Annotated in this window: 53 protein-coding genes, 1 pseudogene and 1 riboswitch (1 of these 55 running past the window's edge); of the genes and pseudogenes, 26 read left to right on the plus strand and 28 right to left on the minus strand. The window is 58.9% G+C overall.

Annotated elements, in window-relative coordinates; all coding sequences use genetic code 11:
* The 7 genes and pseudogenes from ACXHXG_RS31540 to ACXHXG_RS31570 form a co-directional block, all read right to left on the minus strand.
* Positions 1-220 (minus strand): annotated as a pseudogene (locus tag ACXHXG_RS31540) (Re/Si-specific NAD(P)(+) transhydrogenase subunit alpha); the annotation flags it as partial.
* 36 nt (positions 221-256) lie between these two features.
* Positions 257-703, minus strand: coding sequence for a RidA family protein (locus ACXHXG_RS31545; protein WP_245464117.1), 447 nt, complete (start codon positions 701-703; stop codon positions 257-259).
* A 76-nt stretch (positions 704-779) separates the two neighbouring features.
* Complete coding sequence (locus tag ACXHXG_RS31550) at positions 780-1274, minus strand: cupin domain-containing protein (RefSeq protein WP_104827467.1); 495 nt, start codon at positions 1272-1274, stop codon at positions 780-782.
* Between the two features lie 198 nt (positions 1275-1472).
* On the minus strand, positions 1473-2780 hold the full coding sequence (locus tag ACXHXG_RS31555; RefSeq protein ID WP_104827466.1) for an MFS transporter: 1308 nt from the start codon (positions 2778-2780) through the stop codon (positions 1473-1475).
* A gap of 39 nt (positions 2781-2819) precedes the next feature.
* The gene (locus ACXHXG_RS31560; protein ID WP_104827465.1) at positions 2820-3608 is read right to left on the minus strand and encodes an SDR family oxidoreductase; all 789 of its coding nucleotides are present in this window, start codon (positions 3606-3608) and stop codon (positions 2820-2822) included.
* Positions 3605-4609, minus strand: coding sequence for a D-2-hydroxyacid dehydrogenase family protein (locus ACXHXG_RS31565; RefSeq protein WP_245464116.1), 1005 nt, complete (start codon positions 4607-4609; stop codon positions 3605-3607). Before ACXHXG_RS31565 ends, ACXHXG_RS31560 begins: the two co-directional genes overlap by 4 nt.
* 5 nt (positions 4610-4614) lie before the next feature.
* Positions 4615-5361: an RraA family protein gene (locus tag ACXHXG_RS31570; RefSeq protein ID WP_104827464.1), complete on the minus strand. Its 747-nt coding sequence runs from the start codon at positions 5359-5361 to the stop codon at positions 4615-4617.
* A 156-nt stretch (positions 5362-5517) separates the two neighbouring features.
* Here ACXHXG_RS31570 and ACXHXG_RS31575 point away from each other — a divergent pair, with 156 nt between their 5' ends.
* Positions 5518-6438 (plus strand): LysR family transcriptional regulator, encoded by a 921-nt coding sequence (locus ACXHXG_RS31575; protein ID WP_457901836.1) that lies wholly within the window; start codon positions 5518-5520, stop codon positions 6436-6438.
* Positions 6439-6594: 156 nt separating this feature from the next.
* Entirely contained in the window at positions 6595-7590 is a 996-nt protein-coding gene (locus tag ACXHXG_RS31580) for an aldo/keto reductase (RefSeq protein WP_457901837.1), read from the plus strand.
* Positions 7591-7619: 29 nt separating this feature from the next.
* Here ACXHXG_RS31580 and ACXHXG_RS31585 read toward each other — a convergent pair whose 3' ends face one another.
* The 3 genes from ACXHXG_RS31585 to ACXHXG_RS31595 form a co-directional block, all read right to left on the minus strand.
* Positions 7620-8555, minus strand: coding sequence for a GGDEF domain-containing protein (locus tag ACXHXG_RS31585; protein WP_457901838.1), 936 nt, complete (start codon positions 8553-8555; stop codon positions 7620-7622).
* A gap of 195 nt (positions 8556-8750) precedes the next feature.
* Positions 8751-9653, minus strand: coding sequence for an alpha/beta hydrolase (locus ACXHXG_RS31590; RefSeq protein WP_457901839.1), 903 nt, complete (start codon positions 9651-9653; stop codon positions 8751-8753).
* Positions 9654-9877: 224 nt separating this feature from the next.
* Positions 9878-12139, minus strand: coding sequence for a bifunctional diguanylate cyclase/phosphodiesterase (locus ACXHXG_RS31595; protein WP_457901840.1), 2262 nt, complete (start codon positions 12137-12139; stop codon positions 9878-9880).
* Positions 12140-12377: 238 nt separating this feature from the next.
* Here ACXHXG_RS31595 and ACXHXG_RS31600 point away from each other — a divergent pair, with 238 nt between their 5' ends.
* Complete coding sequence (locus ACXHXG_RS31600) at positions 12378-13049, plus strand: ATP-dependent Clp protease proteolytic subunit (RefSeq protein ID WP_283052382.1); 672 nt, start codon at positions 12378-12380, stop codon at positions 13047-13049.
* A gap of 142 nt (positions 13050-13191) precedes the next feature.
* Positions 13192-14184, plus strand: coding sequence for an alpha/beta hydrolase family protein (locus ACXHXG_RS31605; protein ID WP_104827457.1), 993 nt, complete (start codon positions 13192-13194; stop codon positions 14182-14184).
* Positions 14185-14279: 95 nt separating this feature from the next.
* On the opposite strand, the gene ACXHXG_RS31610 is transcribed toward ACXHXG_RS31605, so the two are convergent.
* Genes ACXHXG_RS31610 through thiC form a run of 5 tightly spaced genes read right to left on the minus strand, consistent with a single transcriptional unit; the run spans position 14280 to position 18678 of the window.
* On the minus strand, positions 14280-14909 hold the full coding sequence (locus ACXHXG_RS31610) for a thiamine phosphate synthase (RefSeq protein ID WP_104827456.1): 630 nt from the start codon (positions 14907-14909) through the stop codon (positions 14280-14282).
* Positions 14906-15679, minus strand: a complete 774-nt coding sequence (locus ACXHXG_RS31615; RefSeq protein WP_104827455.1) for a thiazole synthase — start codon at positions 15677-15679, stop codon at positions 14906-14908. Before ACXHXG_RS31615 ends, ACXHXG_RS31610 begins: the two co-directional genes overlap by 4 nt.
* Positions 15680-15681: 2 nt before the next feature.
* Complete coding sequence (gene thiS, locus ACXHXG_RS31620; protein WP_104827454.1) at positions 15682-15879, minus strand: sulfur carrier protein ThiS; 198 nt, start codon at positions 15877-15879, stop codon at positions 15682-15684.
* Positions 15870-16850: a glycine oxidase ThiO gene (gene thiO, locus ACXHXG_RS31625; protein WP_104827453.1), complete on the minus strand. Its 981-nt coding sequence runs from the start codon at positions 16848-16850 to the stop codon at positions 15870-15872. Before thiO ends, thiS begins: the two co-directional genes overlap by 10 nt.
* A 1-nt stretch (position 16851) precedes the next feature.
* Positions 16852-18678, minus strand: coding sequence for a phosphomethylpyrimidine synthase ThiC (thiC, locus tag ACXHXG_RS31630; protein WP_285170084.1), 1827 nt, complete (start codon positions 18676-18678; stop codon positions 16852-16854).
* A 92-nt stretch (positions 18679-18770) separates the two neighbouring features.
* Positions 18771-18903, minus strand: a riboswitch (TPP riboswitch).
* A gap of 199 nt (positions 18904-19102) precedes the next feature.
* Between thiC and ACXHXG_RS31635 the strand changes: the two genes are divergently transcribed.
* The 7 genes from ACXHXG_RS31635 (at position 19103) to ACXHXG_RS31665 (ending at position 26198) form a co-directional block, all read left to right on the plus strand.
* Positions 19103-19855, plus strand: coding sequence for a FadR/GntR family transcriptional regulator (locus ACXHXG_RS31635; protein ID WP_104827452.1), 753 nt, complete (start codon positions 19103-19105; stop codon positions 19853-19855).
* Positions 19856-19884: 29 nt separating this feature from the next.
* Complete coding sequence (gene denD / locus ACXHXG_RS31640; RefSeq protein WP_457901841.1) at positions 19885-20868, plus strand: D-erythronate dehydrogenase; 984 nt, start codon at positions 19885-19887, stop codon at positions 20866-20868.
* A 1-nt stretch (position 20869) separates the two neighbouring features.
* Positions 20870-21646 (plus strand): SDR family oxidoreductase, encoded by a 777-nt coding sequence (locus tag ACXHXG_RS31645; RefSeq protein WP_457901842.1) that lies wholly within the window; start codon positions 20870-20872, stop codon positions 21644-21646.
* A gap of 100 nt (positions 21647-21746) precedes the next feature.
* Positions 21747-22814, plus strand: a complete 1068-nt coding sequence (locus ACXHXG_RS31650; protein WP_104827449.1) for an ABC transporter ATP-binding protein — start codon at positions 21747-21749, stop codon at positions 22812-22814.
* A 153-nt stretch (positions 22815-22967) separates the two neighbouring features.
* Positions 22968-24281: an ABC transporter substrate-binding protein gene (locus ACXHXG_RS31655; RefSeq protein ID WP_285170081.1), complete on the plus strand. Its 1314-nt coding sequence runs from the start codon at positions 22968-22970 to the stop codon at positions 24279-24281.
* Positions 24282-24347: 66 nt separating this feature from the next.
* Positions 24348-25283 carry a carbohydrate ABC transporter permease gene (locus ACXHXG_RS31660; RefSeq protein ID WP_457901843.1) on the plus strand — a complete coding sequence of 312 codons (936 nt, stop codon included), beginning with the start codon at positions 24348-24350 and terminating at the stop codon, positions 25281-25283.
* Between the two features lie 15 nt (positions 25284-25298).
* Positions 25299-26198: a carbohydrate ABC transporter permease gene (locus ACXHXG_RS31665; RefSeq protein WP_168843882.1), complete on the plus strand. Its 900-nt coding sequence runs from the start codon at positions 25299-25301 to the stop codon at positions 26196-26198.
* Positions 26199-26327: 129 nt separating this feature from the next.
* Here the strand turns inward: ACXHXG_RS31665 and ACXHXG_RS31670 are convergent, their stop codons facing one another.
* Positions 26328-27338 (minus strand): LacI family DNA-binding transcriptional regulator, encoded by a 1011-nt coding sequence (locus ACXHXG_RS31670; RefSeq protein WP_285170079.1) that lies wholly within the window; start codon positions 27336-27338, stop codon positions 26328-26330.
* 335 nt (positions 27339-27673) lie between these two features.
* Here ACXHXG_RS31670 and ACXHXG_RS31675 point away from each other — a divergent pair, with 335 nt between their 5' ends.
* The 3 genes from ACXHXG_RS31675 to ACXHXG_RS31685 all read left to right on the plus strand — a co-directional run bounded on the left by ACXHXG_RS31675 (position 27674) and on the right by ACXHXG_RS31685 (position 31348).
* On the plus strand, positions 27674-28660 hold the full coding sequence (locus tag ACXHXG_RS31675; protein ID WP_104827444.1) for a sugar ABC transporter substrate-binding protein: 987 nt from the start codon (positions 27674-27676) through the stop codon (positions 28658-28660).
* Positions 28661-28821: 161 nt separating this feature from the next.
* Positions 28822-30342: a sugar ABC transporter ATP-binding protein gene (locus ACXHXG_RS31680; protein ID WP_104827962.1), complete on the plus strand. Its 1521-nt coding sequence runs from the start codon at positions 28822-28824 to the stop codon at positions 30340-30342.
* Entirely contained in the window at positions 30326-31348 is a 1023-nt protein-coding gene (locus tag ACXHXG_RS31685) for an ABC transporter permease (protein WP_457901844.1), read from the plus strand. The genes ACXHXG_RS31680 and ACXHXG_RS31685 overlap by 17 nt, the downstream gene beginning before the upstream one ends.
* A 34-nt stretch (positions 31349-31382) precedes the next feature.
* Here the strand turns inward: ACXHXG_RS31685 and ACXHXG_RS31690 are convergent, their stop codons facing one another.
* Positions 31383-32276, minus strand: a complete 894-nt coding sequence (locus ACXHXG_RS31690) for an alpha/beta fold hydrolase (RefSeq protein WP_457901845.1) — start codon at positions 32274-32276, stop codon at positions 31383-31385.
* Between the two features lie 151 nt (positions 32277-32427).
* Here ACXHXG_RS31690 and ACXHXG_RS31695 point away from each other — a divergent pair, with 151 nt between their 5' ends.
* On the plus strand, positions 32428-32661 hold the full coding sequence (locus tag ACXHXG_RS31695) for a DUF2171 domain-containing protein (protein WP_104827441.1): 234 nt from the start codon (positions 32428-32430) through the stop codon (positions 32659-32661).
* 102 nt (positions 32662-32763) lie between these two features.
* On the opposite strand, the gene ACXHXG_RS31700 is transcribed toward ACXHXG_RS31695, so the two are convergent.
* On the minus strand, positions 32764-32913 hold the full coding sequence (locus ACXHXG_RS31700; protein WP_016553206.1) for a hypothetical protein: 150 nt from the start codon (positions 32911-32913) through the stop codon (positions 32764-32766).
* Between the two features lie 84 nt (positions 32914-32997).
* Positions 32998-33501, minus strand: a complete 504-nt coding sequence (locus tag ACXHXG_RS31705; RefSeq protein WP_457901846.1) for a metallophosphoesterase family protein — start codon at positions 33499-33501, stop codon at positions 32998-33000.
* A gap of 109 nt (positions 33502-33610) precedes the next feature.
* On the opposite strand from ACXHXG_RS31705, the gene ACXHXG_RS31710 reads away from it, so the two are divergent.
* Complete coding sequence (locus ACXHXG_RS31710) at positions 33611-34495, plus strand: hypothetical protein (protein ID WP_457901847.1); 885 nt, start codon at positions 33611-33613, stop codon at positions 34493-34495.
* A 35-nt stretch (positions 34496-34530) separates the two neighbouring features.
* Here ACXHXG_RS31710 and ACXHXG_RS31715 read toward each other — a convergent pair whose 3' ends face one another.
* Positions 34531-34743: a hypothetical protein gene (locus tag ACXHXG_RS31715; protein WP_285170075.1), complete on the minus strand. Its 213-nt coding sequence runs from the start codon at positions 34741-34743 to the stop codon at positions 34531-34533.
* 650 nt (positions 34744-35393) lie between these two features.
* Between ACXHXG_RS31715 and ACXHXG_RS31720 the strand changes: the two genes are divergently transcribed.
* Positions 35394-35642, plus strand: coding sequence for a hypothetical protein (locus ACXHXG_RS31720; protein WP_104827436.1), 249 nt, complete (start codon positions 35394-35396; stop codon positions 35640-35642).
* Positions 35643-36186: 544 nt separating this feature from the next.
* Here the strand turns inward: ACXHXG_RS31720 and ACXHXG_RS31725 are convergent.
* Together ACXHXG_RS31725 and ACXHXG_RS31730 are read right to left on the minus strand one after the other, a co-directional pair.
* Complete coding sequence (locus ACXHXG_RS31725) at positions 36187-36366, minus strand: hypothetical protein (protein ID WP_457901873.1); 180 nt, start codon at positions 36364-36366, stop codon at positions 36187-36189.
* A gap of 10 nt (positions 36367-36376) precedes the next feature.
* Positions 36377-38494 (minus strand): carboxy terminal-processing peptidase, encoded by a 2118-nt coding sequence (locus ACXHXG_RS31730; protein ID WP_457901848.1) that lies wholly within the window; start codon positions 38492-38494, stop codon positions 36377-36379.
* Positions 38495-38818: 324 nt separating this feature from the next.
* Between ACXHXG_RS31730 and ACXHXG_RS31735 the strand changes: the two genes are divergently transcribed.
* The 9 genes from ACXHXG_RS31735 to ACXHXG_RS31775 all read left to right on the plus strand — a co-directional run bounded on the left by ACXHXG_RS31735 (position 38819) and on the right by ACXHXG_RS31775 (position 49271).
* On the plus strand, positions 38819-40690 hold the full coding sequence (locus ACXHXG_RS31735) for an amidohydrolase family protein (RefSeq protein WP_457901849.1): 1872 nt from the start codon (positions 38819-38821) through the stop codon (positions 40688-40690).
* 42 nt (positions 40691-40732) lie between these two features.
* Entirely contained in the window at positions 40733-41740 is a 1008-nt protein-coding gene (locus tag ACXHXG_RS31740) for a GlxA family transcriptional regulator (RefSeq protein WP_457901850.1), read from the plus strand.
* A gap of 128 nt (positions 41741-41868) precedes the next feature.
* The gene (locus ACXHXG_RS31745; RefSeq protein WP_260304382.1) at positions 41869-41991 is read left to right on the plus strand and encodes a hypothetical protein; all 123 of its coding nucleotides are present in this window, start codon (positions 41869-41871) and stop codon (positions 41989-41991) included.
* A gap of 19 nt (positions 41992-42010) precedes the next feature.
* Complete coding sequence (locus ACXHXG_RS31750) at positions 42011-42979, plus strand: glycosyltransferase family A protein (RefSeq protein WP_457901869.1); 969 nt, start codon at positions 42011-42013, stop codon at positions 42977-42979.
* The gene (locus ACXHXG_RS31755; protein ID WP_457901851.1) at positions 42976-44784 is read left to right on the plus strand and encodes an ABC transporter ATP-binding protein; all 1809 of its coding nucleotides are present in this window, start codon (positions 42976-42978) and stop codon (positions 44782-44784) included. Before ACXHXG_RS31750 ends, ACXHXG_RS31755 begins: the two co-directional genes overlap by 4 nt.
* The gene (locus ACXHXG_RS31760; RefSeq protein WP_457901852.1) at positions 44781-46004 is read left to right on the plus strand and encodes a glycosyltransferase family 2 protein; all 1224 of its coding nucleotides are present in this window, start codon (positions 44781-44783) and stop codon (positions 46002-46004) included. Before ACXHXG_RS31755 ends, ACXHXG_RS31760 begins: the two co-directional genes overlap by 4 nt.
* 71 nt (positions 46005-46075) lie before the next feature.
* Positions 46076-47308, plus strand: a complete 1233-nt coding sequence (locus ACXHXG_RS31765) for a glycosyltransferase family 2 protein (RefSeq protein ID WP_457901853.1) — start codon at positions 46076-46078, stop codon at positions 47306-47308.
* Positions 47305-48045: a class I SAM-dependent methyltransferase gene (locus ACXHXG_RS31770; protein ID WP_260304379.1), complete on the plus strand. Its 741-nt coding sequence runs from the start codon at positions 47305-47307 to the stop codon at positions 48043-48045. The genes ACXHXG_RS31765 and ACXHXG_RS31770 overlap by 4 nt, the downstream gene beginning before the upstream one ends.
* Positions 48042-49271 (plus strand): glycosyltransferase family 4 protein, encoded by a 1230-nt coding sequence (locus ACXHXG_RS31775; RefSeq protein WP_285170060.1) that lies wholly within the window; start codon positions 48042-48044, stop codon positions 49269-49271. The genes ACXHXG_RS31770 and ACXHXG_RS31775 overlap by 4 nt, the downstream gene beginning before the upstream one ends.
* Positions 49272-49274: 3 nt before the next feature.
* Here ACXHXG_RS31775 and galE read toward each other — a convergent pair whose 3' ends face one another.
* The 6 genes from galE to ACXHXG_RS31805 all read right to left on the minus strand — a co-directional run.
* Entirely contained in the window at positions 49275-50249 is a 975-nt protein-coding gene (gene galE, locus ACXHXG_RS31780; protein WP_285170059.1) for a UDP-glucose 4-epimerase GalE, read from the minus strand.
* A complete protein-coding gene (locus tag ACXHXG_RS31785) occupies positions 50246-51217 on the minus strand; it encodes a UDP-glucuronic acid decarboxylase family protein (RefSeq protein WP_285170058.1) in 972 nt (323 codons plus the stop codon). Before ACXHXG_RS31785 ends, galE begins: the two co-directional genes overlap by 4 nt.
* A gap of 302 nt (positions 51218-51519) precedes the next feature.
* Entirely contained in the window at positions 51520-52140 is a 621-nt protein-coding gene (locus tag ACXHXG_RS31790; protein WP_260304376.1) for a DUF2799 domain-containing protein, read from the minus strand.
* A 223-nt stretch (positions 52141-52363) separates the two neighbouring features.
* Positions 52364-53755, minus strand: a complete 1392-nt coding sequence (locus ACXHXG_RS31795) for an LLM class flavin-dependent oxidoreductase (protein WP_260304375.1) — start codon at positions 53753-53755, stop codon at positions 52364-52366.
* 17 nt (positions 53756-53772) lie between these two features.
* The gene (locus ACXHXG_RS31800; RefSeq protein ID WP_457901854.1) at positions 53773-54825 is read right to left on the minus strand and encodes an ABC transporter permease; all 1053 of its coding nucleotides are present in this window, start codon (positions 54823-54825) and stop codon (positions 53773-53775) included.
* Positions 54822-56219, minus strand: partial view of a sugar ABC transporter ATP-binding protein gene (locus ACXHXG_RS31805; protein ID WP_457901855.1) — the 3' portion only. It continues 87 nt past the right edge of the window; the window shows 1398 of its 1485 coding nt (coding positions 88-1485); its start codon lies beyond the right edge, outside the window; its stop codon occupies positions 54822-54824. The genes ACXHXG_RS31800 and ACXHXG_RS31805 overlap by 4 nt, the downstream gene beginning before the upstream one ends.

Raw genomic sequence — 56219 nt, forward strand, 5'->3', positions numbered from 1 at the left:
CCTTGGCAATGACGTCGGATGTCTCGTAGAGCAAAGCCGCGCTGTCGACCACCGTGACACCCACGCCACGATACGCCTCGTCCGAAAATCCGGCCGCTTTTCCAGCACCGGTTTCGATCACGCACTCGTAACCCAGTTTCTGGAGCTGAAGAGCGGCCTCTGGCGTCATCGCAACGCGCGCTTCTCCTGCGGCTCTTTCCTTAACTGCTCCGATCTTCATCGTATCTTATCCCCCGACGATCGCGCCGCGCCGCCGTCAGCCTGCTCGTCCAATCACTGCCATGAAATCGCATTGAACCAGCGAAGGTCCTTCCACCAACAAGGGCTGCGAGTGTCGAGCCGGTCGGGTTTCGGGGTCCGGGAACATGCGCACCCATTCCTCATTGAGCGGCTCTCGATTGTTGCGGTCGCGCAGATAGACCGTCATCTTGATGATGTCATCGGTGCTGCCGCCGGCGGCCTCGACGATCGTCTTCATATTTGCGAACACATGGGCGCACTGGGATGTGAGGTCCTCCGGCATGACTTGCGTTTCGGGATCTACGCCGTGGATCGCACCCGAGACGACCAGGTTCCCGATTCGACACGCGTTGGGGACCGGGAACTTGTGGGCTAAGCGTTCGACGGTGACGCTCTTGCGGCGGCTTGTGGCGGAGCTTGCCTGCACCACATCGGTCGGATTGGTCATTGGCGATTGAGACATGTGTTTCTCCTGTCATCTCACTTCAGCGCTCCATCGGGCGCCGCTGAAAGCGCATGGTTTCTGGCAGTGCATTTAGTTACTTTGGCGCATCCGCGGGGTTCGCATAGTTTGTGCCGCTCGGCCCATATCCGGTAATCGCGACGAGGGCTGGCTCGTCTCGCGTTTCCCCGAAATGGTTGGCATTGGCGGGTTCGGTGTAGATGCCTCCCGCCGGAAGCGCATTGAGCTTGGTTTCATCGTAGGTATTGCCAAACCCAACGTAGAAGGTGCCCGACAAGACGGTCACGAAGCGGGAATCGGGATGCGATAGCGGCATGATGCGCTTGTGTGGTTCGAGGCGCAGCAGAACCGTGTAAAGTCCTGCTTTCGTCGGATCGCCATAAAGCATTTCAGCGCTCTGACCCGAAACCTGGGACACGCCGACCGTCTTCGAGGCGCTCTGAGTGATCGAAAGTTGCTGGGGTGTCGCAACCATGATTTGCATTGGTCCGCCTGCGGCTTGCGCTTGGGCGATGCTCCCTTGTGTCGCCAAAGTCATGGCAAGAACCAGGTACGGGAAAGTTGATTTCATTGGTCTCTCCTTGGTCCAGAAAGAAGCTCCACGGAAGCATCCAGGTTGCGTCGTGGAGGGTTGCGATTTGTCCCAAGCGCATGCGCTCGGCAAACCGGTGGTTGGTCATTTCGTCTCTCGGGGCGCGGGCCCGAGGTCCTATGTCATCTCTGTGGATCGCATATCGCGTGCCGTCGGGTTCCAACGGTCCCTGTGGGGTCAGGGGCTACCCGCAGCGGTTTGTTCCCTCGTTGCGGCGGACTGGTCGTCCTCATCCGCCGTTGGACCGAGGCCTGGCATAAGATTGATGCCTTTCGTTTCAGGAAGCAGCAGCGTTGCCACGATCGCGATGCTGTAGCCGAGCAACGCAATCAGCCCGATGGCCTCTGCCAAGGTGATCCACTGCGCCAGAATGCCGATGCAGGAGACTGCGATAGCACCGGCCGCCTTGCCGAAGTTATAGGCGAAGCTTTGGCCGCTGCCACGTATCGCTGTCGGGAAGAGTTCGGTAAAGAAGGGACCCAGCGCTGCGTAGTTGCCGATCGTGAAGAAGCCGAATGGCACACCCATCAGAATGAGTCCCCAGCCCGATAGCGGCAGGAACATATAGGCAATGGTCACCACCCATGAGCAGACCAGAAACAACTGGAATGTCCGTCGCCGTCCGAGCACGTCGGACAGGTATGCGCTTGCCAGGAAACCGAAGAACGAACCGCCGGTAACCAGAAATACGTAGTAGCCTGAGGCGCTTGGCGAGAGGTGACGGACCGTCTTCATGAACGTCGGCAGCCAGTTGACAATTGCTCCGCCCACGCCGACGACGCCGAAAGCCAGCAGTGAAGCAAGGATCGTCACCTGCAGCATGCCAGGGTGGAAGATCGCGCTGAGGCTCGGGTCGCGGCCGGTGGCCTTTATCGCAGCTCGGGTCTGCTGATAGAGTTCCGGCTCCTCGATCGTTCGGCGCAGATGCAGAACCAGAAGTCCGGGCAGCACGCCAATCATCAGCAGGGTCCGCCATGCATATTCCGCCGGTACGTAGGCCAGAACGATGCTGGCCAATATGGCCGCGGCACTCCAGCCGACGCCAAAACCACTTTGAACGCTGCCCACCGCCTTGCCGCGGTGGATAGGCCGGATGATCTCGCCCATCAGCACGGCACCAGCGGCCCACTCACCGCCGAAGCCCAGCCCTTGCAGCACCCGCACGACGATGAGCTGTTCGAAGTTCTGCGTGAAGCCGGCGATGAGAGTGAACACCGAGAACCATAAAATGGTGAACTGCATGACGCGGACGCGGCCGAAGCGGTCTGCCAGATAACCGCATGCCCAGCCACCCACGGCGGCCGAGAGGAGTGTCGCTGTGGCGAGATAGCCCGCTTGCGCCGTCGTCAATCCCCATGCTGCGATCAGCACCGGAAGCACAAAGCTGAACAGTTGCGCATCCATCGCGTCCACTGCCCACCCCGCAAAGCATCCCCAGAACGTATTTCGCTCTCTATTTGTTAGCTCGCGATACCAGCCAAACATTTGGTCTCCTCCCAATGTTGATTTTTCGCACTCAGCCGGTCACACAACGAGCGGCGTCAGGCCTCCGTCCATCGTCAACGACGCGCCGGTCACGTAGGATGCTCGAACGCTGGCGAGATAAAGCGCGGCATCGGCCACCTCCTCTGGGGTGGCATAGCGCCCAAGCGGTATGCGCTGCTGGTTTTGACGCAGCAGCTCCTCCGGCGGCTTTCCGGTGGCGCGCGATTCCGCGTCCAGCGACATTTGCACCCGATCGGTCATCGTGGCCCCGGGATTGATGACGTTGACGCGTATGCCCGCGTGTCCCCAAGCTGCAGCCAGACCGGCCGAGGCCAGCATCAGCGCCGCGTTCGCAGCGCCGCCAGGAATATGGATCGGCGAGGCGATCTTGCCGCCAGTGCCGATAATGTTGACGATCGCACCCGCGCGCCGCGACACCATGCGCGGCAAGACATAGTCCATGACGTTCATGTAGGTGAAGAACTTCGCGTCCATCGCGATGCGCCACTTGTCCGGCGTTAGTTCGCTCGGGGGTACGCGCACGGCGCCACCGGCGGAATTGACCAGCACAGCAATCGGTCCGACCTGCTCCTCAACCGCAATGACTGCACGCTCGGCTGCGGTGCCATCCGACAGGTCCGCGGCGAAGGGTGTGACGTCGATGCCGTCGGCCGCAAGTGCTGCCCGGGCGGCGGCCAGATTATCGGCGCCGCGCGATACGATAGCCACGCGGGCGCCTTCCCTGGCGAAGGCCCGGGCGCAGGCAAGACCGATGCCTTTGCTGCCGCCCGTGATCAAAACGACTTTGCCGTCCAGCTCAAGGTTCATTGCGCATTCTCCTGTTTCAGCACATCCGGATTGTGGATGTTGATCGGCGCGCCCTGGGCAAAGGCGACGATCTGGTCAAAGGCATTGCCATAGGCATATTCGTAGTTGTCGCGCTCGACATAGCCGAGATGTGGCGTGCACAAGGCGTTTGGCAGCATCAGCAAGGGGTCGCTCGGGTCGGTCAAAGGTTCGTGCTCAAACACGTCGACTGCCGCTTTGCCGGGGCGGCCGTTGCGCAAGGCTGCGACCAGCGCCCCAGGCTTGATCAGCTCCGCTCGGCTCGTGTTCACCAGCAGGGCCGTCGGCTTCATCAGGGCAAGGTCGTCGGCGTCGATCAAGCCGGCAGTCTCGGCATTCAGGCGCAGGTGCAGGCTGAGCACGTCCGATTGCTCGAACAGGGCCTGCTTGCTCGCGGCAACTGGAAGGCCCTCTTGCCGCGCCCGGTCCAGAGACCCCTGGCGCCCCCAGATCAGCAACTCCATGCCGAAGGCGACGCCGATCCGCGCCACCATCGCGCCAAGCCGGCCAAAGCCATAGATTCCGAGTGTGCGGCCTCGCAGTCCGAGTCCGACGGTCGTCTGCCATGACCCTTCCCGAAGCGCGGCGCTTTCAAGCGGAATGTTGCGCATCGCCGAGAGGATCAGGCCCCAGGTGAACTCCACCGTTGGATATGAAGGCCGTTGCGTCAGAGCCGAGGAGACCAGAACGCCGTGCCGCGTGCATGCGGCGAGATCGATGTGCGGCACATGGCCATTCTGGCTGATCAGCCTGAGGTTCGGCAGTCGGCTGACCAGCACTTCGTCCACCTTGGTCCGCTCGCGCAGCAGCACGAGTACGTCGGCATTGGCAAGTCGCTCTGCCAACATGTTCACGTCGGCTACCGCATCGTTCCAAATCGTCACCTCATGGCCTTGAAGTTTGCTGAAGCAGTCGAGCGTACGAACGACATCCTGATAGTCGTCGAGGATAGCCACACGCAGTCTGGGGGTGAGATTAGCCATTATAGTCACTCTTTGCTCGGCAAGTCGGCAACTGCGGTCCCTGCATCGATTGCACCGCATTTTTCGTGCTCGAAGGCAGCCTTCGCCAGCGCCCGCTCCAGCACCTCGGCCGCGCGCGCAATCGGGATGAAGCAGACGCCGGTCTCATCGGCGACGACGATATCGCCGGGCGCGACGCGAATGCCGGCGATCTGGATATCGCCATTGATTTCCACCGTCTCGATGCGCCATTTGCCCGTAACCGGGGTGATCTCGGTGGCCCAGAGTGGATATTCCACACGACGGGAATGGCCGACGTCACGGATGCCACCGAAGACGATGGCGCCGGCTTCGCCCTGCCGTTTGCCGGTCTGCGCCGAAATGCCGCCCATGTTGGATATGCCGGCAACACCATCGATGACGACGACGTCACCAGGCAGCGCCAGATTGTGAGCCTCGAACTCCGCCATGCGGTTCACATGGTTGCGGGCAGTTTCGTAGACATGGTCGCGTTGCATGATATTGCGCACGGTCAGGGCCGGCCCGACGATGCTTGCGTTCGGCAGGGTCGGCTTGAGAACCGATGCTCCGATAGCGCCGGTGATGCCCAGCTCGTCCATGACGTCGGCGACCACGCTCGTCGCATCGGGGATGCGTTTGAACTTCTCGATGAGGCCATGCGGCGGACGTGGCGCCCGCATCAGACGAATACGATCGGGGCTGATCTTACCGGTCAGCTTCGGCAACAGGTCTCCGGCAGGAGCATCATTCATGAGATAAATCCTCGCAGTATATTGCGCAGTTGTCTGTCGCAGCCTTATCTCCGATGCAGGACATCATCGTTCTGGCTCTTGTCGATACAGTTGCCCAAAAGGTTTGAATCGTCCAATTTAGATTTAGAGGGCACGATTATCATCGTGGTGAATAACATGCGGCTTGATCTCAACCTGCTGGTGGTCATTGAAGCGATTATGCTGGAGCGGAACGTGACGCGAGCCGCAGCCAGTCTGTCGATGAGCCAGCCAGCAGTCAGCAACGCGCTTCGGCGCGCCCGAAAATTGACGCACGACCAACTTTTCCTAAAAGTTGCGGACGGCGTTCAGCCAACCTCACGGATGCTCGCCATTTGGCCCGAGCTTCACCGTTCGCTCGCGGTCATCAGAGCCTCAATCGCACCGGAGCAATTCGACCCGCGCTCGGACCCGACCAGCTTCCGAATTGCCGTTACGGATAGCCTTGCCGAGGAAGCGGTCTGCGGCATTGCGCTGAAGCTGCGCGCGATGTCACCCTATGCCCGCTTGGCATTTTCTTTCCATACCAATGCGAGCTCTCTTGAGGGGATAGAGCGTGGCACGCTTGACTGCGCCGTCGGTATGTTTCCGTCGCTCCCACGAGACATCCATGTTCAGGGGCTTCGGACAGATCACTACATGTGCGTGATGCGGCGAGGACATGCATTAGAGGGAGAGATGGACCTTGATCAGTTCGTCGCAGCTTCGCATGTGCTGGTGACGCCATCGGGGATGGATTTGGGCGTGATCGATGGCTGGCTGAGCCTGCATGGTCGTACAAGGACAATCGTCGTCGTCGTCAACCATTTTGTCGATGCGCTGCGCATTGTCGCGGGAAGCGACCTGATGACCTGTGTGCCCAGCGGATTCATCAACGGACATGGCCGATCGCTCGTCTCCCAGCATGGATTGGTCGTTCGTCATCTTCCTTTCGAGGCCGAGAAACTGGTCTATAAGCTCGTGTGGCATGAACGTGTTCACACCCATCCCGCTCACCAATGGTTCCGCTTGCTTGTTGCCGGTATTTGCGGAAACGTCGGAGCGGATAATGCCGGCTGAGTGCTGTGGTCATACATTCAATGCGGAGTTTTCCCATCGGGTAGCCGCCAACGACCGTTTTTCATCCGTGAAAAATACCCTGCAGATTTGGCTGTTTGCCACTCGGGCCGCTGCCCCTATCTCTCCCTGCAACGGCAAACGATCGCGGAGGATGACATGCAGACTGAAGCTGACAATGCTACCACAATGGTTCTCTGGAACGACCGCGAGATTCCGCGCCTGGGCATGGGATGCTGGGCGATCGGTGGGCCGTTTTATGCCGGCGACGTACCGCTTGGCTGGGGCGAAGTCGATGACGATGAATCGATCCGCGCTATCGAGCGGGCGGTGGATCTTGGCATTCGCTTCTTCGATACCGCCTCGAATTATGGGGCTGGGCATTCCGAAGAGGTGTTAGGTCGGGCGATTGGCAATCGAGGCGATATCGTTATCGCGACCAAATTCGGCTCCGCGACGGACGAGAAGACTAAACAAGCAATCGGCGCTTTCGCCGACCCGGCCTTCATCCGGCAGTCCGCCGAGACGTCTTTGCGCCGCCTGCGCCGCGACCGTTTGGATCTATTACAGTTCCATCTCAACGATTTTCCGCTCGAAGCGTCGGATGAGGTATTTGAAACGCTCGAAACGCTAAAGGACGAAGGCAAGATCGACGCGTTCGGCTGGAGCACGGACCATCCGGATCGTGCCGCACGTCATCTGCATCGCGCGGGATTCGTGTCGATCCAGCATACGATGAATGTCTTCGAGCCGGCTTCGGCGATGATCGATATCATCGAGCGCAATGGCCTGATTTCCATCAATCGCGGTCCGCTCGCCATGGGTTTGCTCAGCGGCAAGTTCACGCCTGACAAAACGGTCGGCGAGAAGGATGTGCGTGGCGCGAGTCTCGGCTGGATGATCTACTTCAAGGAGGGTAAGATCGCTCCTGAATTCGCCGCCCGTCTGGAAGCGGTCCGCGATCTGCTGACCGTAGACGGCCGCACGTTGACGCAGGGTGCGCTTGCATGGCTATGGGCGCGCTCGCCGCGCACGCTGCCAATTCCCGGCTTCCGCACGGTTGCCCAGGTCGAGGAAAATGCCGGCGCCCTCGCGAAGGGACCGCTGCAGGCAGAGGTGATGGCCAAAATCGACAAAGCGCTGTCTGGTCTCTAGGTCCGGCATGCCGCGACAAGGTCCTGCTTTCATCCCGCGCTCGCGGATCGATCGTCCGCTGAACCATCTGCGTGAATTCGATCACGGCCGCCGAGCTTTGCCATATAAAGTGCCCGGTCCGCGCGGGCATATAGGCTGAGGGCTGTGTCACCCGGCTGCGCGCACGCTATGCCTGCCGAAAATGTGTATTGAAATTCTGGATGCTCCGGCAGCGGTCTGGCTTTGCGAACGGAAACGAGCATCCGTTCGACGATCAAATGTGCCTGGCCGATGGGAGTGGCTGGAAGCGTGAGCACGAATTCCTCCCCGCCGATGCGTCCGAAGCAATCGGTGCGCCGAACGAGGCTATGAATCCGCTTTGCGAAGTCTCTGAGCACCACGTCGCCAATCTGATGGCCGAATTGGTCGTTGATGCTTTTGAAGCGGTCGATATCGAGGACGCAGAGGCAGCCGGACGATGGCTCGGCGTCCTTACGTGGCAGCAGCATGTCTTCGACACGGGCGGTGACGAAGCGGCGATTGGCGATACCGGTCAGTTCATCGGTATAGGAGGCCTTTATTGCCAGATCCCGGTCCTGCCGGACCGTGCGTGTCTTTGCCTTCAAACCCGTCACATCGCTGGCGACACACAGCATCCACCCATCTTTTTGAACCATCTCCGTCATCCAAAGCCAACGACCGTCGACGAGATCGGTCTCAAAGGCCCGGTAGCCGATCTTTCCGCGGCGAGATTGGGTAGAGATCAACCACTCTTCAAAGTCTGCAGCGTGGATGACAGTGCCGCGTTTCGCATGGAAATTCCGCCGCATCAGATCTGGCCACAACGGCGTCTCATCGGGCTCTATGAAAAAGGCTGTCCGAAACGCCTTGTTCGCGTAGCGCAATCGGTCGAATTCATCATAGGCAGCTACGAGAACAGGGGCGCTCTCGAATAGTTCAAACAGTCGGCTGATGTCATTATCCATGGGATCGACTTTGACAATCCTCGTGCGTGTTCTCATGAAGCCGGACGGTTGGAAGCGCCTCAACGGTCTATTTGTCGCCGAACGATGATCAGGTCAAGCTTAAGTAACATCGACAGGGGTCAGAACGCTCATTGTTACAATGACCATCACGACCGGCGCCAGGCGTGATGAAGCATCGGCGGCATCCGCGGCCCGCTATCTTGGCTCTCCGCTGATGCATCGCCGGATGAAGTTTCCGGCATGTATGATTGCCTGCCGTCCTGCTTCGAGCTGTGCGTTCCATAGCGGCCATGCGTGGATCATGCGCGGCCAGATCTCGAGTGTGACCTCGACGTCGGCTTCGCCGGCAGCCGCTGCAAATCTTGTGGCATCGGCAAGCAGGCTTTCATCCGATCCGACCTGAATGAGGAGCGGCGGCGTTCCCTTCAGATCGGCATAGAGCGGGGAAACGCGAGGATCCCTGCGGTCCACATGCGGGGGCACGTAGGCCTCGGCGAGCTCAAGCAAATAGTCTTTGTGAATGAGCGGATCGATCGCACCCTTCGTGGCAAGCGTCGTGCCGGACATGGTCAGATCAGTCCAAGGCGAAATCAGCCAGCCACATGCCGGCAAGGCTTCACCGGCAGCGCGCAGTGTATTGATCAGCGAGACGGTCAGGCCGCCGCCGGCGCTATCGCCGCCAACGGCGATATGTTCGGCATCTATGCCCTGTCCGCGCAGAAAGCGCCAGGCGGCGATGGCATCGTCGAGGGCCGCGGGAAACGTATTTTCCGGAGCAAGGCGATAGCCGACGGCGAGCGTCCGCGCGCCCGCGGCGCGCCCAGCTTCGGTCACCAAACGGCGATGGCTGACGATCGAGCCCGAGCAATAGCCGCCCCCGTGGAAGAACATGAGCACATGCGCGGCATTGCTGCCCGGCGCCAATGACCATTCCGCGGAGAAGCCGTTCAGTTCGACCTCTTCCAGTTCGATATCGTCGGCAATCGGCCAGGCGGCACCGACTTCCTCGATTCTATGCCGGCGCTCCGCCCATCCGACGGGGCGGGGCCTGGAATTTAATAGGGCTCGAATAGCATCGATTTCGCGGTGGTCCGTCATCTTGATCTCCGTATAGGCCCGGATCGGATCATTGCTGGATTTCAGTCGATGCAGATGTGATTGCGGCAGCCGGACGCTATTTCGTCGGGCCGTTCTGTCCCTTTGGGACGTTCTTCGAGAATGCCGTCTAAGCTTCGTTGGTCCCAGTCACAGAATAGAATCGCGTTTGCGCCGTTGCAAGAACGTCGCGGGCAGTAATCGCCGATTGAGTCATCGCGACGTTATTATCCCGCCTCTGTAAGTCCTTTACTCTTCGTACGGCAAAATTCGATCAACTGCTGCGAGGTCATTGGTCGTGCTAGCGCGTAACCTTGCAGCAGATGGCAACCAAGATCTTTCAGGATCTTCGCATGCTCCATGGTCTCCACGCCTTCGGCAACGATGTCGATGTTTTGCGATCGGCCGATTTCGATAATTGAGGAGACCAGACGGCGTTGGGATGGAGACGTAACAATCGGCTTGATAATTTCCCGATCGATCTTAAGCCTTCGTGGTTCAAATCTAAGCAGGCTGACGATGCTGGCATGTCCGGTGCCGAAATCGTCGATCTCGATTTCGATCCCAAGCTCTTTGACAGCGGGAATGATCTCATTGAGAACAGGTTGAAGATCATCGAAGGAGATTGTCTCAAGCAGCTCGAAACACAGGCGACCTCTCGCCAAGGGAAGTGCGGAAAGCTCGGCAAGCAGATTTGGCTGCGCCAGTCGACGCGCAGAAATATTGACTGAGACACGCGGGATGTCCATCCCAAGGCTGTCCCATCTTGTAAGCTCGAACAGGGCCTTTTGCAGGATCAGCCTGTCCATGTCGCCGCTGCGCCCCAGCCTTTCCGCGACGTCAAGAAATTTGTCCGGGGTGAGCAGACCTTTTCGCGGGTGATCCCAGCGGGCGAGTGTCTCGACGCCGACGATATCCAATGTGTCTGCGTTAAACTGCGGTTGGAAGAATGCGACCAGTTCATCGCGATCGAGCGCATGATTGAATTCGTCCGCCAGTTCTTTCGAATGGATTGTGGCGCTACGAAGCTCTTCGGTGAAAATGGCGGCGCGGCCGCGACCCGTCTTCTTCGCCTCGTACAGAGCCAAATCGGCATTGAGAAGCAATTGACTGAGGTCTCGCCGGCGCGCAGCAGGTTCAGTCTCCCAGGCGACGCCAACGCTTGCACCGACCACACACTCCGCCCCATCAATGGAGAGGGGCTGCTCGAGCGTATCGACAATCTGTTGCGCCAACGCGTTTGCCTTAGGCTCGGGATCGGTGCTCCAGCTAGCGAAGATGAACTCATCTCCGCCGATCCGAGCCGCGACGTCGTTCGGGCCGGCCAAATTGGCAAGGCGCGAAGCCGTTGCCTGCAGCACCGTGTCACCTCCGGCATGACCTTTCGTGTCGTTGATCTCCTTAAATCGATCCAGGTCGATATGAATGAGGATCAGACAATCTTCCGGACCGGGTCTCGTCGGCTGCGAGATCATCTGGTCGATAAATCGTCTGTTAGGAAGCCCAGTGAGGGCGTCATGCAACGACAGGTATTCCAGCCTTTGCCGTGCTCGAACGAGCTTTTTCTTGTGAAGGCGAAGCTTTTCAATGGTTTTTTGGCGTGATTTGGTCAGAAAGCCGACCCAGATGATCGGTGCAATGACACAGAATGCCAACAGGCTCGCATAGAGCTCAAAAGTGGCAATCCCGCTATTTTGACCCCATCCGTGCTTGGGCACCGCGGCGAGGGTCCATCGGCCATACGTCATATCAACGAATGTCACGACCGGTTGCTTCGAAAAAGTGTCCAGGCTACCGAGAAAAACTTGTTTGGGCGAGTTCGGCTCCGGTACGGTGCTGATGGCAATCTCAAGGTCGGTCGATTCAAGGCCGCTATCTTGGTAAAGCCTCGGAATATCTACGATTCCAGAAAGAAGACCCCAAAAGATCTGGCTTGTTCCGTCATTGATATAAACTGGGCACCTGACTATGAAAGCAGTCCCGCCCTGGACGAGCTCAACAGGCCCGGTCAGAACGATATTGTGGGTGTTGCGCGCCAGCATCGCGCCATCGCGTTGCTTTTCATTCTTTCGGTAGTCGAGTCCGATGGCCTTTTCGTTTCCTTTTTCCGGATAAACCCACTTCACCACCATGCCAGGCGCCGCGGCGAAGCTTCGCAATTGTGAATCGGGCTGCAAGATTTCGGCAGCAAGTTTGGAAAAGGCGGTTTGGTCCATCGTTGGATTGACTGCGACACCAGCCGCCAGGCCTTGCAGCAGCTTCACATTGCTATTGAGGTTCGTCTGAAGCCGGGATGAAATGGTGGCAATCTCGCCGGCAACAATGGAGCGTTCATCGGCCAGCGATCGTTCCCGCCGCCAGTTCGTTGCAACACAGACGACGATGACTGCAATAGTTGCCGCAAATATTGCCGGAGCAAATGCGCCAGTATGGCCTATTACAGAGCTCGCGAAGCCGCGCAGTATCTTTGGATTTCTTCGAAACTTCATCAGGTTGCCGGTATAGAGGACACGCCTGTACCCTGACACAGTTTCTTTAAAGCAACACTAAACCGGCTAGGGCAAAGAATTTTACTCTCCACACGAGGTCTTTTGCCGGGTGATGACGGCATCCTGCAGCGCATGAGATCACGTGACTTTGAAGTAAGGTCGTTCGCTTGAAGTTGCCGAGGCTCGCAAGTGCCGCGTATCTTACCGGAGTGATTAATCCATTCGAGGGCTGTCTGATATGTCGGTAATGTTGAATCGCCGGAATGTCTGCTTAGGTCTATCTGCCTTAGCGATCGGTACCTTCAAATCCAGCGTCGTCTTTGCTCAAGAGAAGGAAAATGTGAATAGCGGCTCGGCCGCCTATTTGTATTTCTCCCAGCCGATTGATGAAAAGTCTACACTCGATCTTACGAGCGGAATCATAAATCTGAGATCAAAAGGTTACAGTACAATATACCTGATGATAAATTCCATGGGTGGAAATATCGCTTCGGGCATCGCCCTATACCACATACTGTCTTCCATGGACGTTCAAATTAATACGTATGCAATTGCCAATGTTGAATCGGCGGCAGTTCTTTTATTCCTGGCTGGGAAAGAAAGAATTGCAAATAAAGAATCTCTTTTTGCATTTCACTCCGGCCAAGAAACCTTCAGCAGCGAAAAACTGACCGCCGATCAAATCAATGAGGGATATAACGCCCTTGCAATCGATGATGATCGAATGAAGGAAATATTCGAGGGGCGGCTTTCAATCAGCGACAAGCAATATGCCGACCTCCTGAGCCCGAAACTTCGATTTGTAAGGGCACCTGAGGCATTAAATATGGGCCTGGCAACACGGATCGGCGAGGTGAGCATACAACCGCATGATGGGCTGTTTTTTGTTCAATCCTCCGGCGGCAAGTAGTCTTGGTGAAATGCCTCTTTGGCCGGGTGGCGTTCGTATGGGAGCTACCTGAGCGAGACAATGCTCCGCATAAACAGAGGCGAATTCTCAGCATCCTGGAAACCGTCTACGGCAAGTTCAAATCTCTTGATCGGAGCAATGCATGCGCCTTTTCAAGTCCACGCTCCTGGCCACGTTCTGCTTGATGGCAACGTTCGCCCAGGCTGCCGGTCTTCGCTTCATCAGCGTGCCGGCTGAGCCCGGCCTTCCAATGCTACAAGCAGCCGTCTGGTCTCCTTGCGCCGAAGAGGCGGGCGAGGTGAAATTTCGCATGACGACGCTGCCGGCCACGGAGAACTGTGCCGTGTCCGGCGAAAAACTGCCATTGATCGTGATCTCGCATGGCTATGGAGGATCCTTCGTCAGCCACCATGACACAGCCGAGATGCTCGCAGATGGTGGGTTCGTTGTCGTTGCGCTCAACCATCCGGTCGACGCCGGAGCCGGCGGCGATTTGAGCCGTGCCGATACTCTTGCCCCGTTCACGGAGCGTCCGGCCGACATCACGCGATTGATCGACTACATGCTCACCGCATGGCCCGATCATTCGAAACTCGACCCCGAAAATATAGGGTTCTTTGGCTTCTCGAGAGGTGGCTATACAGGCTTGGTTGTTGCAGGCGGCACTCCCGATCTTCGAAAGGCTCTTGCGCTCTGCCCGGAGAATTTTCCGAAGCCCAGTTGCGCACAAATGCAGAAAAACGAGATGCCGGCACAATCATTCGCGCATGACCCTCGCGTGAAGGCCCTTGTCATTGCCGATCCGGCTTTCGGTCCATTGTTCGGCCCAGACGGCTTAGAGAACGTGAAAACTCCGATTCAACTTTGGGCGTCGGAACACAGCGGAGAAGACAGGACTGGCGGTGAAGTGTCGTTTGACTTTGTTTCGGCTATCGATCGCGATCTGCCGGCCAAGCCCGACTACCATATCGTACAAGGTGCCGGTCATTTTGCCTTCCTTACGCCCTGCACGCCGGATTTGGCTAAGAAACGTCCGGACATATGCGGCGACAGACCCGGGTTCGACCGGGTGGCCTTTCACAAGGAGTTCAATTCCGCGGTGTTGGCGTTCTTCCGGAAGCACTTGGAGCACTAACCGGCCGATCTGACGGCCGAATTGGTCGTTGATGCTCTTGAAGCAGTTCTGGCCAGAAGTGGGGCGTCCGCTGCAGCAAAGACGCCCCTTCGTATCTAAATCGGGTCCGCGCTGACATTGGAGCGGTAGATGTCGGTCATCCCCAGCCACTGCATGGTTCTCGTTTCGGGTGCTTTGTTCAAGGTGATATCCGTGACCACCGCAGCACTGTCCGCCCCGTTCTCGAAGACGCCGGCAATGCGTTCCACGGTCAGCCCGCCGATCGCCACCAGCGGTATGCTGCCGATGCGCGCCTTCCATTCGCCGATGCGGTCGAGACCCTGCGGCGCCCAGGCCATGGCCTTGAGAATGGTGGGGTAGATCGGACCGAGCGCGATATAGTCCGGACGCGCCGCCAGCGCGATCGCCAGCTCCGCCTCGTCATGCGTCGAAAGTCCCAGTTTCAAGCCTGCCTCGCGGATGGCGCCAAGATCGGCCACCGCCAGATCCTCCTGGCCGAGATGGATGAAATCGCAGCCTTCCTCGATGGCAAGTTGCCAGTAGTCATTGATGATCAACTGGCATGCGTGGGCAGCGCAGACCGCCTTTGCCTGGCGGATGTCTGCCCGTATCTCGGCCAGAGTGCGATCCTTGATGCGCAGTTGCACCAGTTTGACACCCAGTGGCACCAGCCTTTCGATCCATGCGGCACTGTCAACGATCAGGTAGAATGGATCGAGCTTCATGCGAAAACCGCCTTTCCGATTACGGGTGTCGAAGGCACTGCCATGTCGCGCGGCTCCAGCATACCGGCGCCGAAGGCCTGCCTGCCGGCGTCGATCGCCTTGGCGAAGGCTTCCGCCATTGCGGCAGGGTCGCCGGCGCCGGCAACCGCGGTGTTCAGCAGTACGGCATCGAAGCCGAGCTCCATGACAACAGCAGCATGCGAAGGTCGGCCGATACCGGCGTCCACGATCAACGGCACGTCGGGAAAATGTGCCCGCAGAGATCGAAGTGCGGAAAGATTGAGCGGTCCTGCCGCAGAACCGATCGGCGCGCACCAGGGCATCAGCACCCGGCATCCGGCTTCGAGCAGACGTTCGGCGACGACCAGATCGTCCGTCGTATAGGGAAAGACCTCGAAACCCTCACCGATCAGAATGCGCGCCGCCTCGACGAGTGCGAAGACATCCGGCTGCAGCGTATCGTGGTTGCCGATCACCTCCAGCTTGATCCAGTTGGTTCGAAACACTTCGCGGGCCATCTTGGCGGTCAGCACCGCCTCCGATACGCCATGGCAGCCGGCCGTGTTGGGAAGAACGCGAACGCCGAGCGCGCGGATCATGTCGAAGAATGCGCCACCGTTGCGACCGCCGACCGCTTCGCGGCGCAACGATACGGTGACGATCTCGGTCCCTGATCGCTTGACCGCTTCGGCGAGGACTGCTGGCGAGGGATAGCGCGCGGTGCCGAGAAGAAGTCGCGACCCGATTTGGCTTCCGTAGAGATCGAGCATGGTCAGCCTCCTTGCATGGGTGTCAGGATCTCGATCCTGTCGTTGTCGGCCAGAATATGTCCGTCGCGATCCTCGCGATGAACGAGTTCGCCGTTGACGGCGGTTGCCAGCCATTCGCCTTCGTAGTCGAGGGCGGCCAAAAGCTGCGAAAGCGTCGTGGCGGCGATCGTCTGTGCTTCGCCATTAATGATCAGGTGCATTGGAAACTCCTTTGCGTCGTCCGTTCGGAAAAGACGAGATCGGCGGCTTCCGCCGCCATTGTTGGCGCCAGCAGAAAACCGTGGCGATAAAGACCGTTGAGGAAGGTGACCTTGCCTTCCCGCATTACTCGCGGAAAATTGTCGGGGAGGGCAGGGCGGATGCCGGCGCCGGTTTCGACGATAGTGGCATCCGCAAAGGCTGGATGCAGCGCATAGGCTGCATTCAGCAGTTCCATCATCGAGCGCGCAGTGATCGGGCCGTCGAATTCGGTCTCGATCATCGTCGCGCCGACCATAAACAGGCCCTCGCCGCGGGGGACGATATAGACGGGAAAGCGCGGATGTAGCAGGCGAACGGGCCGGGCGAGCGTGACCTCCTCAGTATGCAGATAGAGCATTTCGCCACGCACGCCGCGCAGATCGCGACTTTGCCCGATGCGGGCAGCACCTGTGCAATCAACGATATCGGAGAAATCGTCTTCGCTCACATCTTCGTCGGTAAAGACGACGCCCTCTGCCGACAACAGCTCTTTCAACTCGCGCAGCGCGAGACGAGGATCCAGATGAGCCTCACGCTGGAAGAACAGGCCATGTCTGAAGCGAGTGGCGAGAGTGGGTTCGAGTGCAGCAATGTCGTCCTCTCCCACCCATTGATAGCAGGTCGTGCGGCTGGCAAATCGCTTCAGTTCACCATGATCGCGCGTCGATGCGACGACCAGCGTTCCGTTGCGGACGACCTTGCCCGGCAGGATCGCTTCCCACCGATCGGCGGCATCGAGGCCGCGTTTAAGCACAGTCTCAGCGGCGCTTTCGCGCTCGCACCAAGGCGCGAGCATGCCGCCGGCGAGCCAGGAAGCAGCGCGAGCGAAGTTTGGGTGCGGGTCGAAGACGATCACTTCCGCACCACGGGCTTGCAATTCGCGTGCGACCGTGAGGCCGGCGACGCCGGCCCCCTTCACAAGGACACGCATGTCAGTCTGCCTTATGGGTTGGGGTGTCGATCGGCATATAGAGATCGCCGCCCTCACGGTATTTCGCCGCCATCGCGTCCAGCCCTTCCTTCTGCGCTTCGGCGCGGATATCGTGCGAAATCCGCATGGAGCAGAATTTCGGGCCGCACATCGAGCAGAAATGCGCAACCTTGTGGGCTTCCTTTGGCAAGGTTTCGTCATGGAAGCTGCGGGCGGTGTCGGGATCGAGCGACAGGTTGAACTGGTCTTCCCAACGGAACTCGAAGCGGGCGCGCGACAATGCATCGTCGCGCACCTGCGCGGCCGGGTGCCCCTTGGCAAGGTCCGCCGCATGGGCGGCGATCTTGTAGGTGATGACACCTGTTTTGACGTCATTGCGATCGGGCAGGCCGAGATGTTCCTTCGGGGTGACGTAGCAGAGCATGGCCGTGCCGAACCAGCCAATCATGGCAGCGCCGATGCCCGAGGTGATATGATCGTAGCCCGGCGCGATATCGGTCGTCAGCGGCCCGAGCGTATAGAAAGGCGCCTCGCCACAAACGGCGAGCTGCTTGTCCATGTTTTCCTTGATCTTGTGCATCGGCACGTGGCCGGGGCCCTCGATCATCACCTGGCAATCCTTCGCCCAGGCGATCTTCGTTAGCTCGCCGAGCGTTTCGAGTTCGGCAAATTGCGCCGCGTCGTTGGCATCGGCGATCGAGCCGGGGCGCAGGCCGTCGCCGAGCGAGAAGGAGACGTCATAGGCGCGGCAGATATCGCAGATTTCCTCGAAATGTTCGTAGAGGAAGCTCTCGCGATGATGGTGAAGACACCACTTGGCCATGATCGAGCCGCCGCGCGAGACGATGCCGGTCACGCGATTGACGGTGAGTGGGATGTAATGCAGCCGTACGCCTGCATGGATGGTGAAATAATCGACGCCCTGTTCGGCCTGCTCGATCAGCGTGTCGCGATAGATCTCCCAGGTGAGGTCCTCGGCAATGCCGCCGACTTTTTCCAGCGCCTGGTAAAGCGGTACCGTGCCGATCGGCAGCGGCGAATTCCGGATGATCCATTCGCGGATATTGTGGATGTTGCGGCCCGTCGAAAGGTCCATGACGGTATCGGCGCCCCATCGGGCAGCCCAGACCATCTTTTCGACTTCCTCCGCCATCGATGACGTGACGGCGGAATTGCCGATATTGGCGTTGATCTTCACCAGAAAATTCCGGCCGATGATCATTGGTTCGCTTTCGGGGTGATTGATGTTAGCCGGGATAATCGCTCGGCCGGCGGCGACTTCCTGGCGGACGAATTCCGGCGTGACATGATCCGGAATATGAGCGCCGAAGCTCTCGCCGTCGCGAATCAGTGCTTCGGCGTTGGCCTTGCGGCCGAGGTTTTCGCGAATGGCGATGAACTCCATCTCCGGCGTAATGATGCCGGCCCGTGCATAAGCGAGCTGGGTGACGGCTTTACCGTCCCTGGCACGTAGCGGCCGGCGTCGCCCTGGGAATTCCGGCGTGAGCCGTTCGCCGCTGACAAAGCCGTTGTCCTCGGGGCGGACATGGCGGCCCACATAGGATTCGACATCGCCGCGGGCGAGCACCCAGTCACGGCGCAGTTGGGGCAGGCCCTGCTCGATGCGGATCTCGGCGCCCTCTATCGTGTAGGGACCGGAGGAATCATAGACGACGACAGGCGGCTCGCCTGCGGTCGGATGGACGCTGATCTCGCGCATCGGTACGCGGATATCGCTATGGATATCTCCAGAAATATGGATCTTCCGCGATGCCGGCATCGGGCCGGTCGTGACGGTCGGGGTAAGATTCTTTGCGGCAATGGTCATGGTTTGAGGCTCCAAATTGCAGTTGGAGACCCAGTCAATCAGCCGGAATGATGGAAAGACGCCGGCACGGATTCCACGCATGAATCCAAAGCCTTCGAGCGCTTGCACCGTCCCTACGCCAGTATGAACTGGATCAGGTTCAACGGGTCACTGCGCCCACAATCGGCAAAGCCGTATTGTTCAGCAGTATCTCAGCCCCTTGCCGGGACCCCCCTGGTGAATGTCGGTGATCGTAAAGGGCCGCTGCTGATGATGTCAAGCTTGCTCTCATTGCGGCTCGGGCGTCGACCGATACCTCTGACCCGAGCCTGGCTGATGAAAGATGTCCGTATTGGCGGTTACAGGAGGAAATTGGCTTGACTGATTTGCTCAACCATTCTTAATAAACTGATCTGCTGGACCAACCAGTGGACCGGAGGGTGTGATGGACGAAAGTCCGATCTTAACCGAGGTGCCGAATATCGCGCGTGGTCTCGCCCGCCGGACGGCGCGTGACGTTATCGCCCAGAAGCTGATGGTCCTGATAGCAACCAACATGTTGCGGCCGGGCGACGAGTTGCCGGGCGAGCGCGAACTGGCAAGCGTTCTCCATGTCAGCCGCGAAACGGTGCGCGGCGCCATCCAGACCCTGGCCGCGCAGGGTATCATCGCGGTTTCGCATGGCAGCCGCAGCCGCGTTTGCAAGGTCGACCTCAGCCACATCACGGTGACGATCGCCTCTCCCAACGCAATCGACAGCTACGATCTGGAGTCGGTTCACGCGGCCCGTCTCCATGTCGAGCTCAAGGTCGTCGGCGACGCTGCCGAACGGATCGACGATGCGACGCTGGCAAAGTTGCAGGCTCTTCTGGAGGCGCAGCGGCTTGGCGGAGACGATGTGATGCGTTTCCTCATTTGCGACCGCGAATTCCACGTTGCGATCTATCGCGCCGGTGGAAACCCGCTGCTCGCCGACTTTGTCACTGACCTATACACCTACATGATGAATTACCGCCGCAACGCCATGTCCAAGCCGGGCGCTATCGAAGCGAGCTACGACGATCATCTATCGATCTACGAGGCTCTCGCACGGCATGACCGCGATGCCGTCGTCGACGCGTTCCGGCATCATCTGACGCGTATTTACGAAACGACCAAGGTTCTGCTGGCGACCGGCAATACCGGCAATACGGTTTGAGCCGCTGAGCATGAGGAGATCTGGCTGATATGCATGTGATGGTTATCGGGGCGGCTGGCATGATCGGCCGCAAGCTGGTGGAGAAGATTGGTCTGCAGGCAGATGTGCTTGGCCGCGGGATCGACAGGTTGACGCTTGTCGACGTTGTTCCGCCGCCGGTTCCGGCCGCGCTTGTATCCGTTTCCACGGCGATGACGGCCGATCTTTCTGATCCCGCGAGTGCCACCAAGCTTTCCGGCTTGCGGCCGGATATGATCTTTCATCTGGCGGCGATCGTATCCGGCGAGGCCGAGGCGGATTTCGATAAGGGCTACCACACCAATCTCGATGGCACGCGCTCGCTCTTCGAGGCCATCCGGCACGAGGGGCTGAAGGAGCCCTATAACCCCCGCGTCATCTTTGCCTCGTCGATCGCTGTTTTCGGCCAACCCTTTCCGGAGAAGATCGGCGATGATTTCTTCACGACCCCTCTGACGAGCTACGGTACGCAGAAGGCGATCTGCGAACTGCTGCTTGCCGATTATTCGAGGCGCGGCATCTTCGACGGCATCGGCATTCGCCTTCCAACAATCTGCATCCGCCCCGGCAAGCCGAACAAGGCGGCCTCTGGCTTCTTCTCGAACATTCTGCGCGAGCCTCTTGTCAATCAGGAAGCCGTGCTGCCGGTGGACGAGAATGTCCGACACTGGTTTGCCAGCCCACGTTCCGCAGTCGGCTTCTTCATCCATGCCGCACGCATCGACAGCAGCAAGATCGGGCCGCGCCGAAATCTCACCATGCCCGGACTGTCCGCGCTTGTTGGCGAGGAGATCGAGGCTCTGCGCCGCGTTGCCGGCGAAAAGGCGATCAAACTCATCCGCCGTGAGATCGACCCCACAATCCGCTCGATTGTTTCCGGATGGGCGACGGATTTCGATGCGCGGCGGGCAACGGCGCTCGGCTTCAGGGCGGAAACCAATTTCGATGAGATCATAAGGATCCACATCGATGATGAACTTGGAGGGAAAATCTGAGATGGCGCAGCCCGCAATCGCACCAAAAACCCAGATCGCCCTTGTCACCGGCGGAGGTACCGGCATCGGCCGCAGCATCGCCAAAGCGCTGAGCGCTGAAGGTTATACCGTTGTCCTCACCGGGCGCCGTCATGATGTGCTGGAAAAGGCAGCCAGCGAACTCGCCGCCGAGACTGGCGGCACGATGCGGGCGATTGCCTGCGATATCGGGGCTCCTGAACAGGTCGCTGACCTCTTCGGCAAGATCAAATCCGAATTCGGCCGGCTCGATCTTCTCGTCAACAATGCCGGCAGCGGTGCGCCTGCGATACCGCTCGAAGAGCTCACCTTCGACCAGTGGAACGGCGTGGTCGCGGCCAACCTCACCGGCGCGTTCCTTTGCACGCAGCAGGCTTTCAAACTGATGAAGTCGCAGGTGCCTCACGGCGGCCGCATCATCAACAACGGGTCGATTTCGGCGACAGCGCCCCGGCCAAATTCCGCCCCCTATACCGCGACCAAGCATGCGATCACCGGTCTTACGAAATCGACCGCGCTCGACGGACGCCCATTCGATATCGCTTGCGGCCAGATCGATATCGGTAATGCCGCAACGGACATGACCGCGAGAATGAGTTCCGGTGTGCTGCAGGCGAATGGAGAAATTGCCACCGAACCGACGATTTCCGCTGAGCACGTCGCTCGCGCGGTCGTCTACATGGCAAGCCTTCCGCTGGAGGCGAACGTCCTGACCATGACCGTGATGGCGACAAAGATGCCGCTCGTCGGAAGGGGATAGGACGTCGAAATTGAATTGGTTGGCGTTCTGGCGGTGAATGTCTCGGAGGAGGAGATGACCGGCAGGGCCAAGGAAGTGACAAGTTCTGGGAGGGACTTTTATGGCAGGTGTCGAGTTTGTCGATGTCAGGAAATCATTCGGGGCGTTCCCGGTTATCAAGGGCGTGAATATCGAGATTGCCGACGGGGAGTTCGTGATCCTGGTCGGACCGTCGGGATGCGGAAAATCCACGCTTCTGAGAATGCTTGCCGGCCTCGAGAACATTTCCGCCGGCGAGATCCGTATCGGCAATCGTGCCGTCAACGGTGTAGCGCCGGGTGACCGCGACATAGCCATGGTCTTTCAGAATTATGCGCTCTATCCGCATATGTCGGTGGCGCAGAACATGGCTTTCTCGCTGATGCTCAAGCGTGCGCCGAAAGCCGACATGGATATGCGTGTCAAGAAGGCTGCGGAAATCCTGGGCCTCACAAAGCTCCTCGACCGCTATCCCCGCCAGCTTTCCGGCGGCCAGCGCCAGCGTGTCGCCATGGGCCGGGCGATCGTGCGCGATCCGCAGGTCTTCCTTTTCGACGAACCGCTTTCTAACCTCGATGCCAAGCTCCGGGTCGCCATGCGCGCGGAGATCAAGGAGCTTCATCAACGTCTCGGCACCACGACCGTTTACGTCACGCATGATCAGATCGAGGCCATGACGATGGCCGACAAGATCGTCGTCATGCATGACGGCGTCGTCGAGCAGGTGGGAAAGCCGCTGGATCTCTACGACACGCCTGCCAATCTTTTCGTCGCGGGCTTCATCGGTTCGCCGGCGATGAACATGATCAAAGGCCGCCTCGATGCGGAGAATGGCAGCCGGTTCATCGCGTCGGACGGAACTGTCCTGCCGGTGGCAAATCCGCCCGCTGGCGCAAAGGGCCGGGATCTCGTCTATGGGCTGCGTCCGGAATACATCGCGCTCGACGCCAACGGTCTGCCGGCGGAAATCATCGTGATCGAGCCGACCGGGTATGAAACGCAGATGACCGTCAGGTTTGGCGGCAGTGATGTCAACTGCATCTTCCGGGAACGGATCAATGCCCGACCCGGCGATACGCTGCGCGTTTCCATCGACGCGCCGCATGTCCATCTATTCGACGCCGAAAGCGGTCGGAGATTGACGATCTGATACCGCTTCGGCGGGAAGCAGGAAAAAGAGGAGTTTTCCTGCTCGCCCGTCGGTGCGGAAATATCCGGCAAGGTCGGAGGTGATGGTCGTCGTCCACCACACGGGAAGGTGGGCGCCGGGGGGATTTGCTCCCGTTTTCAAAGGAGGAGTATCATGACATTCAAAAGACGTGACTTTCTTGCCGCATCCGCGGCCGCGGCCGGCATCGCTGGCCTTGCGCCGCTCGGCATTCGCCCATCTTTCGCCCAGACCGAACCCAGCTACACGCCCGAAAAGGGCGCAAGTCTCAGGCTTCTTCGTTGGACACCCTTCGTCAAGGGCGACGAGGATGCCTGGCTTGCCAATACCAAGAAGTTCACGGAGGCAACGGGCGTCGAGGTTCGTGTCGACAAAGAAAGCTGGGAAGACATCCGACCGAAGGCCGCTGTCGCCGCCAATGTCGGTTCCGGTCCCGACATGGTGATGTGCTGGTTCGACGATGCTCATCAGTATCCCGATAAGCTCGTCGACCTGACCGAACTCGGTAACTATCTCGGCAACAAATACGGCGGCTGGTATGACGGCGTGCGCGGTTACGCAACCCGCGGCGACAAGTTCATCGCCATGCCGTTGACGGCGATCGGCAATGCCGTCGTTTATCGCGACAGCCACGTAAAGGCCGCGGGCTTCAGCGAATTTCCGAAGGATACCGCAGGGTTCCTGGAGCTTTGCAAGGCAATGAAGGCGAAAGGCACGCCGGCCGGCTTCCCGCACGGCAAGGCCGTGGGCGATGGCAACAATTATGCCCATTGGTTGCTTTGGAGCCATGGCGGCAAGATGGTGGACGAAGGCGGCAAGGTGACTATCAACAGCCCTGAAACGCTGGCGGCCATCCACTATGCGATGGATCTCTATGCGACCTTCATCCCCGGTACGGAAAGCTGGCAGGACATCAACAACAACCGCGCCTTCCTTGCCGGGCAGGTATCGCTGATCGCAAACGGCGTATCGGTCTATTATGCAGCGAAGAAGGACCCGAAGCTCGCCGAGATTGCCGCCGATATCAGAACCACAAACTTCCCGATCGGCCCGGTCGGCAAGAGCGTCGAGCTGCACCAAACAAGCTCGTTGGTTCTTTTCAGTCATACCAAATATCCGGAAGCCGCCAAGGCCTATATCAAGTTCATGATGGAAGGCGATCAGATGAACGCCTGGATCCAAGGGTCGAGCGCCTATTGCTGCCAGCCCTTGAAGGCCTTTGCCAACAACCCTGTCTGGACTGCTGATCCGGTGCACGCACCCTATGCCCGCGCCTCGGAAACGCTGCGCCCGAACGGCTATGCCGGTCCTCTGGGCTATGCTTCGGCAGGTGTGATGGCCGATTACGTGCTCGTCGACATGTTCGCCGCCGCCGTAACCGGCCAGATGTCGCCGGAGGATGCGATGAAGGAAGCTGAGCGCCGGGCGAACCGCTACTACAAGGTTTGATCCTTCGCGAAGATCTGCAGCGTGCCGGCAACGGCATGCTGCGACTGTCCATCAGGAGATAATATCATGTCGACTGTGCCATCCGGGGATATCACGCGCAGCCCGATCAGATCGCTCATGCAAAACAACAATATGCTCGGCTTCCTCTTCATGTTGCCGGCGGCCATCTTTCTGATTTGTTTTCTTACCTATCCGCTGGGGCTCGGCGTCTGGCTCGGTTTCACGGACACGCGGATCGGGCGTGCCGGGAGTTTCATCGGACTGGAGAATTATCAATTCCTGGCCCATGACTCCGTCTTCTGGCTGACGGTCTTCAATACCTTGCTCTACACCTTCGTTGCTTCCGTCCTGAAATTCGTGCTCGGCCTTTGGCTGGCGCTGCTTCTCAATCAGCATCTGCCATTCAAGTCGTTTTTCCGGGCGATCGTGCTGCTGCCCTGGGTCGTTCCAACGGTGCTGTCAGGATTGGCATTCTGGTGGATCTACGATTCCCAATTTTCCATTCTCTCATGGTCTCTGGTGAAGATCGGCCTGATCCATGGCCCGATCAATTTCCTCGGCGATCCGACCAATGCGCGCATCTCGGTCATCGTCGCCAATGTCTGGCGCGGTATCCCTTTCGTGGCGATTTCCCTGCTTGCCGGTCTGCAGACCATTCCCGCTTCGCTGCAGGAGGCGGCATCTCTGGATGGGGCCACGAGTTGGCAGCGCTTCCGTTACGTAACGCTGCCGATGCTTACGCCGATCATCGCCGTGGTGATGACGTTCTCGGTGCTGTTCACGTTCACGGATTTCCAGCTCATCTATGTGTTGACCAAGGGCGGTCCGGTCAACGCGACGCATCTGATGGCGACGCTTTCCTTCCAGCGCGGCATCCCCGGAGGGCAGCTCGGCGAGGGGGCGGCAATCGCGGTTGCCATGATTCCCTTCCTGCTTGCCGCCATCATGTTCAGCTTCTTTGGTCTGCAGCGCCGCAAATGGCAGCAAGGCGGACAGGACTGAGATCGGGAGAACCTCATGAACACCAAAGCCAACACCGCCAATCCGGTACTCACCGATAATGTCGAAGGCATGGGCTATCTCAACCGCCTGCCTCGACGCATCGTCATGCTTTATCTGCCGATGGCGGTCTTCGTCTTCGTGCTTCTGTTTCCCTTCTACTGGATGGCGATCACGGCCATCAAGCCGAACGCACAGTTGACCGACTACAATAACTACAGCCCCTTCTGGGTGGTGGAGCCGACACTCGATCACATCAAGTACCTGTTCTTCGAAACGTCGTATCCGGGCTGGCTGTGGAACACGATATTGGTGGCGGTCGGATCGACTGCGCTGTCGCTCTTAGCCTCAATCTTTGGCGCCTATGCAATCGAGCGTGTGCGCTTTACCGGCTCGCGTTCGATCGGCTTGCTGATCTTCCTGGCCTACCTGGTTCCGCCTTCGATCCTTTTCATTCCTCTGGCCTTTATTGTCTTCAAGCTCGGGATCTACGATTCTAGGCTGGCTCTCATCTTCACCTACCCAACGTTTCTTATCCCGTTCTGCACCTGGCTCTTAATGGGCTATTTCAGATCGATACCTTTCGAACTGGAAGAAAGTGCGCTGGTCGATGGCGCTAGCCGCTGGCAGATCCTTGTCAAAATTATCCTCCCGCTGGCGGTGCCTGGGCTGATATCGGCCGGAATCTTCGCCTTCACTCTTTCCTGGAACGAATTCATCTACGCGCTCACCTTCATCCAATCGTCGGAAAACAAAACCATCCCGGTTGGTGTTTTGACGGAGTTGGTGCGCGGCGACGTTTTCGAGTGGGGTTCGCTCATGGCCGGCGCTCTATTCGGTTCATTGCCGGTCGTCATTCTCTACTCCTTCTTCGTCGACTACTACGTTTCGTCCATGACTGGCGCCGTGAAAGAATGATGAGCGAGAGGGCTGTCTCCTCCGCGATAGCCAATTTGGATTGGGCCTGCACGAAGCCGGCAAGAGATAGAGGGCGGCACTGACCGGGCGCCGTCCCGATAGAGCGCGTCGGGCTACGTGTATGCCGTTTTAATCGGGTTGGGGTGGAGAGGTCGTTTCTCCCTCCGACAGCTCGCAAGCGAGCAGGATTGGATGGTCGAGGCCAGGCGTAGGCTGCTTGTTCAACAGGACCGCGACCGCCGCTGCCGCCATCTTCTGAATCGGCTGCTTGACCGTTGTCAGGCGCGGCGTGGTCATGCTGGAGAGCGGGATGCCGTCGAAGCCTACGATGGAAAGGGCTGCAGGTATCGGGATTCCCAAATCATGTGCCGCTCTCATGCAGCCGATCGCCTGCTGATCCGAGCTTGCAAAGATGGCGGTCGGGCGCTCGTAGCGCGCTCGTGCAAGCAGGTAGTTTCCTGCTGATCGACCGCTTTCATAGTCGAAAGCCGCCTCGGCTATGAGCGACGATCCTTGTATTTGCTTGCCATCATCGGACTGGCCCATTGCGTCAAGGTAGCCCTTGAGGCGATCATTGGCTGGTACGGAGTGTTTGGGCCCCGAAATGAAGCCGATGCGGCGATGGCCGAGCTTCAGAAGATGTTCGACGCCGAGACGGACTCCATGGCGGTGATCGGAGGCGATGCCGGAATATCCTGGCATAAGGCGGTCGACGACGACGATCGGCAATCCCTTCGGCAGCTTGATCGTGTGGAAATCGATGCTGGGAACGAGGATGATGCCATCCACCTTCCGGCTCATCAGTTGCCCGATGCGGTCTGCCTCCTTGGCCGCGTGGTCAAGGGAGGTCATGACAATGATGTTATAGCCATGACCTGCCGCCGCTTGTTCGGCGGATTGCACAAGTTCCGAGAAGAAGGGGTTGGTCAGGTCCGGAATAACGATGCCGATGAGGCGGCTGACCTTGCTGCGCATGCTTCTTGCAGACGGGTCGGGCATATAGCCGAGTTCTTCGATGATGCGCCTGACACGCGCTCTCAATTCATCCGTCACGGAGGGGTGATCGTTCAAAACCCTTGAAACGGTTCCGGTGGAAACTCCCGCGAGCTTGGCAACGTCTCGAATTCCGACCTTTGACATAACAGAAGCACATGTTCCTTCATCTTCGCCTTCCGAACACCGAAAGGCGCCCGATCCGGGCTTCCAGCTAATGGTCTCTATCGTCTCAGTCAAAGGGCACATCTCAATTTTGTGCCGTTAAGCTCCATAGCATAAGGTTGATATGCACTCAATGGAAACGGTTCATTGAGGCGCATGTACGCAAGCAACAATTATTTCAAATTTCAACCGGTTTAGGCTCTATGTCGCCGTCTTGACAACACTTATGGCCATTGCTACCCAATAGATGTTGGAAACGGTTCATTGCCGCTGGCAACTCAGATGGAGCTGAGCCCAGAAGGTGGGGAGGAAAGAAAATGTCCAATTCTATTAAGCGTGATTCCGTCATGATGAGTGCGTCGCGGCGTGCAGCATTGAAGCTCGGCCTGGCCGGCACCTTGATGCTCGCGCTGTCGTGCGGCGTGTCGCCCGCTTTTGCGGCCAGCAAGCCCAAGGTGGGCCTGATCATGAAGTCTCTGTCCAATGAGTTCTTCAAGCAGATGAAGGCCGGCGCCGACAAATATGCCGCGGAGAACAAAGACAAGTTTGACTTCAAGGCCGTCGGCATGAAGGACGAGCGTGACTTCGCCGCGCAGGTCGATGCCGTCGAAAACTTCGTGACGCAGAAATACGACATCATTGTCGTTGCTCCGGCCGATTCAAAGGCGATGGCTACCCCCATTGCGAAGGCCGTGAAGGCCGGCGTGAAGGTCATCAACATCGACGTGCCGCTCGACGCCGACGCCAAGAAGGCAGCCGGTATCGACCTCGCGTTCTTCGGTCCGGATAACCGCGAAGGTGCCAAGCTTGCTGGCGATGCGCTCGCCAAGGACCTCGGGCCCGGTGCGAAGGTCGTTATCCTCGAGGGTAACCCCGAGGCCGACAACGCCAAGGAGCGCAAGGAAGGCTTCATGGACTCCGTCAATGGCGGCAAGCTTCAGCTTCTCGACAGCAAGACTGCCCATTGGGAGACGGAAGAAGCCAATACCGTCATGACGAACTTCCTGACGAAGTATAAGGATATTCAGGGCGTCATGGCGGCCAATGACTCCATGGCTCTCGGCGTCGTCAAGGCTCTCGATGCGACCGGTCAGAGCGGCAAGATCAAGGTTGTCGGCTTCGACAACATTCCGCCGGTGCAGCCGCTGATCAAGGACGGCAAGATGCTTGCCACTGTCGAGCAGTATGGTGCGCAGATGGCCGTCATGGGCATCGACTATGGCCTGCGTGAACTTGCCGGCGAAAAATTCACCGGCTGGGTCAAGACGGACGTCAAGCTTATTACCGCCAAGGATCTCAAGTAATTGAGATTGCCCGCGGGGCTAAAAGAAGCGCCGGCCACTGGCCGGCGCTGACCGCTACCAGCCGATTTGCGCGTTGATCGCCGAGGGTGACGCTTCCGCACCTCTGAGTGCGTCGCGCAGAGGCTGGCCATCTCGAATTCGAAATAGACCATGAGGTGGACGTGTCAGACGCACCAGATGACTACATCCTGAAGCTGGAAGGGATCGGCAAGCGTTTCCCGGGCGTCGTGGCGCTCAAGGATGTTTCCCTGCGGGTTGGCCGCGGCAAGGGCCACGTTCTTCTTGGCGAGAATGGCGCCGGCAAATCGACCCTGATCAATCTGCTCGGGGGCGTCTTCAGGCCGGACGATGGCCATATCTCCTTTGACGGCAAGCCCTATCACCCAGCTTCGCCGCTGGAGGCGTTCAAAGCGGGCATCCGGGTGATCCACCAGGAACTGCACCCCCTTTCCAATCTCACCGTCGCCGAAAATCTGCTTTTCGAGCATCTTCCCCGCCGATACGGTCTGGTCAATTACAAGGAAATGAATCGTAGGGCCGCCGAGCTCCTGGCCGACGTCGGCCTCGATGTCGCCCCTACGACCCTGGCAAACCGTCTCAGCGTTGCGCAGCTCCAACTGCTCGAGATCGCCAAGGCGCTTTGCTACGAAAGCAAGCTTCTGGTCCTTGACGAACCGACGGCAACCCTGACCTCCAAGGAGGTCGATCGCCTGTTCGAAATCCTGAAGCGGCTGCGAGGTCGCGGCGTTACGACGCTTTACATCTCCCACAGGCTCGAGGAGATCTTCGAGGTCGGCGATGACGTGACGGTCCTGCGCGACGGCCAGCATGTGATAACCCGTCCGCTTGCAGGATTGACCATCCCGAATATTGTCGAACTCATGGTCGGGCGCACGATTGCGGATCATGGCGTGTTTCGCAAGGACAGCGTGGTGTCCGGCGAGGCGCTTGGCGTTTCCGGTCTGAAGGTGACGCGACATAGTCCGGAACTGTCCTTCTCCGTCGGCAAGGGCGAAATCGTCGGCATTGCCGGCCTTGTCGGCAGCGGGCGCACCGAAGCCGTCCGGGCGCTATTCGGCGCCGACGTTAAAGCCGCCGGCGAGATCCGCATCGATGGCGAGCTGGTCTCGATCCATTCGCCCAGGCAAGCGGTTGCCGCGGGCCTGTGCCTGGCGACTGAAGACCGCAAGATGCAAGGCTTGATGCTCGACATGAGCTGCGCGCAAAACACCACCATAACGGACCCAGCCAAGATCTCCCGCAAGGGATTGATCCTGCGCAAGGTCGAGGACGAGCATTCGCAGCGTCTCGTGCGCGAGCTTCGCATCAAGACCCCATCGATCCGCCAGGCGGTCAGGACGTTTTCCGGCGGCAATCAGCAGAAGGTGGTCATTGCCAAATGGCTTTTCCGTGGCCCCAAGGTGCTGATTTTCGATGAGCCGACCCGCGGGATCGATGTGGGCGCGAAAGTCGAAATATATGAGCTTCTTTGGAAACTCGCCGCCGAGGGCAAGGGTATTCTGGTGGTCTCCTCCGATTTGCCGGAACTCATGGGTATCTGCCACCGCATCATCGTTTTGTCGAACGGGAAGATAGCCGGGGAAATAGCGCGGGAACAATTTGAAGAGAGCAGCATCCTCTCACTCGCTTACAAGGAGTACAGCCGTGTCCGGGAACGTTGAAAACAAGACCGATATGAGAGAGAGCCGTTTTTGGGACAGCCTCATTCGGATTTCGATGAAGGAAGCCGGCGTTGCGATCGCCCTTGTTCTGATCCTGGCGTTTTTCTCGGCGACGGCACCCTATTTCGCGACGCCGGAAAACTTCCTCAAGATCTTCGTTCAGATCGCCATCAACACCGTGCTTGCCTCGGGCATGACCTTCGTCATCCTCGTTGGCGGCATCGATCTTTCCGTCGGCTCGCTGCTTGCCCTTTGCACGGTCATCGGCGCGACGATCATGATCGATCCACGCTTTTCGCCATGGCAGGCGATTGTCCTGGCTTCGCTCGCATCCATGGGAACCGGAGCCGTACTTGGCGCGATCAACGGCTGGGTATGCGAGAAGTGGAAGCTTCCGTCCTTCATCGTGACGCTCGGCATGCTCAATGTCGCCAGCGGCTTGGCGCGCGTTGTCAGTGATAACTCCACCATCACCGGCCTCCCGCAGCCTTTCGTCGATTTCGGAAATCTGATCTTCTGGGGCATCTTCCCGTCGATCTTCTTGATTGCGATCGTTGTGGTCCTCATCGGCTGGTTCGTGCTGCGCTATACGATCTTCGGGCGCTTCGTCTTTGCTATCGGCACCAACGAAGAGGCTGTCCGACTGTCGGGGCATGAGCCGAAAAGATACAAGATTGCGGTGTTCACGATTTCGGGGTTCACCGCCGGCATTGCGGCCATGGTCTATCTGTTGCGCCTCAACGTCGGCAGCCCGGTTGCAGGCATCGGCTATGAATTGAATGCCATCGCCGCAGTCATCATCGGCGGCACCAGCCTCTCGGGCGGCAAGGGATCGATCGTCGGAACGCTGGTTGGTGCCTGCATTCTGCAGGTGCTCTCCACGGGATTGCAGCTATTGGGCGCTGACGACAACATCAAGCCGATCGTCATCGGTGCTGTCATTGTCCTGGCCGTCATTCTGGATAGCTATCGCGGCCGTTTGATGCGGATATTGGAAACGCGATAATCGATCGCAACGCTCAGATGATCTAAAGCAATTGTTAGGCGACATGGTCGAGGGGTAGCCGTTCGGATCCTTGTGGCATTTGCGCGCAGATGAGATTTGCCAGCATGTTCCGCGCCTCGTCCGGCGCAACATGATGAGGCAAGTGCCCCACGCCGTCCAGCACTTTGATGAACGCCGCAGGGTGCTTGCGGCGTAACCAGTCTATGTGCAATGCCGGGTGGATGATCGCATCCGACAGGCCGAAGAGCACGTGGATGATGAGATGGGGCGGCAGGCTCGGTAAGAGCTGCATATCGCGGTTGAATGCCCGCAACTCGTCGGCCATGGTTTGTACCGCGAGTGGATTGACGAGGTGGCTGGCGGGTAAGCCGTCGAGGCGAGATGGGACTGTGTTCGGAAACGAAGATGCCCTCAAGCCTTGGCCGACGAAGAAGGTTGCCCAACGGCTGATGACATGCTGACGCACCAGGCCGCCCACCAAGGGAGCCGAGGCAGCCCTTAAGATAAGCATCGCTTTCGGCGGTACCGGGCTGCAACAGGGTGATATGAGGAAAAGCTTGCTTATGAGATCGGGCCTTCGCGCAGCCAAGTGCAGCGCAGGCGCGCTGCCAATCGAATGAGCAACGATGGTCAGGCCGGTAAAACCAGCGCAATCGAGGAAACGCTCAAGCCAGAATGACTGACCGATCGGGCCACATTCAGACGCTGGTATGGGTGTACTGAGACCATATCCCGGGCGGTCAGGGGCTATCACGCGAAACTCGCTATCCTCGAAAGGCAATAGCAATTCTTCGGCAATGCTGCCGCAGCCGTGAAGAAGGATCACCGGTTCCTTGTCGCGCACGCCCTTTTCGAGAAAATGAACCCGTCCATCGCCGATGGACCATATTGTGCCGACCTTGGGCGGGATGGGCTGCTTCCCTGACATGGCCAAAGAAACGCGCCTGCTTGCGCAAAGTTCCAAAGACAAGACGCGCCAGCATTGCCGCGCGATCGACGCAAGACGGTGGAGCCGCCACAGTGGGAACCAAGTCCCTGTCGCCTCGTTCCCGTCCTGTAGGAAGCAATAGGAGGAAACAATGTTTTCCGCAGACAATATTCGCGAGCATATGGAAGTACTGGCTGCCGACGGTGTGCATGTCGGAACCGTCGACGAACTTGATGGCGACACCGGTATCAAGTTGACCAAGAGCGACTCCGATGATGGCAAGCACCACCTCATTCCGCTGAATTGGGTCGATCACGTCGACGCTCACGTTCATCTCTCGAAGAATGCAGACGACGTCCGCAGTGAGTGGTCGACGCTCAATTAAAGATGATCAGCCGCGACCTTTGGGTCGCGGCCTGCCGCAGAAGGACACGTGGGGCTGCTGCGGCACCGACGCTCCCGCCATTTCGTGCATCAATGAATGCGGCTAGTGGTGCTTGAAGTACTGAACTTCGCGCTCGTGCTTCTCGGCTGCCTCGCGTGACTTGAACGTGCCGAGATTTTTGCGTTTGTGGGTCTTCGGATCGACCTTGCGCGAGTAGAGACGATACTCGCCGGACTTCAGCTTGCGGATCATGACAGCCTCCTATGTGAGGCCATAACCCCTACCGGCCAATGTCGGTTCCCCGATTGATCCGAATATCGTCGCAGCTCTCGACACCTATGCCTTCGCACCGCCAGCCGGATTCAGGAGAATCTCGAGCGACACTGGCCGCAGACCTTGCGCGTCCACGCCGACGTCGTACTGTCGGGGAAGCGGTCTGAGCTTTCCGTGGGAGTGACCGTGGAGATTGATCGATTTCTTGCTCATCTTATTCCAGGTTCGAAAAGGATAGTGACAGAGGATCAGCAGGTGGTCGTCCAGGGTGATCTCGCTGTAGTGCTGAACGCTCTCCCAACCGCTTGCTTTAGTCGTAGCGTCCGGGTCGTTGTTCCCGATGACGAGATGCTTGCGGCCATTCAGCATTGAGAGAAGCTGATCACAATCCCCGCCGCGTGATGACATGAAGTCGCCAAGGTGCCAGACATCGTCCCCGGTTCCGACGATCTCATTCCAGTTGTCGATCAAGGCGACGTCATGGAATGCCATATCGGGGAAGGGGCGTCGGTCGATCCTTAGGACGCGCGGATCGGCAAAATGGGTATCGCTTGTGAAATAGATCATTCGGCCAAAATGGCGGAGTTCGAGAGGAAACCAAGAGCTCTTTCGTGATTTGTATACCGTCACGCCATCTCGGCGAGGACTTCCAAAGGGTAGTTCTTGGATCATGCACATGGACGAAGAAACGAACGACAAATCCGCGGCCCCACACGTGGGTGCAACGACTGACTTGCCGCACGATCGAATGACGGTGCAGCGATTTCGGGAGGCGTTCCCTCGTGCGCGCTGGAGCGACAGTCTCAATGCGTGGTTCGTGCCTGGCCGTACGGCTCAGAGGCGCATCAGCCGCTGGTTGGCCGAGATGGAGGCGGAAGCCGACACATTCGCGGACGAAAAGGGCAGGGACGCCTTCGCATTCGATCCGATCGAAAGCCGCTATCTCGAAGCAGCGCCAGTATCCTTCCAAATCCGAACGCCGTATTCGCGGACCGTCATCAACGAGATCCGCGAAATCCCCTATGCCCGCTGGGACGCGGATCGGCGCCTCTGGACCGTGCCGTACCGCTCATTCGGCGAACTCCGGCAGCACTGGCCGGCGATCGAGACTGCTGCCAAGCGCAGCGAGCCGGACGTAAGGCGAGCGCGGCGGGAGACAATCAGGGGAACCGAGGAGGACGAGGCATCCAAGGCACGAACAAGGGAGCGTCGCAGGAAGCGATATCCCGTCCCCTCCGATGATTGCCCGCCCTTCGAAAATGCAGTCGGCACGCATGTCGGGGTCGTCTTCTTCACCGGCACGGACGGAGAACTGGCGGACCCGGCGACAATCAGCGCGCACTATTTTCCCGCCGAAGGCAGGGAATACGTCTGGGTCTCCTGGCGGCAAGGCGGGCTGGAAGAATTGGTGACAACCTGGCCGGCACGAGTGGCACCGGGTCAAGACGACCTCGACCGGGGCTGGTGGTTGCCGACGCTGGAGGAATTGCGAGTCGCGCGACGCGATGCCAAATCCCGATGGCGAGCCAGACAGCGCCGGAACAAGGACAATTCCTTTTGAAGGGTTTCAAAGCTTGGCGCAGAACGCCGTTGCTTCTAGCGACGCCTGAAAGTCTTCACGGCGCGATGGGATAAAATCAGAAAGACGGCGATCCATACGACCGGGTAGACTGGCAGCAACGCCAGATAAAGCCCGTTCTCGAAGATCGCGGCTTCGAATGTTTTCTTCGCCAACCAATAAGTCGGAACTCCGGTTGCGATGAGGATTGCCAGACCAAAGAGTGCTGGCTTCAAATAATGCTCGTACATTCCACTGTCCCCCCGGACAGCTCCCAAGCTTGCATCGAAAACTCGAAGATGTCGAGAGGCAGGGCAAGGCGTCCTGGTCGACTCCGTGCGGTCGATCGCCGAGGATCGGACAATTCCTTCCGACATGTCATATTTTATTTCTAACTAATGTAGGTTTCGCTATCGTTCGGCAATTCCATAGGAGGAGTAGGATGCAATACGTCGAGCCAAAGAAGGTAAGTCACAACACCGCGACGCGCGTATGGTCAGTCAAGGATTTTTGCAAACGGCACAGGCTGTGCAGCAAAGAGGAAACTCGACTTCTCCAGCTTTTTGGGCAGTTCGCGACGGCTAGCGAATTGCGATACAACACAACGCGCAGGCCGAAATGGCGTTGATTTGCGGAGGCGTGAGCGGCAGGCGGTTTCCCTCGGTTATGGGCGTCTGTCAAACAAAGCCCGCCACCCATGTGGGTGGCGGGCAACTTTTCCAGCAGGTCGCTCCGAGAACTAAGCCGAAAAGAGCGACGTTCAGTCTAATGACAGGGGCTTAGCGTACTTGATCAGAAAACGTCACTCCCGGTTTCCGGTTCCACGCCAATTCTTGAAATTGGGATGGGCCGAAAATACATCATTTCCAGTTGGTAACATGCGTTGGATGGGAGGAAAGGAATGATCAGCAGGTATCTCAGCAAGCGTGATTTGGCTCTCGATTCAATAGACTTGGACATTTGTCAGCGCGCTTTTGATGCCATTCTGCTCAAAAGGAATATTACGCGCGAAAGTGAAGAAGGCGAGGAAGTGGCAGCGATGATTATCGAGCTCTTCCGAGAAGGGATCCATGACGAAGATCAGCTCGTCGCTCTCGTCGGTATTAACGACAGCCATCGTCCGCTCAGTGGCGATAAATTCGCGCCTTGATGGAACAAATTGAGCGCAACTCTATTTGAGGAATTGGTTGGGAAGTTCCCCCACTTTCCAACTGGCCTCCAAAGCCAGCCCGTCGCTGGTAGTGTCCCCGCCGGCGACGGGTTCTTGATCGATCCAAGCTATAATGTCCCGAGCTGGCGCGGCTCGTTCCATAGCCATATGGACGAAGCCAATCGGCCAAGTGCAAGATTAGTCTGTGCTGATCTACTATCACCAGTTATGGAAAGCGTACGTATCAATCTTTTCAGACATGGCTGGGCTTCGCTCGCGTTGAGATGCCCTGGCCTTCGTTCGCACCCCAGCAACGCGCCATGGTTCAGGGATTTATGCAGGAGCTATAGCAAAGCGGTGATGCATCGCGATCGTCTGCGGCTAGCTCGGGCCGATGCCCATCAATTGGGACAATACGAGGAAATCTGCGACGATCTGGAGAAAGAAGTCCACGTCTATCTCAGCTTGTTGAATCCGCAGTCGTAGGCGTCAAATCGCCTCGAAATGGCGGCGGATCATCCCGTCTCTGGAATTGCCTCGGCGCCTATACGGTCGTGAGAATCCGGACATCGCCTTTGCGATCAATAACGTCGACCACGACATGGCGGCCGGAGCGGCGCAAAGCAACGTCTGCCGAGCCGGAGCCGATCTGCAAGTGCCGCAGAATGACTTCATCAAGAAATACGGGAAGCTGCGGCTCTTGAAAGCTGATCGGGCGCGCCATCCCCGGCAAATTACTTTTTGCCGATATTTCCAGATCGTTCGGCAGCTTTCAGCCCGTCATTCTGCAAATCCGCTTCGTCGGCAAGAATGGCGGCGGCTTCGCTGAGCAAAACGTCTTTGGCGTTCCTGCGGGCATTTTCAATGGCAAGATCAGCGCTCAGGCTGCGCTCGTTGGCTTCCAGGCCATCGTCGTTACCGGTATCCACGCCATCATTGATTTGCTCGCTCGCCTTGCGACGACTTGCCTGAGCAGCCAGCTCTTTGCGACGTTCGGCTTCATTGAGGGAGACAACCTGTTTCTCGCGCTGCGCCTTCAGTTCTGTAACATCTGCCACAAAGCGTTGGAAATCCGGATCGTTCTGCACCCGAGCATCGTGGCGGCTTTGCAGTTGCGGCAGCAATGCCTTTATATCGCCGGCAGGCGCATATTTCGCTGGCTTGACCTGCGTCCAGGGCAGGGCATTGTCAAAACTCGCCTCACCAAAGGTCTTGGGGTCTGAAAGGCCTGGCAAGCTGATGTCGGGCACCACGCCGCGCAGCTGTGTCGTGCCGCCATTGACACGGAAAAACTGGGCAACCGTCAATTTCAGCTCACCGAATTTCGGCTTGCTGGTGTGCGCCACCTGATCAAGATTGACCACAGTTTGCACCGTGCCCTTACCAAAACTCGGTTCTCCGACAATCACGCCGCGACCATAGTCCTGTATCGCTGCGGCAAAAATTTCGGAGGCCGAGGCCGAGCCACGGTTGATCAACACGCCAACCGGACCTGTCCATGCGGGTGCGGGAAAATCATCGCTTTCCACGTTCACGTCACCGCCGGCATCGCGTTGCTGAACGACCGGGCCTTTGCCGACGAACAGGCCCGTCAAATCGATGGCCTCGGACAGCGAACCACCACCATTGTTGCGCAAGTCAACGAGAACGCCGTCGACATTGTCTTGCTTCAGTTCAGCGAGAAGCTTGGCGACGTCGCGGCTTGCGCTTCTATAATCCTTGTCGCCTTTTCTCCGCGCTTCGAAGTCTTCGTAGAAGGCGGGCAGGGTAATCACCCCGATCTTGCGAGTGGCATCGCCATCCTTTACCGAAAGGATCGTCTTCTTGGCGGCCTGTTTGTCGAGGCTGATCTTATCGCGCACCAGGCTGATGACATGGTGCTTGGCATCCGGTCCTGCCTCCGCCGGCAAGATGTCCAGGCGCACGGTGGAACCCTTTGCGCCGCGGATCATCTGCACGATTTCGTCGAGGCGTGTACCGACAACTTCCTTTATCGGGCCGTCCTCGCCTTGACCGACGCCGATGATGCGATCCCCGACGGCAAGCTTGCCGGACAATTGTGCCGGGCCTCCAGCCACTAGCTCGCGGATCGTCGTGTAGTCGTCCCGTTCTTGCAGCACCGCCCCGATACCAACCAGCGAAAGCTTCATTGAAATATCGAATTCAGCCGAAGCGCTCGCACCGAAATAGTCAGTATGCGGGTCGATCGATGTCGTATAGGCGTCCATGAACGTCTGGAAAACATCGTCGCTCTTGTACTTGTAGGCGCGCTCGAGGGAGTTTTCATAGCGTTTATCGAGCGTGTCGCGAATGCTGGCATCGTCTTTGCCTGCCAGTTTCAAGCGTAGCCAGTCGCTCTTGACGCGTTTGCGCCACAAGTCATTGCTTTCCGCTTCGGATTGCGGCCAGGGCTCCTTGTCGCGGACCAGCGGATAGTCTTCCTGCACGGTGAAGTCGAGCTTCTGGTTGAGCAGGCTGCGCGCATAACTCATGCGATCGACCACCCGCTGCTCATAAGTGTTGAAGATCGAAAATGGGATCTTCAAGTCCTCATGGTTGATGGCATCGTCAATCTTGGCGCCGTCAGCCATGAACCTGTCGATATCTGACTGCAGGAAAAGGACACGATCCGGGTCCAGGGATTTGATAAACCGATTCATGATCGTGCCCGATAAGGCGTCATCCAGCGGAACGGGCCTATAGTGGAAGCGCGTGAGAAATTGCGCGCTCAGATGAGCGGCTTGCGCTTGTTGCTGTAGCGGCGTCAAAACTGGTGGTGAGCCGGTTTCCAGAGCATATGCCGAGGGAGCAATTGCCAGGAACGCACAGAAGAAACCGCATTGTAGACGCATCAAGCTTCGATCCAATTCACATCGTTTGAGTCTTTAATGTGCGATGTTCGTGGAACAATTATGGTCTTTTGGCAACTAAACGAACGCGTTCTATCTGAATGTGGGTTTTACAAGTCCCGACCACAGATTCCGGCAGGGCGGATTTAGATCGATTTTTGTGGGCACCGATCTGACAATTTGCGCCTCTTCATTGAAGCGTTCGCATTTGACATGTGTCGACGAGCAAACACCAATGGCGAAGTTTTGATATAAGCTGTCGGGTAGTCAGGGCATCACCTTGGTGTTGTCGCGATATCTTGCTCCCAACAGGGGAGAAAGATCGTCGTGACAGAAAATCTATCCATCGACGGGCACGTTCATTTCTTCACAGCCTCCGATCTTGCGGCTGTGGAGGGGCAGCTCCCTTATTCGCTGCCGTCACCCCATTCGCTATCCGACTATCTTGCCGACCTGGCGAGCGCCGGAATTCATCCAAAACTCCTGAACAACGTGCATCTCAGCATTTTGCCGGATTCGTCCAATGTCTTCGAGTCGTTCGATGAGATGGCGGCGCTGAGGGCAAAATGGCCGGAACGATACGGAGACGTCCGATTGGTCGGAACGATCAAGGCGGACCCGGCCTACGCGACCGTCGAACGGCTATCCCATCCCGATGTTTTCGGGATCAGGATCGTTCTTCACGATGCTCCGCCGGAAAGCATATCGGATCGCGCCTATCGCGGCGATGATTGGGTCGCGCTCATTGGCAGGCTCCGGGTGCAACAACACGTCCACATCTACGCCAAAGAGGCGGAGACGAACCTGCGAGTGCTGCGCCAAATGCCGGAGACAATCCGCGTCGTCATCGATCACCTCGGCTCATGCCATGCCGAGCGCGGTGCTGACGAGCCCAGCTATCACGCCTTGCTTGAGGAGGCCAAGCGCAGGGGAAACGTATGGTTCAAGGGGCCTGGATACCGGACTTCGACCAATATCGACGATGTCGTTCCTTTCGTGTCGGCAATCATCGCGACCGTCGGAGCGAACCGCGTTCTGCTCTCGGCCAGCGACGCTCCGCACGTTGGGGCGGGCAGCCAAGGCCACAGTTTTACAAGCCACTTCGATTCTGTGTCGGCGCTCAAATTCTCGGAGACGCTCGCTTCGGCGGTGAGTGCCGCCACTGACATATCTGTCTTTCGGCTGCTGAACGCTGCGGCGAACGACCTTTTCCCTTGTCCAGAAGAAAGTGAAACCATGACGGACATCATCGTCGAAAACATCACATTTCCCGTTGCGTACGATAACGCGACGATCAATCTGGCCGGCAGCGTGTTTCAGCCGGCTTCACCGGACAGGAGCCTGCCGCCGGTGGTTTTCAACTCCGGTTTTACGGGCGGCGTTTCGATGTATGGCCAGCTTTTTGGCCGGGCCTTGGCCGAGCGCGGCTATCGGGTGATGACCTATGATGTCGCGGGGTTCTTCACCAACAGGGATGTGCGGAACACTGCGAAGAAAGACGGTATCACCGTAACGAATGTCAGCCTTGTCGATCAGACGGCCGAGGTCCTGGCTGCCGTGCGGTGGGCGAGGGAAAACTTCGGTTCAATGCCCGTCGTCGCGTCTTGGGCGATGGGTTCGGTCGTCAGCCTTGCGGCAGTCGTTGAACTGGCCAAGCAGGGCAAGGAGCAGATCGCGTTTTGGGTGCCGATGAACTACACCAGCATTGCGGCCCTTCAGGATCTTCGGGCGGACAAGTCGGGTGCGGACGCTGCGATCAAGAGGCTGGCGGACGATGCGGCGATCCTGCCGTTCGACACCGGAACCGAGGCGACCAAACTCGGCTATTACCCGCTCGATACCGACACGCAGGAATATGTCGATCGCCAGCTCGGCGGATACACCGAGATTGGCGGCGTCGATCGTTGGCCGGGTTGCAGTCATGTGACGGCGAAGTCCTATAAGGAGTATGTAGGCTTCGACCCTGAGAAAAGCCTCAATGGCGCCAGCGGCTTTCCGCCGGCACTCATCGTGCATGGCGCTCAGAACACTCTACACATGCCTGAAGAGTCGAGCCGCCTACAGAAGCTCTATCCCGGCCGCGCAGGTGACGAGCCGCTTATCATCGAGGGCATGATGCACGGCCAGCAGAACCAGACCGACAATCCCATCTTCCACCAGCTCATCAAGGACATTGACCAGGCGATCCGTTCTGCCTGACACTGGATGAATTGGCGGGGGAGAAGGCGTCCGGCGGGAATGATGCAGCAGGGTATCGATGAAGGACATCCGATACGCGTCGGATTGCTATTTCTTCCGCAGTTTTCCATGATGGCGCTCGCATCGGCGAGCGAACCACTCCGCGCAGCGAACAGGTTAGCCAGTCGCAAGCTATATGACTGGTGCCTCCTCTCGGAGGAAGGCGGTATAATTACGTCGAGCAGCGGCTTTGAAACGCGCACTATCTCGATCAGCGAGACCCCGCAGCTCGATAGATTGTTCGTTGTCGCCAGCCTCGATATCGAAAGCAAGCGACCAAAACCGATCCTGCAATTCCTGCGGAAACTTGCGGTAAGCGGGATGCCCATCGGCGCGTTGAGTACGGGCACATTCATACTTGCGCGGGCAGGGTTGCTGACCGGCAAGCGGTGTACCCTTCATTGGGAATCCCTTCCGCAGTTTGCCGAAGAGTTTCCAGACATCGAAGTCACCCGCGAGCTTTATGTCCGGGACGGGAACCGCTGGACCTGCGCGGGCGGTACCGCCGCAATCGATCTCATGCTAGCTCAGATATCGGGTGACCACGGAGCTCAGCTCGCCGCCGACACGGCCGAGCAGTTTCTGCACACCCGTATCCGAGGGCCGGAAGAGCAACAGAGGATGGCGATCCAATGGCGCTACGATATACACGACGCCCGCCTTGCAGCCGCGATCGGCATCATGGAGCAGAACCTCGAATACATCGTTCCGATCGACGACATCGCGAAAAGAAGCAACCTTTCCGGTCGGCAGTTGGAGCGCTTGTGGCATCAGCACTTCGAAATGACGCCGCAGCGCTTCTATCTCAATGTCCGGCTGAACGCGGCTCGCCGGCTGATCAAAGAGAGTTCCGAGACTATTGCAGCAATTGCCCTTCGCTGTGGTTTCGTGTCGGCATCGCACCTCGGCAGCGCCTACCGTCGCCTGTTCGGACATAGCCCCAGCGAAGAGCGCCGGAAATCGATGGCAGATATTCGTTTTTCCTCAGACCAAGGTCTTGGTTCCTTATAGGACTTATGTCTGAAGCCGAAAATCTTTAGTCCGAATGCCATAGATTATGCCTGGTGCTGCGCCAGCTTTTTCCGGCGATGGAAGCGGCGGGGGTATCCCACCGCCTTCGTCAGGCATGGAGAAGCTGGATGAACATGAACGGCGTCCTCAAAAACGGCGTCCTCGCCCCGGTGCTTGCTACAGGTTCCGTCGGCGGCGTCACTGGATTTGCCGACACCGTTGTCAGGGGCAGCATTGATTGTGGCAAGTGAGCGAAGTGCCACCGTTGCGGTGGTAGTGCCAATGTTCAATGCCGAACGAACGATCGGCGCGACCTTGGCCAGTATCTGTCGGCAGACCCATGAGGCGCTGGACATCATCATTGTCGATGACGGTTCGTCGGACAGTTCTGCATCGATCGCGGCCGCTCATGCGAAGCAGGATCGGCGGATCCGGATCATCCATCAGTCCAACAGCGGCGTCGCGGCAGCACGCAACAATGGTGCGGCCGCGACGGACGCAGAGTTTCTGGCCTTTGTCGATGCGGACGATCTATGGGCTCCGTCTAAAATCGGGCTTCAGCGGGAGGCGCTTGAGAGGGGCGGCTCGTCGGCCGGATTGGCCTACTGCTGGTTCGCGCTCATCGACGAGGAAAGTCGTGTATTCTCGCTCTACAATCGGCCGACCGCCGAAGGAAATGTGCTCCAGCGCATGTGCAGAAAGAATTTCGTCGGCAATGGCAGCTCGATGCTCATGCGTCGTTCCGCGTTCGAAAAGGCAGGCGGATTCGACCCCTCGCTGAGGGCGCGCAAGGCTCAAGGCTGCGAGGACCTGCTGATGTGCCTCAGAGTTGCGGAGAATTACGAATTTCGCGTGGTGCCGCAACATCTTGTGGGCTACCGCATGACTAACACGAACATGTCGAGCGATGTCATGCAGATGCTTCGTTCGTGCGAAATCGTTTTGGATGAATTTCGCGAGAAATATCCTGGGTATGGCACCGACCTAGACGCTCATCTGGCCGACATGATCCATTGGCTCGCAGTGAGGGGGTTCGTCGGCGGGCGATTTTTCGATGGCTGTGATCTGTTGAAGAGATTCTTGGTGTTAGAACCACGCCTGGCGATTTCGAGCATGCCGAACATGCTGAATGTGTATTGTCGAGCTAGGCTGGTTCCCCGCTGGATCAAGGCTCGGCTGAAGCGCTTGCGAAGCCAGAACGGGAAGTTTCGCCCTCTCTATATGGAAACGATCCGATGATGGTCGTCGCGCCATTCTTCACGAGCTTGCGACGGCTTTTCCGTCTGGCAGCGGCACCTGCCTGGGCTGGACCGACCATAGTAGGGCTCGGGCTGGCCGCGGCGGTCCTCGAGGGTGCCGGTCTTTTCCTTTTCATTCCTCTCATTCAGAGCCTCGGCGCTTTGACGCCGCAGCCGGGCAGATGGCAGGCGATTTTCGGCCAACTGCTGGCGTCCATTCCCGAACACCATTTAACGGCGTTCCTGGTCGCAGTTCTGTGCTTCACCATCCTCCTCAAAAATGTGGTCCATTTCATCAACACCTGGGTGACCCGGTACGTGGACGGTCTGGTCGCACATCAATTGCGGGCGAAGGTCTTCGATCAGACGATAAGCTCGTGCATCGACTACAGGGTCGAGAACAAGCGTTCGGACATCATCACGACGATTGCCAACAACACCTGGAAGGTCAGCCAGGGACTGAGCCTTGCCTATCGATTGATGATCTGTTTCTGCACGTTCGTCGTTTTTGTTCTGCTGATGCTCCTGATTTCCGTCCGGTTGACGTTTTTCTCGATGATGTTTCTGCTTTTCGGCGCGATGGCCATTCGCGTGGCGACGCGCCGCGCCGACGAGACCGGCAAGGCCGTTGTCGAAGAGAACAAGCAGTTCGGCCTCAGGATGTGGGAAAGCATCAACGCGCTGCAATTGATCCGCGCTTTCGCCCAGGAAGACTATGAACGCAATCGCTTCCTGCAGACGTCGGACACGGTGCGGCGACGTCTCCTGAAACTCGACATGCTATGGGCTACTCCTGCACCGGTCTCGGAAATATCGATCACGATGCTGATCGGCGCTCTCGTTCTTATAGCTCAGTCGACAGACGTCGGCATTGCCGCCTTGGCCGCCTTTCTATCGCTGCTCTACCGTCTTCAAGGTCCGACCCGGGAATTGTTGCAGTCGAAGATCGCATTGGATGGTCTTGCCGGCAGCATCGACGACGTCGACGATTTTCTCCGCAGGACGGAGAAACCCTTTCTCGCCCACGGGCTTCTACCGGCAGCAGCGCTCAACAAGGCCGTCGAGTTCCGGAACGTCTCCTTCCGCTACGATCCCGACCAGCCGCTGGCCCTGCAGGGCATCTCCTTCAGCGTTCCCGCAGGCAAAACCACGGCGATCGTCGGAGAGTCGGGTGCAGGCAAATCGACGGTCATGGCTCTGCTTTTTCGTTTCATGGATCCCACGTCCGGTGAGGTCGTCGCAGATGGGGTGCGCCTTCCAGAATTCGAACTCCGCAGTTGGCGAAGGCGCCTGTCGCTCATGTCGCAGGAAGTCCATCTCTTCAACGACACGATCGCGGCCAATATTGCCTATGGCGACCTTGAGGCCGGCAGGGCGGAGATACGCAAGGCGGCCGAGATTGCCAAGGCGGACGATTTCATCCGATTGCTTCCAGATGGCTATGAGACGCGCATCGGCGACCAGGGGATGCGTCTGTCGGGCGGACAAAGGCAGCGCATAGCGCTCGCCCGGACCATGCTTCGCAATCCCGATATTCTGCTGCTGGACGAGGCCACGAACGCGCTCGATGTCGAGACCGAACAGGCATTTCAGCTCGCGCTCGACGAATACTCGCATAACCGCACCGTTGTCGTGATCGCTCACCGGCTTTCGACCATTCAGGCCGCCGACCAGATCATCGTGATGTCGAAGGGTCGCGTAATCGAGACTGGCTCGCCGGCAGAGCTCTTCAAACGAGGCGGCCATTTTTCCCGGCTCCACGAGTTTCAACATGGCCGTGCCGCCACAATGGAAATTAATCGATGAGCTACAAGCTTACTGACATCGAACTGTCGGAACCCTTGGCGCCGATCGAGCTCTCGACCGAGCAGAACGGGGTCGGCCTCATCGCCCGATGGCAGGGACGATTGATTGGGTTCGAAATGATCGAACTATCGGCCGGATCGGTGATGACGGTCGAAAGGCTGAAAGCGCTTGCCGACGAGCGCTTTGCCGGGCGCATCGTCGTTGCAAAGCTGGAAGAGGAGCTGAGAGAACGGCAGCCGGTGGAGGAAGCGGCGCTGCCGAGCCTCAGCATTGCGATCTGTACCAAGGATCGCGCGCAGCGTCTTTCCCGGCTGCTAAGCTCGCTCGATCGGGTTCGAGGCGATCATTCCTTCCAATTCGTCGAAATCGTCGTGGTCGACAATGCTTCGGTGGATGCGGCTACACGCGAGGCCGTCGCGGGTTTCAGGGATGTCCGTTATGTTTTCGAACCGAAGGCGGGACTGGATTTTGCCCGTAACGCGGCCCTTCATGCGGCCAGGGGCGATATCATCGCCTATCTGGATGACGACGTCGTGGTGGACCGCAACTGGCTCGCAGGTCTTGCCAAGGCTTGTCGTGAGAATCCTGGCGTCGGCGGTTTCACGGGCCTGGTGCTGCCATATCGCCTCGACACCGAGGCGCAGATCTTTTTCGAACGACGAGGAGGGTTTGGCCGCGGCTTTGCTCGAAGGGAGTTTCACAGAACCCGTTTCGACAATCCACTCCATCCCGTCGGGTCCGGCACTCTCGGTGCCGGCTGCAATATGGCCTTCGATCGCGCGCTGCTGATCCAGCTTGGCAGCTTCGATGAAGCGCTTGATACGGGAGCGCCGCTGCCTGGCGGCGGCGATCTCGACATTTTTTACCGCGTGCTGCGTTCGGGCCGCCCCATGATCTATGAGCCGGAATATGCAGTTTATCACGAGCATCGCGAAACCATTCCGCAGCTCCGGCGACAATACTGGACGTGGGGCCTCGGCATGATGGCATTTCTCGTCAAAAGCTATCGCACCGACGATGAAATGCGCGCGCAGCATCGCGCCCTAGTCCGTTGGTGGTTCTACGATCAGTTGAAGGCGCTTGCTCGCGCCGCAAGACGATTTCGCGGCCACGAGCTGCGTTTCGGCATGGCAGAGCTGTGGGGCGGAATCTACGGCCTTGCGGGCGAATACGACCGCTCGCGCGCACGCATCCAGGCGATCCGGGAGCGCAACCCATGATGAAAGAGCGCTTTGAGGTGCGGCATATCGATCTCGCCGCTGCCAATGCCGGCGCCGAGAGTGGGCCAGCATTGTCCATCTTCTGGTGGAAGGACCTGCCGCTTGGAACACGTGCATCCTTGCAGGATGAGCTGCCTTACGGAATCCCTCAGTTGCGCCAACTCGCCGCCGAATATGCAGCCGCGCAACTGGAAGCGCGCAGCATCAGTCTTAGCGCACCGCTGCGCGCCACCTACGAAGGATGGCCCAAGCGCGCACTCTCGCTCGAGGCCGCGCTGAAAGCGGAAGTTCTGATCGGAAGCCTCGATGAGTTCGCAACCGCGTCTTCCGCTTCGGCGCATGACATCTCCGTGGTGATCTGCACGCGCGATCGCGGTCCGGCGCTGGCTGATTGCCTTCGCAGCGTGGCAGCACAGCGCAGCGCCCCGGGGGAAATTATCGTCGTCGACAATTCCAGCAACGGAAATGCCAAGGGCGTGTGCGGAGAGTTCCCTGGCGTTCGTTATGTCCATGAGCCGCAGGCTGGCTTGAGCCGTGCCAGAAACGCGGGAATTCGTGCAAGCCGGCTGAATATCGTCGCCTTCACCGACGACGATGTCGAAGTCCATCCCGGCTGGACCGCAGAGATCGCGCGCGCCTTTGCGGACCGGGATGTGGATGCGCTCACTGGTCTGGTGCTGCCGGCGCGCCTCGACACACCAGCGCAACGCTGCTTTCAGTTCACCATGGGCGGCTTCGGGACCACTTTCGTGCCGCTCACCTTCGACAGTCGCTTCTTTGAAGAGACGCGGCCGAGCGGGGCGCATGTGTGGAAGATGGGCGCAGGCGCCAACATGGCCTTTCAACGATCCGTATTCGAGCGGGTCGGCCTGTTCGACGAACGCCTCGGCGCAGGAGCTGCGGGGTGCTCCGAAGACTCAGAACTCTGGTACCGGCTTCTGGCGACCGGCGGGGCGTGCCTCTACGAACCGCGGGCCGTCGTCTTCCACCACCATCGAAGCGACTGGCCGGGCCTAAAGCGGCAAATGAGCGCCTACATGAAGGGCCATGTGGCGGCGCTTGTGGTGCAGTACGATAATTTCGGCGACCGTGGAAACATCGTGCGCATCTGTAAGCAACTGCCGGTCTACTTCCTGAAGACGTTCGTCAAAACGCTTTTCGAGGGTCAGCCGGGCAGGCTCGGAATTTTGGCCTCAGAAATGCGGGGATGGTTGGCCGGGCTGCCGTTTCTTCTGCGCTTCGGTTGGAGAAAGCGGCGGATACCAATGCGTGTAGCCGCCGATGCGAAGGGAATGGCGAAATGATCAAGAAGGCGCCGCTTGGCCGGTTCCTGTCTGGGAACCCTTATCCGAATGGTCTGACGGATGGCCTCTTCTATCGTGAGAAGATGCGCGCCATCCATCGTGTCGCCCCGACCGAAACCGGCGGCTTCGGACGGGTGTTGGAAATCGGCGGCGGTCGCAGCGGCCTTGCCAGCATTCTCTACCCGGAAGCAGAGATCGTCACGCTCGACATCGACCCGGAACTGGGCGAGCACCAGCCCTCGTGGGCGAGATCGACCTTCATTTGCGGCAATGCCTGTTCGCTGCCCTTCGCCGACGGCAGCTTTGATATCGTCACCTTGTTCGACGTGCTGGAGCATATCAGGGACGATCGCCTCGCCGCACATGAGGCGTTGCGGGTAGTGCGGCCGGGCGGATATGTCCTCATCTCCACCCCTGAATCCAAATGGCACTATCCCTATTTCGGAGCCATGAAACGCCATTGCCCGCATGAGAGCGAGTTGATGCGCGAGTGGGGGCATGTCAGGCGTGGGTATAAGGACCCGGAACTCACAGCTCTTTTCGACAGGCCGCCGGAACGGCGTGCCACGTTCATCAATCCCGCGACGGCGTTCTTCCATGACGTCTCGTTTTCGCACCTCGGACGCCGCCGCCGCAAAGTTCTTTATGCGCTCGCGGCTCCTGTAACGGCCATTGGTTATCTGATGCACCGGCCCTCCACGCGGGGTACCGAGACAGCATTCGCCTGGCGCAAATGACCGGTCATCGGACGCCGCGGGTGATCGCCCTCTTTCCTTGGGGTGACGTGATCGAGGAATTTCTCGAGCCGATTGGGCTTGAGCTCCAGGATTTCGTCGAGCGGATGACGGGAGGCTGGCTATTCGGCTATGCCGCCGCGCTGAGCTCGGTGGGCCACAAGCCCATCATTGTCTGCGCATCCGAGCGGGTGAGCAGAATTGAATGCTACGTGCATTCCGGCACAGGCACGCCTATCTGGGTCGCCCCGGCAAGGCGGTCCCGGCAGGGCCATTCTCCCGCCGCCTCTAGCCTGCGGCGCTGGGCCGCGACGCCGCTCGCAGCCTTCCGCGAGATACTCATCCGCTCCCGATGCAATGTGCTGCTTGCCCAGGAATATGAATATATTCGCTTTGATGCGCTTGCATGGCTGGCGCGCCGCATGAAGGTCCCTCTCTACGCCAGCTTCCAGGGCGGAGATCGTACGCTGTCCTGGATCGAGGCCGTTGCGCGGCAGCTTTCGTTGCGCGCGTGCTCCGGCCTCATCGTCGCTTCCTCTGCGGAACGCGACCGCCTCGCCAAGGCTTATCCGCGCATTGCGCTCGACATCGCGAATATCCCGAATCCGCTGGATACCGGGGAATGGCGGGCGATGGACCGCGTGGAGGCGCGAGCAAGCCTTGGCTTGCCGCAGGATGGTTTCATCGTCTTCAATCACGGGCGCATTGATATCCGCCGCAAGGGGCTCGATGTTCTCCTGAAGGCTTGGGCGCGCTTTGCCGACAATTCAGCCGGCGAGCTGGTGATCATCGGTTCGGGCCAGGACAGCGAGGCGTTTGCAAGGCTTCTTGGCGAAAGCGGCCTGTCGAATGTGCAATGGCTTTCCAGCTACACGACCGACCGGCCCCTGATCCGGCGCTGGCTTTCGGCCGCGGATGCCTACGTCACGGCCTCGCGCATCGAAGGTATGCCGGTCGCGCCATTGGAGGCAATGGCCTGCGGCCTTCCTGTCGTCGCCACGGACGCGCAGGGTTTGCCGGACATTCTGGCCGATGGAGAGGCCTCCGGCGGCCTGATGGTGGGGCAGGAGCGGCCAGAGGAGATTGCGCAGGCCCTGGCGAGATTGAAAGACGATAGAGCCTTTCGAGCACAACTCAGTACGGCGGCCAGGAAACGGGTTACAGAAAAATTCTCGATCGAGGCGGTCGGTGCCGCTCTCGATGATTTTCTGACAAAGCCCCGAAGGTAAGGGTCACACCCGACTGCGATACCAGGCGAGCGCCGTCTCTATGATGGTGTCGATATCGGAATGCCTGGGCACCCATCCAAGCTCCCGCTCTGCCTTGCCGGCCGCAGCGACGAGCGCCGGCGGGTCACCGGGTCTGCGGGGACCATAGGCAACGGGAAGTTTGTGTCCGGAAACGCGGCCGACGGCGTCGACCAATTCTTTGACAGTCGTTCCGGTGCCCGTACCGAGGTTGTAGACATGCACGCCTCGGTCCCGCAATAGCTTTTCACCCCCAAGGACATGGGCATGCGCCAGATCACTGACGTGGATGTAGTCGCGGATGGCGGTGCCGTCCCGTGTGTCGAAATCGGTGCCGTTGATGGTAAAGGTCCGACCCGGTTTGATCGCCGCCTCTATGGCGAGCGGAACGACATGTGTCTCAGGTTCGTGCCGTTCGCCGATCTCGCCATCAGGGTCGCAGCCGGCTGCATTGAAATATCGCAGCATCACCGCATTAAGGCCGCGCGCACGCGAGAAATCCTCTACCATCCGCTCGATCATGAATTTCGACCATCCATAGGGATTGATTGGCCACTGCGGATGCTCTTCGTCGATCGGGGTGCGCACCGGAATGCCGTAGGAAGCGCAGGTACTTGAAAAGATCAGCCTGTCGATCCCGGCCTTGAGCATCTCCTCGATGAGCACCAACGTCCCAAAAGTGTTGTTCCGGTAGTAGAGTTCAGGCAATTCGACGGATTCGCCGACGTAAGCATAGGCGGCGAAATGCGCCACCACATCCGGTCGGTACTGGCGCAGTGCTGCCGCCATTGTCTCGGCGTCTGCTATATCGCCCTCGACGAGCGGTCCCCATTTGACCGCTTCACGCCAGCCGCGGGAGAGATTGTCGTAGGTTACCACCGACCAGCCCGCCTCGGCGAAAGCCTTGCAGCAATGCGATCCGATATAACCGGCTCCGCCTGTGACTAGGACAGTGCTCATTCCGCGGCGACCTGCTGTGAGCGGTCCGACGAAAGCAGGTCGTCAAAATAGGCGATCGTTTTGGCAAGCCCGCCCCGCAACTGGACCTTCGGCTTCCAGCCAAGCTCGCGCATGGCGAAGCCAATGTCCGGCTGCCGCTGCCTGGGATCGTCGGCAGGCAAGGGCAAGTATTTTATCGTCGATCGGCTTCCAGTCAGTTCTATGACGAGATTGGCAAGCTCCAGCATCGTAAATTCCGCCGGATTGCCAAGATTGATCGGGCCTGTGATCTCGTCCTTCGTCCCCATCAGACGAACCAGGCCGTCAATGAGGTCGTCGACGTAGCAGAACGAGCGTGTCTGCTGGCCATTGCCATAAACGGTTATCGGCTTGTTCTGCAGCGCCTGCACGACGAAGTTGGAAACGACACGACCGTCATCGGGGTGCATCCTTGGGCCATATGTGTTGAAGATGCGCGCCACCTTGATCCGGAGCTGGTGCTGTCGCCAGTAATCGAAAAACAGGGTCTCGGCGCAGCGTTTGCCCTCGTCGTAGCAAGAGCGCGGTCCTATCGGGTTCACCCGGCCCCAATAATCCTCCTGTTGCGGATGGATCTCGGGATCGCCGTAGACTTCGGAGGTGGAGGCCTGGAGGATCTTTGCGCCGACCCGCTTGGCGAGGCCCAGCATGTTGATCGCGCCATGGACGCTGGTCTTCGTCGTCTGCACCGGATCGAACTGGTAGTGAACCGGACTTGCCGGGCAGGCGAGGTTGTAAATTTCATCGACCTCTATGTAGAGGGGAAAGGTAACGTCGTGGCGGATGATCTCGAAAGACCTGTCGTCAAGCAGGTGCGCGACGGTACTTTTGCGTCCCGTAAAGAAATTATCGACGCAAATAACTTCATGTTTTTCCCGCAAAAGCCGTTCACACAGGAACGATCCGAGGAAGCCTGCACCACCAGTCACTAGGATTCGCTTCGTTTGCATGGCCGATTATCTCGCAGCTCGTTCGGTGACGTTGCCGCCGGCGGAAACCATGGCAAGCACCAGGGCGACGATGCTGTTCTTGAGGACGTCGTTCATGTTCTCGACCCTTCTCCAACGCTTTACGAAGGCGGTCGGATTGCCCGCCGCTTCCATCGCCGGGGAGACGTGGCGCAGCGGTAGGTATAATCTATGGCGTTAGGACCAAAGATTGTTGTCTTTGGACGAAGGTCCTATAATGAACCGGACGTTAGTCTGAGGCAGAGCGAAGTTTCTCAAGCCGTGGCGTTGCCGTTTTGGTCGGCTCAATATCCCTGTACCGGCAGCGGCGCGTCCGGATTGCGCTGGAACCACTCGATATCGCGGGCCACCTGGTCAAGCTGATCCTGGACATCGCGCTGATTGCGGCGGATATCGTGAAGCTGGTCTTCCAGGTCCTCGATCTGTCGACGCAAATCCGATCTGTCCTGATCCTTTGCCTCCCTGAGTTTCCTTGAAAGGGCGTCTATGTTGGATTCCTTGAATCTTTGGTCGTCCTGCATGGAGCTCAGTTGCGATTGCAGCGAGTGCTGCCGGTTGCCCAGCCCATAGCCCCGCAGGAATCCTGCCGCAGTCGCCGGCGGGCAGACATTGGCATAGGCGCTGCCGGCCTGTCCGCTCGCAAGCCCGCTCATCGGCGTGCAGTAACGGACGAGGCCTGTCTGATAACCCTGATACCAGATCGTCTGGTCGGGCACGATCTTGGCCCTCTCGCAGGATTTGGCGTGGGCGGCGAAGCGCTGTTGCGGATCATATCCCGCCGCCCCATCGGTCTCACCGATGACCCGCCAGTCGGCGGCAATACATTCCTCCTTGGAAAGAGTATTGCAGGAAACCAGAAAAAGGCTGCAGCCGATGGCTGCAAGTAAAAGTAATAAGCGAAACATAGTGATCCATTAGGGCTAAAATAATGGAGCACACCGTAACTGCGAAAATCCCACCTGTCACCGCAGCCATGGCTGGAATCTGGCAATTCTGTGGTTTTTACGTGTCAAAACTACAGCGGCCATCTCCTGCAGATAGTCAGGTCGAATAGGAGGAGGTCGCCGCCTTTCTGAATCAGCCTGCGCAGCGCGATCTGAATGGCGATCTTGCCGTGTTGCGAGGGGACTATTCGGCCGATTGAGCAAAGGTCGGACGAAGATTGCGGTAGCTCGCTCCCGGATGCGGCGCAACGAGCCGTGGCCCGCTACCGCCGAGTTTTTCGCGCAACGTTCCCTGCCGATAATCGGTCTTGTAGACGCCGCGCCTTTGCAGCTCCGGCACCAGCAGATCCACGGCGTCCTCGAAGCTTTCCGGCGTTACGGCATAGGCGAGGTTGAAACCGTCAACGTCGGTATCCTCGATCCATTCCTGCATGAGATCCGCGACCGTCGAAGGCGAGCCGACGAACACCGGCCCGAAGCCGCCGACACCGACCCAATCGGCCATTTCTCGGACCGTCCATTCCTTGCTCGGATCGATCGTCGTGAAGGTCTCTACGGCCGATTGGACAGCATTGGTATGGCGGTGACGCAGCACTTCGTCCGGGCCGAACTGGCCGAAATCGATGCCGGTCCAACCCGAGATCAGCGTCAGCGCGCCTTCGAAAGACGCATAGTTTCGATATTCGTTGAATTTGCGCTGGGCTTCCGCATCCGTCTCGCCGAGGACGACGGTCTGCAGATTGAAGGCAAGTATGTCCCTCGGATTTCGGCCAAGTCGTTCTGCCGCCTGACGGACATTTGCGACATAGCGCTTCAGCACGGCCTTGGAGGGAGCGGCGACGAAAATGCATTCGGCATGCGCCCCGGCGAAATCCTTGCCGCGGCTGGAGGCGCCAGCCTGATAGAGCACCGGCGTTTTCTGCGGCGACGGCTCGCTCAGGTGAATGCCGGGAACGTTGAAATACTTTCCGGAATGGCGGATCGGATGCACTTTTTCCGGATGGGTGAAGATGCCCTTTTCGCGGTCGCGCACGACTGCATCGTCTTCCCAGCTCCCTTCCCAGAGCTTGTAGCAGACCTCGAGATATTCTTCGGCGAGATCATAGCGATCGTCGTGGTTCGTCTGTGCCGGCTGTCCGATGTTGAGCGCGCCGCTGTTCAAATAGGAGGTCACAATATTCCAGCCGACGCGTCCCTTGGTCAGGTGGTCGAGCGTCGAGATCCGGCGAGCGAACGTGTAGGGATGCTCGAAGGAGAGCGAGGCGGTCAGCCCGAAGCCGAGATGTTCAGTCTCGTAAGCCATGGTTGGAATGAGCTGCAGCGGATCGTTGACCGGCACCTGCGCCGAATGGCGAAGCGCGGCATCGACGTTTCCATTCAGCACGTCATAGACGCCGAGCACATCGGCTATGAACAGGCCATCGAATTTGCCGCGTTCCAGCGTCTTTGCCAGATGTACCCAGTAATCGAGATCCTTGTATGTCCAGGACCTGTCCCGCGGGTGCCTCCAAAGCCCTGGCGACTGATGTCCGACGCAATTCATATCGAAGGCGTTCAGCCTGATTTCTCGGGTCATATTGATTCTCCTCGGATTTAAGGATTGCTGCGGCCGAGGCCGTAAGTCAGCGCCAAGGCTCCTACGAGCACGGCACCTTTGATGAAATCCTGCGTGTAATAGGGTGCGTTCAGCATGGTGAGGCCGTTCAGAAGCACGCCGACGAAGACGGCGCCGACGATCGTCCCGAGTACGTTGGGACGGCGCAGATTGAGGACGGCAAAGCCGATCAAGGCTGCCGCAACCGAATCCATCAGCAACGATCCGCCGGAGGAGACGTCACCGCGGCCGACGCGGGCGGCAATGATGATGCCGCCGAGGGACGCCAGCGTGCTGGAGATGACATAGGCAAGGGTCTTCAGCCTCACGGTCGAGGCGCCTGCCAGCCGGGTCGCGATCTCGTTGCCGCCGGTCGCAAACAATAGCCGGCCGATGCGGGTGCGCTCGGTGAGGACGAAGAGGCCGATCGCGACGGCGAGCGTCAGTACGACGGACACGGGCACTGTGCCCGCAATGCTGTACCGGCCGATCGTTAGGAAGGCGGGATCATAGGCGCCCGTCGCTTTGGAGCCATCCGGTAGAATGAGCCCGGCGGAGATCGATCGGCCGGCCGTCGGTACGAGTTGCAGACCCGACAATAGAAACATCATTGCAAGCGTCGCCAGCAGATCTGGAACGCGAAGGCGAACGATGAGAATGGCGTTGAGGAGACCGATGATGGCGCCGAAGGCAAGCACCAGCGGCACCGTTGCGAAGGCATTGAGATGCCAGACGATCATCGCATAGCTCGCCGCCATCACGCTCGACGCGGCGACAGCGCCGATCGACAGATCGAAACCGCCGACGGCAAGCGTCACGGTCACGCCGGCGCCGAGGATTGCAACCACGGAGACCGCCTGCAGGATGCTCATCAGATTGCCGATATTGATAAAGGCAGGCTCGGCGGCGGCAAAGCCGATGAGCATCGCCGCAAGAAGGATGAAGACAGCACCGGCCCGCAGGAACGCGCCGATTGCGCTGAAGCTATAGCCGTCGTTTCCCGGCTGGCGCGTCGCGACCTTGGCTGGTGTGTCATTGTCGATCGTCGTCATGCTGAAATTCCTTGAATGACGGTATTGGCGGCCGCGCTGCCGGAAGCTGGCCGCAACGTGTGGCGGTCCATAACGAGGATCCTGTCGGCCACTTCGTAAGCCTCCTCGGGATCGGATGTTGCGATCAGCGTTGCACGATCCGTGCGGGATCGTATTGCCGCGATGATGTCGCGACGGGCGCCGACATCGACACCCTGGAAAGGCTCATCGAGCAGAAGCAATCGGCTGGGCTCGGCTTCCCATCGTGCGATGACCGTCTTTTGCTGATTTCCGCCGGAAAGCGTCCAGACGGAGGCGAGGGGGCCAGCCGCCTTGATGCCGAGGCGACGGATTGCCTGCTCGGCCTCATATTCCTCGCGGCCGCCGAGCAGGAAACCATGCGGATACCATCTGGCGAGATGCGGCAGGCTGATGGTCGCGGCCAGGGAGTTGCCGGGCCAGGCCGGAGGCATGAGCGAAGAACGGTGACGATCTTCTGCGGCCATGGCAATGCCGGCAGCGATCGCATCCGCCGGCGACCTTGGAAGGCGCGGCTTGCCGTCGAGAAACATTTCACCGCCCGCCAGTCGTCCAACGCCAAAGATCGCAGAGAGCAACCGGCTCTTTCCGGCGCCGAGCACGCCGGTAATGGCGACGACTTCACCTTGGCGAAGCGTCAGATCGAAGGGTTCGCTCGTCGGAAGGAGCTGCGCGTCACGTAGCCCGAAGACGATTGGGCCCGTCATCTCTCTGGCATCCGCCTGTGCGACATCCAGCTTCCGGCCGATCATGGTTTCGATTGCGGCAGAAGAATCGATTGGTCGAGCGAAGGCACCGACCACGCGACCGCCCCGCATGACCACTGCGCGATCGGCTATGGCTTCGATATCGGCGGTGCGGTGCGAAATGTAGAGGATGGCGAGCCCTTCGCTGCGGAGCCGCAAGAGGATATCGAAGAGCCGCCGGCTTTCCTGGAGAGACAGGCTCGCCGTCGGTTCATCCAGGATCAGCAGTTCGGCGCGGTGGGCGAGTGCGCGCGCGATCGCCACGAGCTGGCGGTCTGCAGCCGAGAGATCGCCGAAGTCGCGATCGAGGGGAAGAGAGATGTTGGCGGCGTCGAGCATCGCCTGGGCATCGCGACGAACGCTGCGCCGCGAGACGAAGAAGCGGGTGCCGCGATCGGCAAATTGGTTGAGCATGAGCGCGTCGGCGACGGTCAATCCCGGCGCTCCGATCAGATCTGTGGATTGATGAACCGTGACGATGCCGGCGCGCGCTGCATCCGACGGGCTGCGCGGCTTGAAAGCCTGACCGCTGAAATTGATCGTCCCGCCATCGGCTGCGATCACGCCGGAGAGAATTTTCACCAGTGTTGATTTGCCCGCGCCATTTGCGCCCATCAGCGCGACGATCTC

The organism is Rhizobium sp. LEGMi-198b (assembly GCF_054114205.1).

Excerpts from the sequence above, each read along its gene's own strand:
- ACXHXG_RS31545 (WP_245464117.1), bottom strand. The coding sequence starts at position 703 with ATGTCTCAATCGCCAATGACCAATCCGACCGATGTGGTGCAGGCAAGC.
- ACXHXG_RS31550 (WP_104827467.1), bottom strand. The coding sequence starts at position 1,274 with ATGAAATCAACTTTCCCGTACCTGGTTCTTGCCATGACTTTGGCGACA.
- ACXHXG_RS31555 (WP_104827466.1), bottom strand. The coding sequence starts at position 2,780 with ATGTTTGGCTGGTATCGCGAGCTAACAAATAGAGAGCGAAATACGTTC.
- ACXHXG_RS31560 (WP_104827465.1), bottom strand. The coding sequence starts at position 3,608 with ATGAACCTTGAGCTGGACGGCAAAGTCGTTTTGATCACGGGCGGCAGC.
- ACXHXG_RS31565 (WP_245464116.1), bottom strand. The coding sequence starts at position 4,609 with ATGGCTAATCTCACCCCCAGACTGCGTGTGGCTATCCTCGACGACTAT.
- ACXHXG_RS31570 (WP_104827464.1), bottom strand. The coding sequence starts at position 5,361 with ATGAATGATGCTCCTGCCGGAGACCTGTTGCCGAAGCTGACCGGTAAG.
- ACXHXG_RS31575 (WP_457901836.1), top strand. The coding sequence starts at position 5,518 with ATGCGGCTTGATCTCAACCTGCTGGTGGTCATTGAAGCGATTATGCTG.
- ACXHXG_RS31580 (WP_457901837.1), top strand. The coding sequence starts at position 6,595 with ATGCAGACTGAAGCTGACAATGCTACCACAATGGTTCTCTGGAACGAC.
- ACXHXG_RS31585 (WP_457901838.1), bottom strand. The coding sequence starts at position 8,555 with ATGGATAATGACATCAGCCGACTGTTTGAACTATTCGAGAGCGCCCCT.
- ACXHXG_RS31590 (WP_457901839.1), bottom strand. The coding sequence starts at position 9,653 with ATGACGGACCACCGCGAAATCGATGCTATTCGAGCCCTATTAAATTCC.
- ACXHXG_RS31595 (WP_457901840.1), bottom strand. The coding sequence starts at position 12,139 with ATGAAGTTTCGAAGAAATCCAAAGATACTGCGCGGCTTCGCGAGCTCT.
- ACXHXG_RS31600 (WP_283052382.1), top strand. The coding sequence starts at position 12,378 with ATGTCGGTAATGTTGAATCGCCGGAATGTCTGCTTAGGTCTATCTGCC.
- ACXHXG_RS31605 (WP_104827457.1), top strand. The coding sequence starts at position 13,192 with ATGCGCCTTTTCAAGTCCACGCTCCTGGCCACGTTCTGCTTGATGGCA.
- ACXHXG_RS31610 (WP_104827456.1), bottom strand. The coding sequence starts at position 14,909 with ATGAAGCTCGATCCATTCTACCTGATCGTTGACAGTGCCGCATGGATC.
- ACXHXG_RS31615 (WP_104827455.1), bottom strand. The coding sequence starts at position 15,679 with ATGCTCGATCTCTACGGAAGCCAAATCGGGTCGCGACTTCTTCTCGGC.
- thiS (WP_104827454.1), bottom strand. The coding sequence starts at position 15,879 with ATGCACCTGATCATTAATGGCGAAGCACAGACGATCGCCGCCACGACG.
- thiO (WP_104827453.1), bottom strand. The coding sequence starts at position 16,850 with ATGCGTGTCCTTGTGAAGGGGGCCGGCGTCGCCGGCCTCACGGTCGCA.
- thiC (WP_285170084.1), bottom strand. The coding sequence starts at position 18,678 with ATGACCATTGCCGCAAAGAATCTTACCCCGACCGTCACGACCGGCCCG.
- ACXHXG_RS31635 (WP_104827452.1), top strand. The coding sequence starts at position 19,103 with ATGGACGAAAGTCCGATCTTAACCGAGGTGCCGAATATCGCGCGTGGT.
- denD (WP_457901841.1), top strand. The coding sequence starts at position 19,885 with ATGCATGTGATGGTTATCGGGGCGGCTGGCATGATCGGCCGCAAGCTG.
- ACXHXG_RS31645 (WP_457901842.1), top strand. The coding sequence starts at position 20,870 with ATGGCGCAGCCCGCAATCGCACCAAAAACCCAGATCGCCCTTGTCACC.
- ACXHXG_RS31650 (WP_104827449.1), top strand. The coding sequence starts at position 21,747 with ATGGCAGGTGTCGAGTTTGTCGATGTCAGGAAATCATTCGGGGCGTTC.
- ACXHXG_RS31655 (WP_285170081.1), top strand. The coding sequence starts at position 22,968 with ATGACATTCAAAAGACGTGACTTTCTTGCCGCATCCGCGGCCGCGGCC.
- ACXHXG_RS31660 (WP_457901843.1), top strand. The coding sequence starts at position 24,348 with ATGTCGACTGTGCCATCCGGGGATATCACGCGCAGCCCGATCAGATCG.
- ACXHXG_RS31665 (WP_168843882.1), top strand. The coding sequence starts at position 25,299 with ATGAACACCAAAGCCAACACCGCCAATCCGGTACTCACCGATAATGTC.
- ACXHXG_RS31670 (WP_285170079.1), bottom strand. The coding sequence starts at position 27,338 with ATGTCAAAGGTCGGAATTCGAGACGTTGCCAAGCTCGCGGGAGTTTCC.
- ACXHXG_RS31675 (WP_104827444.1), top strand. The coding sequence starts at position 27,674 with ATGTCCAATTCTATTAAGCGTGATTCCGTCATGATGAGTGCGTCGCGG.
- ACXHXG_RS31690 (WP_457901845.1), bottom strand. The coding sequence starts at position 32,276 with ATGTCAGGGAAGCAGCCCATCCCGCCCAAGGTCGGCACAATATGGTCC.
- ACXHXG_RS31695 (WP_104827441.1), top strand. The coding sequence starts at position 32,428 with ATGTTTTCCGCAGACAATATTCGCGAGCATATGGAAGTACTGGCTGCC.
- ACXHXG_RS31700 (WP_016553206.1), bottom strand. The coding sequence starts at position 32,913 with ATGATCCGCAAGCTGAAGTCCGGCGAGTATCGTCTCTACTCGCGCAAG.
- ACXHXG_RS31705 (WP_457901846.1), bottom strand. The coding sequence starts at position 33,501 with ATGATCTATTTCACAAGCGATACCCATTTTGCCGATCCGCGCGTCCTA.
- ACXHXG_RS31710 (WP_457901847.1), top strand. The coding sequence starts at position 33,611 with ATGGACGAAGAAACGAACGACAAATCCGCGGCCCCACACGTGGGTGCA.
- ACXHXG_RS31715 (WP_285170075.1), bottom strand. The coding sequence starts at position 34,743 with ATGTACGAGCATTATTTGAAGCCAGCACTCTTTGGTCTGGCAATCCTC.
- ACXHXG_RS31720 (WP_104827436.1), top strand. The coding sequence starts at position 35,394 with ATGATCAGCAGGTATCTCAGCAAGCGTGATTTGGCTCTCGATTCAATA.
- ACXHXG_RS31725 (WP_457901873.1), bottom strand. The coding sequence starts at position 36,366 with ATGGCGCGCCCGATCAGCTTTCAAGAGCCGCAGCTTCCCGTATTTCTT.
- ACXHXG_RS31730 (WP_457901848.1), bottom strand. The coding sequence starts at position 38,494 with ATGCGTCTACAATGCGGTTTCTTCTGTGCGTTCCTGGCAATTGCTCCC.
- ACXHXG_RS31740 (WP_457901850.1), top strand. The coding sequence starts at position 40,733 with ATGCAGCAGGGTATCGATGAAGGACATCCGATACGCGTCGGATTGCTA.
- ACXHXG_RS31745 (WP_260304382.1), top strand. The coding sequence starts at position 41,869 with ATGAACATGAACGGCGTCCTCAAAAACGGCGTCCTCGCCCCGGTGCTT.
- ACXHXG_RS31755 (WP_457901851.1), top strand. The coding sequence starts at position 42,976 with ATGATGGTCGTCGCGCCATTCTTCACGAGCTTGCGACGGCTTTTCCGT.
- ACXHXG_RS31760 (WP_457901852.1), top strand. The coding sequence starts at position 44,781 with ATGAGCTACAAGCTTACTGACATCGAACTGTCGGAACCCTTGGCGCCG.
- ACXHXG_RS31770 (WP_260304379.1), top strand. The coding sequence starts at position 47,305 with ATGATCAAGAAGGCGCCGCTTGGCCGGTTCCTGTCTGGGAACCCTTAT.
- ACXHXG_RS31775 (WP_285170060.1), top strand. The coding sequence starts at position 48,042 with ATGACCGGTCATCGGACGCCGCGGGTGATCGCCCTCTTTCCTTGGGGT.
- galE (WP_285170059.1), bottom strand. The coding sequence starts at position 50,249 with ATGAGCACTGTCCTAGTCACAGGCGGAGCCGGTTATATCGGATCGCAT.
- ACXHXG_RS31785 (WP_285170058.1), bottom strand. The coding sequence starts at position 51,217 with ATGCAAACGAAGCGAATCCTAGTGACTGGTGGTGCAGGCTTCCTCGGA.
- ACXHXG_RS31790 (WP_260304376.1), bottom strand. The coding sequence starts at position 52,140 with ATGTTTCGCTTATTACTTTTACTTGCAGCCATCGGCTGCAGCCTTTTT.
- ACXHXG_RS31795 (WP_260304375.1), bottom strand. The coding sequence starts at position 53,755 with ATGACCCGAGAAATCAGGCTGAACGCCTTCGATATGAATTGCGTCGGA.
- ACXHXG_RS31800 (WP_457901854.1), bottom strand. The coding sequence starts at position 54,825 with ATGACGACGATCGACAATGACACACCAGCCAAGGTCGCGACGCGCCAG.